This is a genomic window from Paenalcaligenes niemegkensis (genome assembly GCF_022230885.1).
Lineage (GTDB): Bacteria > Pseudomonadota > Gammaproteobacteria > Burkholderiales > Burkholderiaceae_B > Paenalcaligenes > Paenalcaligenes niemegkensis.
On record NZ_JAKGCT010000007.1, the window covers coordinates 1 to 51,667 of the forward strand.

Below are 51,667 nucleotides of genomic sequence, written 5' to 3' on the forward strand. Positions count from 1 at the left end.
TGGGCTGATTAGCTCGATGGTTTTAACTTGTTCTTTAACAATCTGGAAAAAGCACAACGAAGTGTATTCATGATGCATCGCGATAATATATCGGGATGTGTGAATATGCGGGTTGTGATTGCAAAATCAACAATTTTGTTCAAATAGTTCTCAATATAGATAGCGCATTGATTAATCAATGTGGATATTGTGAGTGATGAACGGCACAACGCGAAAACTCATAATCCTATAATTAGCCTAAAGCGTTATAGGATCAAGCGAATAAGTGCATGCGGCGGATGCCTTGGCGATCACAGGCGATGAAGGACGTGGTAGTCTGCGAAAAGCTACGGGGAGCTGACAAACAAGCTTTGATCCGTAGATGTCCGAATGGGGGAACCCACGACAGCGATGTCGTATCCTACACTGAATACATAGGTGTAGCGAAGCTAACCAGGTGAACTGAACCATCTCAGTAGCCTGAGGAAAAGAAATCAACCGAGATTCCGGAAGTAGTGGCGAACGAAACCGGACCAGCCTTAACGTGATAGTCGATTTGATAGTTGAATGATCTGGAAAGGTCAACCGTAGTGGGTGATAGTCCCGTAAGCGAAATCAAATCGGTGGTACTAGGCGTTAGACAAGTAGGGCGGGACACGTGAAATCCTGTCTGAATATGGGGGGACCATCCTCCAAGGCTAAATACTCGTGATCGACCGATAGTGAACCAGTACCGTGAGGGAAAGGCGAAAAGAACCCCGGAAGGGGAGTGAAATAGATCCTGAAACCGCATGCATACAAACAGTAGGAGCACCTTCGGGTGTGACTGCGTACCTTTTGTATAATGGGTCAGCGACTTACATTCAGTGGCAAGCTTAACCGAATAGGGGAGGCGTAGCGAAAGCGAGTCCGAATAGGGCGAATCAGTCGCTGGGTGTAGACCCGAAACCAGGCGATCTATCCATGGTCAGGTTGAAGGCACGGTAACACGTGCTGGAGGACCGAACCCACTAATGTTGAAAAATTAGGGGATGAACTGTGGATTGGAGTGAAAGGCTAAACAAGCCTGGAGATAGCTGGTTCTCTCCGAAAACTATTTAGGTAGTGCCTCGCGTATTACTGTCGGGGGTAGAGCACTGTTATGGCTAGGGGGTCACAGCGACTTACCAACCCATGGCAAACTCCGAATACCGACAAGTACAGCGCGGGAGACAGAGCACCGGGTGCTAACGTCCGGACTCAAGAGGGAAACAACCCAGACCGCCAGCTAAGGTCCCTAAAACGGGCTAAGTGGGAAACGAAGTGGGAAGGCATAGACAGTCAGGAAGTTGGCTTAGAAGCAGCCATCTTTTAAAGAAAGCGTAATAGCTCACTGATCGAGTCGTCCTGCGCGGAAGATGTAACGGGGCTAAGCCGGTTACCGAAGCTGCGGATGTGCACGTTTACGTGCACGTGGTAGGAGAGCGTTCTGTAGGCCTGCGAAGGTAGCTTGTAAAGGCTGCTGGAGGTATCAGAAGTGAGAATGCTGACATGAGTAGCGATAAAGGGGGTGAAAAGCCCCCTCGCCGTAAGTCCAAGGTTTCCTGCGCAACGTTCATCGGCGCAGGGTGAGTCGGCCCCTAAGGCGAGGCAGAGATGCGTAGCTGATGGGAAGCGGGTTAATATTCCCGCACCATTGTAAAGTGCGATGGGGGGACGGATCGCGGAAGGTCATCGGAGTGTTGGACGTCTCCGTTGGGGCATCGAAGAAGGCGCTTAGGCAAATCCGGGCGCGTAATTCAAGGGTGTCACTGAATAGGGCTACGGCCCTAAACTGATTGGAAGTGGTTCCAAGAAAAGCCTCTAAGCTTCAGCTTTACAAGACCGTACCGCAAACCGACACAGGTGGACGGGATGAATATTCCAAGGCGCTTGAGAGAACTCAGGAGAAGGAACTCGGCAAATTAATACCGTAACTTCGGGAGAAGGTATGCCCTGGTAGTGTGAGGTGCTTGCGCACTGAGCATGAAGGGGCCGCAGAGAAATGGTGGCTGCGACTGTTTATTAAAAACACAGCACTCTGCAAACACGAAAGTGGACGTATAGGGTGTGACGCCTGCCCGGTGCCGGAAGGTTAAGTGATGGGGTGCAAGCTCTTGATCGAAGCCCCGGTAAACGGCGGCCGTAACTATAACGGTCCTAAGGTAGCGAAATTCCTTGTCGGGTAAGTTCCGACCTGCACGAATGGCGTAACGATGGCCACACTGTCTCCTCCTGAGACTCAGCGAAGTTGACGTGGTTGTGATGATGCAATCTACCCGCGGCTAGACGGAAAGACCCCATGAACCTTTACTGTAGCTTTGCATTGGATTGTGAACCGGCCTGTGTAGGATAGGTGGGAGGCATTGAAGCGTGGACGCTAGTCTGCGTGGAGCCAACCTTGAAATACCACCCTGGTCGTTTTATGGTTCTAACCTAGGTCCGTTATCCGGATCGGGGACCGTGCATGGTGGGCAGTTTGACTGGGGCGGTCTCCTCCTAAAGTGTAACGGAGGAGTTCGAAGGTACGCTAGATACGGTCGGAAATCGTGTCGATAGTGCAATGGCATAAGCGTGCTTAACTGTGAGACTGACACGTCGAACAGGTACGAAAGTAGGACATAGTGATCCGGTGGTTCTGTATGGAAGGGCCATCGCTCAACGGATAAAAGGTACTCTGGGGATAACAGGCTGATACCGCCCAAGAGTTCATATCGACGGCGGTGTTTGGCACCTCGATGTCGACTCATCTCATCCTGGGGCTGTAGCCGGTCCCAAGGGTATGGCTGTTCGCCATTTAAAGAGGTACGTGAGTTGGGTTTAAAACGTCGTGAGACAGTTTGGTCCCTATCTGCCGTGGGCGTTGGATACTTGACGGAGCCTGCTCCTAGTACGAGAGGACCGGAGTGGACGTACCGCTGGTGTATCGGTTGTCATGCCAATGGCATTGCCGAGTAGCTAAGTACGGAAGAGATAACCGCTGAAGGCATCTAAGCGGGAAACTCGTCTGAAGATTAGGTATCCCGGGAGCTTGACTCCCCTGAAGGGTCGTTCGAGACCAGAACGTTGATAGGCTGGGTGTGGAAGTGCAGTAATGCACGTAGCTAACCAGTACTAATTGCCCGTGAGGCTTGATCCTATAACCGTTTAGGTTAGTGGGTTTTCAAGTGTCGTTCAGAAACAAAAAAACGCAATACCACACACGCAAATGACATGAATACATGGTTCAGACAGCCTCACGCCCCCAGGGCGAGGCTGTTGACACCGCATTGTGCTTTTTCCCAGATTGGCCTTTTGGGCTCAACGATGCGTTGAGCGCGAGGGGCACGCAAGTTTACGCTTGACGACCATAGCAAGGTGGCACCACCCCTTTTCCATTCCGAACAGGACCGTGAAACGCCTTTGCGCCGATGATAGTGGACGGACGTCTGTGAAAGTAGGTCATCGTCAGGCACTTATACGAAAAACCCCCGCTCGTGATCGAGTGGGGGTTTTTTTACGTCTGCTGCTTTCGCGCCCTGCAGCCCGTGCCGGGCTCTGCGTTTGCCGGGCCAGCCCGGCTCTTGCTAGCCAAACAGACCGTATTCATCCAGTAGCCTTATTTTTCCGATGTGAGCTTCGTGTGACTGTTGATCAGGTTCCGATAGTCCGGAATATGGTTGGAAAACAAGGTACCCAGGCCTTCGACATCATTGCGCCAGTCACGGTGCAGTTCGCAAGCCAGGCCGAACCAGGTCATCAGTTGCGCACCGGCCGAGGACATGCGATCCCATGCCGAATGGCGCGTAATTTCGTTGAAGGTGCCAGAGGCATCGGTAACTACAAATACCTCATACCCGGCCTCAAGCGCCGACAAGGCTGGAAACGCCACGCAGACTTCAGTTACCACACCGGCGATGATCAATTGCTTCTTGCCGGTGGCTTCTATAGCCTTCACAAAATCATCATTATCCCAGGCGTTGATCTGGCCTGGCCGAGCAATATAGGGTGCATCCGGAAAACTTTCTTTTAATTCTGGCACGAGAGGTCCATTAGGACCATCTTCGAAGCTAGTGGTCAGAATGGTTGGCAATTCAAAATACTTTGCCAGGTCAGCCAGAGCCAGCACGTTATTCTTGAACTTATCTGGATCGATATCGCGCACCAGTGATAGCAGCCCGGTTTGATGATCGACCAGCAGAACCGCAGCCTGGGTTTTATCAAGACGTTTATACAGAGTACTCATGTTTTATCTCCCAAATAATAAGAAAACACTACTGTGCTTACAACGAACATGGTCGCCTTGCTCAGTGTAACCTTGACTAGGCATGGACACCGTGCAGCTGTACGCTGTAGATCACTTGGTACAGCGGTTCAACGCAATAGACAAAGTGAGGCACCCGTTTGGTTTTGCGGGTGCCTTTAATATAGTGGTTTTAAAGGGAGTTTGGTGCCGGCAAGAGGAGTCATACACCGCCTTGTAATGACGGTATGCAGTAGTTATAAAATATTAATGCTGCGACGTACCCCTGAGCATACCCCCATATTTTCATCATGCTGTACGGAGCCGTAAAGAGGCGTTTACTCATCGCCCACCTGATAATCAATTGGGTCAGATAACCATTCTAGCAAGTCCGAGCCTCGCCATGCAGTACATCTGCCGCTGAGTTTAATTGGCTTGGGTGCTCGACCATCTAATACACGTAACCTCCATGCCTCATGAGACAAGGGTATGTGTGGGGCAAAGATGTGCCATCGATACAGGCCCTCAGGCATGATAAAGCTCAGAGCAGTATTCTTGGTGCTAGATGAGTTCGCGTCTATAGGGGCGATGGTGCTCATAAGTTCTCCATTTTTAAAATCGCGATTTCTCGCCTGTGATCTGGTTGTAGATTCGGCCTACGTTTTGGGGGCTGATGCGCAATTGGGAGGCTATCTCAGAGAATCGCATGTTCTCAACGCGGTGCATCCGGATAATCTGTAGGCCGAATTTGCCCTTTAACTCGTTCTGGTTAAGGGGTGCGGGTTCGGTCGCCACTAGAGCCTGGCTAACGACGAACTCCATGGGGGTGATAGGCGTTCTATTCAGTTTTTGGGTTTTCATCAGAAGACTCCGTTACGTAGCTGCTGCTCTTTTAACGCAAGGCCACGATCGTTTAGCAGTCGGTCATCAAGGTCACGAACATCGAGTGGTACTACCCATTCAATCCGCCCCAACAATAGACCTCTTAAAATCCTCTGCAGCGTAGAGCGGTATTGCCCGACAGACTGATACGTTGCGGCGCCAGCGTCGCTGTTCACAAACTCGATTACGGCGTTCAGAATGAGTCGAATATCAATTTCTGTGGATTTTGATACGCAATCCGGTTTGTCATTAAGCGGTGAGGGGCTGGCGTTGACCATTTTCGTGGCGTCAGGAATATGATCTGCTGGTGGGGTGGGGGCGGCTGCAAGCATGTCTCGTAGGCGTGATTCAACTCGCCGCGCCCACTCTACTGTTGGCGGGTTATGGCTATCAGCGTCAATGTACGAAATCAGTTCGATGGCGTCTCTCATGAGTCCGCTCGTCCGATCTACTGGCGTAGGCGCTGTAAATAACTCCATGCCATCAAAATGAGTAACGTCAGTACGTAGAGGAACAATATCGTAATCCTCTAACCCCGCATTTTCTGGGTTATTCAATAGGCGGTGGTTCCCAGACAGGGACAGCATGAACGCAGGTTTTTGTTTTACTGGCGTAGGCATGGGTACGTCACTGATGTAGACATAGCTGCCCAGTTCGAGCCATCCGGTCAGCGCAGTGGGGTGCGAAAACTGCAGTTCTATTTTTGATTCTCCAGGCGTATACCCGCAGATGCGTCCACTAAGCGTGGTTCCTATTGGCGTAGGCATGGGTGCGGCTGCGAGCATGGCTTTATATACGTCATTCCAGAAATGTCGCGTATTATCTTTGCCGGCCAACCATGCGCTGTACATTTCAGGTGTAGGCTCAACAGGAACCAGCTTCCACTTGGTTTCGTTGTAGGTGACTGTTTTCATGACTGCTTCTCCGTCTCTTCTACCGGCTGTGCAGCCTTGTGGTCGTCGTAGGTTTGAATACCCCAAGCCAGCGCGTAGCAGCACCAGGTAAAGTGATGGGTATATTTGTCGAAATTGTGCTCCCACACGTCTTGAAAGTGCCACGTTTGGGATTGATGACTGAACGTAGGTCTCCAGCTAAAGTCGCGGACAGCCAGCTCAGCAGCTTCGCGGCAGTCTTCGTCTAGGGGGCGTAGAACTTCGTCTTCGACGGCCTCCCAGAGTTCACGTCGTTGCTCTTTATTCAAAGTCGCTTCGTGGTAGGCCTCGCGAATCCATTCCAGACGGCATTCCTTGATGTATTCCCTGAACGCGTCTTCATCAAACTCCATGGCGCTACCGTTTCGACGATTTCCATCGACTGACTGCAGCTTTTCGGACCAATAGCTGAGGTTGATGGCGAGCTGATAACCGCCGCGCTTTGCATATTCACGATCAGTGCGGAAAAACTCAAGCATGTCATGCAGCCGACTGAACACATAAGTGCCCATGTCGCCGGTGTAGCAGAGATACCCTGGCCACGTGATCAGGTCGAAGTGCATATGCATAGTTCCCGGCTCACGCAGCCGAATGTGCCGATGTAGCCCGTCGTCGTGAATTACTTCCATGACGTGATTGGCCACACTTTTTAGAAATGATTCCTCATTCATGCGATCCTCCCGCTATCCCAGGCACCCTTGAATGGCACGTTAGACGATAGCGACATTAACGGTTTTTCGGTGCTATAGAGCTGGGCGGTGCGCTCAAGGTTGATGAGTTCCTGTGGTGTTGATTTCAGCTCACTGCGTTTAAAAACGCTCAACGGGTTATCTGTGGGTTTCATTTACCACCTCAAAAAAACAATTAAATAGGTGCGGACGGCTCCGGCAGCGACCACAGCGCTCTTAAGGGACGCTAGATTTCGCGCGTGATATAAAAGAACTTTACCGACTAGGAGCAGATATGACTGCATATGCCGTGGCTGTGATTAGGGAAACTCGATTCAACGATGAGGTCGCTGAGTATCTGCGTCGAATTGATGAGACGCTAGAGCCGTATTCAGGTAAATACATCGTTCATGGCGGGCCGTACGAGCCACTTGAGGGCGCTTGGTCTGGCGATTTGGTTGTGATCGAATTCCCTTCTATGGTTGAGGCAAAGGGCTGGTACAGTTCGGACGCCTATGCAGCGATTCGGGCGCTACGGACATCAAACACCGAAGGCGATGTGTTGCTAGTGCAAGGGGTGAAGCCGGGGCACAAAGGGGGGACATCCTTGGTTGATCACAGTGAGCCTTCAAGACGGTTAGCCAGGCTTTATAAAGGTGAGCCAGTGAGTTTTATTGAGTCGACCTGACCGATGACCGTATAGAGGTTTATGATCTGTGCAGGCCAAGACGTCCCGAACCGGTATCTGTGTTTCGTTCCATTTGAAATTGAGTGTCCCGTTGGGCCTGAGCACTCGAAAACATTCAGCAAACCCTAGGCTTAAATCCTCACGCCAATCAGCCCCAAGCTTTCCGTACTTGGCTGCCATCCAGCTTCGGGGGCCAGCTCGGACCAGGTGGGGCGGGTCAAATGCGACGTGGTAGAACGTGTTGTCGGGAAAGGGCATATCTCTGAAGTCGAAACGAACATCAGGGTGTATATGTACGGCCCTGGTGCCGTTGTCGCGGTGAGTGCGGTCCGTGACGGTGATTGACTCATGGCGCATGTCGCCGAACAGACAGCGCTGATCTGCAGGATCAAACCACATCATGCGACCACCACAACAGGGGTCTAAAACGGTTAGGTGTGTCACGGTAGCTCCGGTGATAACTGGTGTGGATTGAAGCTGTCTTGCTTGCCATTATCTAAATGAAGAACCACCTCATAGCCTGCGGCGTGTTTGAATCCGATTGTCGCGATTGCTACGCCACCCTGACCCATCCGGCCATCTCCAGCACCTACAACCCATCTACGCTGTTGCTCTGATGGAATTTCATTGATGACCAGGAAGCGAGAGACATCAAGTTTCTTTTTCATTCAGGTACCTATAGATAGATGTGCGAATAGGGCGCTGCTCATTAACAGAGCGAGCGAAAGCGCCGCGACTGTAATAAATAAGCGCGTCATTAATGATTTGGGTGAGGGGGTTAGCTAGGCGACTTTGCGTGCCTGTTGAGTGGCGCACCAGTTGGCTTGGATTAACGCCATTGCAGGGGGCGGGCTTACTGAGTTGCCACACATACGAACCTGAGCGGATTTGCTGAATTTTCGTCCATCGTGGCCGTGGGTGATGATGTAGTTGGGCGGGAAACCTTGTGCTGCGTAAAGTTCGTGCGGCTCCAACATCCGTAGCTTGATGTCTACAATGACGTAGGGCGTTCCGCGTATGTGCACGGTGACAAGCGCCAACCGGTCGCGAGTGGTGACCGTATCCATGGGGGCGTCCAGCGTTCTTGCATCACCGGTGCCGTAGTAGTTGATTAGAAAGGCTGCGACCTGTAGCGCCCCAGATTCATCGTCGGAGGATAGCTCACACTCGACTAGGCCGTGATGTAGTCCGCCAGCACTGATGGTTTGCAGTGAATCATTTACGTCCCGGGCATCACAGTTACCGCGTAGGTGCGCGAGGTAGGCGGTGACGAGCTGCTGTTGGCTGCCAGTGTTCGTGATAGTGGAGGTCGGGTTTCGTACGTCATGACCTGGAGTAGTGTTAAACCCCCCATTCATCTGGGCCAAGTAAGCCGTTGCAAGTGCATGCTTGGATCCTCCAGCCACGACGGTTCCTAAAGGACTCTGAATATCTAACGATCGCGGCGCTTGTCCCTGACGTTCCCCGTAACCGGTCTGTACTAGCACGGGTGACACAACAGCATGTTGCCCGCCGCGAGGCCATGCTGTCACTGTTGTTAGAGGCTCATTGATGGCATGAACTGCATCGTTCGACCAGTTGGCAATCGGCACGATAAACGGATCACCGCTATCAATGACGTAACGCTGTACACCACGTGCAACGCGTCTCAGGGTGGCGTCTGCGAGGGGGCGAGGGCGATTAAAAATAGATCGCCCTGGAATGCTCCAGTCTATGCATTCGGAAGCTGCTCGCCACTTGGGCTGCTTCTGGGTAGGTGTTTTGAAATGTGTAGGTTCCGGCCACTCCAGAGGTGCGCCGTCACAACGAGCCAGCATAAACAGTCGGTCGCGGGTGGTGGGGGCGCCGAAATCAGCCGCTACTAGCCTTTTCCATTCGACGTCATAGCCCATGCCGCTTAACACACTTACGAATCGGCTCCATGTTTCACCAGCTCGGCGCTTACAAGGTACTAAAAACTGTTCGCTTAGCGGCGTATGTTCGCCTTTGGCAGCGACCGAACCATCAAGGCGCACTACTCGACCTGTTTCTTTACAGCGCTTAGCGACTAACGGGCCCCAATTCAGCACTTGCCTGACGTTTTCTAAGCTGATGATGCGGGGGCGTACCTGTCCGGCCCAGCGAATGCCGACCCATGAAAGGGCGCGGATCTTGCGGTCACGTGGCTGCCCACCCTTGGCTTGGCTATGGTGAGTGCAGTCAGGTGATAGGTGCATCCAGCCAACTGGCATGTCGCCAACGGCTTCGTGTGGGCAAACCTCGAAAATATCCGCCTGGTAGTGTTTAGTTTGTGGGTGATTCGCTACGTGCATGCTGATAGCGTCAGCGTCGTGGTTGATAGCGATGTGAGGGTGCTGGCCTGTAGCCATTTCAAATGCGGTGGACCAACCACCACCGCCGGCGAACAGGTCAACGACCAGCTCGCCAGCAAGCGGCAAGATGAACTGTTTTGTAGACATGAGGTTTCCAGAGTTGGAATGGCGCGAGCCTAAGGGCTGGCCCAGTGGCAATAGCGAAGTTTTAGATGGGCTATGATCCTTACAGTTGGTAATACTGTCGGGGATATGAGCAGATGTTTAAGAAAGAATTTGACTGCACTACACAAAGAGGCTGGGGCTTAGCCCCGGTTCGGCAACTGGAGGATTTATAGGCTTCGTTATTGGTGGCTTATCGAGTTCTTTGGTAGACGCTAAATGGTGGGAGGTAATGACTGCATTTGGAACTGTGGGCGCTGCTCATCAAAAGGGCGAGCGAAAGCGCCGCGACTGTTAAGTAAAGACGCGTCATTAAAGTAAAGATGGGGAGGAGTAGGAGGATGCCAGCTTAGAAAGTTAGTGGCACAAATCGGACTAGGACAATGATTTACTTTTTAATAGACAGAAAAAACCCCACACTTTGGGAATGAAGGGTTAGGGACATCTATCTATAGAAAAAACGGTACCCGAGAGCGCTAACCCTCGGGTACCTAGTGGTCTTTACAACCAAGTGCTCCAGGGGTGAAGCTTACTTAGAGTGACCACCATGACTGTTGGCGCCAGCTTTGCGCGCTTCTTCAGAGTTGAACTCGTGAGCGGTGCCTTTTTCATGGGCTACCTTACCGCCTTTTTCGCCTGCTTGTCGAGCTTCCTCTGAAGTGAATTCGTGGGCAGTGCCCCGTTCATGAGCGACCTTGCCGCCTTTTTCACCGGCTTTACGGGCCTCCTCTGAGTCAAACTCATGAGCGGTACCTTTCTCATGAGCGGCCCGTCCGCCTTCGGCAGCTATGTTGCGCTGCTTTTGATCATCCATCGAAGCAAAACCCTGACGACCCGTACCTTTGTCGCCTTCGTGATGGCTGCCAGCGTGTTGCTTTGTATTGCGATCTTGAGTATCTGCCATTTCTATCTCCTTAATGGAAGTGAAGAACTAACTCGAACTCGAAATTCAATGCTATCAACGCCAATGCGGCTTTCCTAGGGCTGAGAAGTATTCATTAATGTGCTTTGAAACAAAGGGTTTTTACCTCAGATCGCTTCTCATAGGAGAGCCTTACTGAAGGTAAATAAATTGTTCCTCTTTCATGCAAAAATAAGGGTTTTCTAAATGAATATTAACGTTTAGTAGTAAGCCTGAAATTCTAGCGCTATGGACTTAGCATCTTTTTTCGTTGTTGGTGAAATTGGCATGAAGCCGTTTGATGGCTATACGACAACTTTCTCCCCTCCAAGCGCCTCCACCAGGTCACTAATCAATGCTGCTAACTCAGCAGTCATTAGCGCCATATCCGAGTTAAATCGCTCCGTGTCATCGCCAGATATCGTGTCGTTCTGATCCTTCAGAACATCGAGCGGGGTAACACGTTTAAGAGCCAGGCCGTCGTCCAGGACAAAGCTGATCTTGTCGTTCCATGTGAGAGCCAAACGTGTGCACTGCTTACCAGCTTCGATATGATTGCGCACTTCATTTGTGTCAACGCTGTGCCGGACATAACGCACGGTTGCGCGACGCTCACTGGTAGAACGCAGCTCTGTATCCTGGTCGATGCTGAAACCTGCAGGGGCCTCGTCTTCGGCCAGCCAGGAGGTCATCGCTGCAGCAGGGGATAGCTCGGTGTAAAGCGGCAGTGCTGGGAACGGATCGAACGTTTTAGCAATCAGCCCCATCACCTCGTCGCCTACAGCATTGCTTGCCGTGTCGACGACTAGCCAGCGGTTAACCGGGTCGATCCACACTGAGGTGTCTCTGTGCACTGAAAAGGCGCGAGGCATGAGCTCAGTGATTACCTGCTCTTTGATCTCGCGCATTTGCTTGCGGCCTGGGCGATAACCCTGTTCTTCTTCAATGTCCCGGGCCTTGGCTTGTGCGACCTGGTTAATGACGGAAGAGGGCAACAGCTTTTTCTCCGAACGAACAGAGAGCAGAATCTGCCCGTTTGGACCATAGGCCAAACCCTCGCCGTGGCGCGGCTCAGCCCAGCCTATACTTACGGGGTCTTGTGACGAACCGCTTACAAAAGCACGTTGCTCTAGTTGTGTTTGGAGCTGCTCTATATCGAGGGGCCTCGCGTCGGCGAGGCGAAAGATCCGCAGGTTTTTTAATTGCATATTATTTACCAAGAAAAATGACCGAAGAAAAAGTTGATCAGATCATTAGGTGTGTGAAGGAGTGTTGGTGGCGGGTACTTTTAGTGATCGCGATTCCAGCGCTTCTTATTGCTTCACTATTGAATGGATGGCCTGTTCGCATTGAGATGGAAAGTGGTGCAGCGGCATGGGCTCAGGCTTGTGTTTCTTTCTTTGCAATAATTGCGGCTTTTATGATCGGCGGGGCACAGCAACGAGCAGAGTTGAGGCGACGCAGTCAAGACCAAAAGGATCAGTTGAATGCCTTGCTGGAAACAATTAGCTCATGCGAAGAGCAAGTTTCATACATTGCTGAACGTCTTGAAGATCCCAGTAGATCTATAGAAAATAAACTTAGCTTTTGCTTGAGATGGGAATCGCTCTTGCTAACTTATTCAACCTCTATAAAAGCAGTGCCATTTCATTTGCCGCCATTTGCCTTTTTGAGTATTAATGCACTGCCTGCGATCTATGATTTGGATCGCTGCATAGGGATCCTAAACGAGCTAGGAGGCTTAGATATTCCTCGGGTAGCGGGCGACGCTGTTGCTCGGGAAAAATTAGTGAATTCATCAGGAAATGCGATGAATTCCAAGCATTAGCTCAGGATATCGAGAGTGGAATTGATGAGTTCAACAGGAAGTAATCAGCTGCTGCCTGAGCAGGTTGTGGGTTCTGACGGGCAGGGTGATTGTTGCGAGCTGGCACGGCCTGACCAGCATCCGCACCATCATCACGACCGTCCAGTATCTGCATTTGATCCGCAATTACCTCGGTGGTGTATTTATCTACACCAGCCTGACCCTGATATTTACAGGCATGTAAGCGGTTCTTAGAGTGACGATTTTTTACTCATTGGTTGTTGGGGCGTGGCAGTGCTTGGATTGCGAGATCTGTTAAAGGGCTATCCCCAGCGTTATGCACAGTTGGTGGGGATAACCTTAGGGCCTGTGCCTCTGGTTGCAGGTATGATTCCCAGTGCGCATACGTTATGCGTATGGCGTCAATAAAGGAGAGCGAAATGCGGGAAGGCTCTGGTAGTCCGGCGGAGAGCGAGTTTGAGCACAAAGGTAAGAAGGTCTCCGTTTATGCTATTCACATAGAAAACGCACCTGGAAAGTTCACTTTCCAGGTGGTAATCGATGGGCGCCCTGTGGCAGCGGAAAAGAAAGGACGGGGAATTTCTCACTCAGAGGCGGTGAGGGCTGGGCAGAATTATGCTCGGCAGGTGATAGATGGAGGAGAGGTAGAGTGATCTACTGCAAATTATCAGAGATCCATCCCCATTGTTCGATCTCATTAATTTAGACAAGACCTCCCTTCCATGGACCTAATCCGCGGCATGGAAATGTCATCTGCTTATGTACGGCATGAGTCATTGCTGCTTTTTAATGACATAGCAGATGGCTTGATGTGTTACGCCATACGCCCGTGCTAGGTTGGCTTTCGTGTCGCCATTCGCGAACTGCTCGGCGATATCAACGTACTGGCTGACGCTTAATTTTCCTCCGCCGGGTGGGGTTTGCTTTGGGGTGGATGGTAGAGGCCTTAATCCGCTTTGAGAAATAATGAAACTGATGCCATTCATTTGCGGTTCCTGATATTGCTGATCGGTTAATTCGGGTCGAGGGTCGACATATCCGTCTACCCGGCAGCGCTGTTGAGGCATCAAAATTGATGGGTGTGCTTTCGGTCGTTTTTCAGGACACACCGGACAAGTAACGCCGTACTTAGCGCGAAGTCGTTTTTTGTGGTCGCCTATAGCTTTGTAAATTTCTATGGCTTCACTCATGCAACCTCCCGTTGCTGTGCGCGTATGTTGTCAATGTGATCAATTAATGCGACACACATACGATCAAAGTCGCGCTCTTGGTAAAGAACAGCCGCCCGGTCTCGTCCTGCAGGCTCGAACCCGAGATACCGTAGAAACTCGGCGGTGACAGTGAAGCCCAGACGTTCACCTATTTGGCCGAGCCGAAGCTCTGGAGGTGTGGAGCCAATAGGGTTTGTTGTGACGGGTGTTGTGGACGGACAAACTGCACTGGAAGTATTTTCGACAACAGTAATAGTAGGGGCGGGCAGCGGTGTTGCTGCGGTTGCTATGACGGCATTTGCCGCCTCTCTAGCTCGCTCGCTTTCTAATACCGCCTTAGCGTCTGCCTCTAGCTTAGCTTTGTGCTGAGTAATGCGCGCATCAATAAGCGTGCGTAGTGTGACATCATCATGCTGCACCAGCTGCTGCTTGTCGGGGAATAGGGCAGGATGCTCAACACCTAACTCTGTAATTAGCTCGAGCCGCTTAATCACTTTTTCAGCTAATTGGGTGGCCTCGATCTTTGCATTGGCCGCTGCTGTTTGAGCAGCATCTTCAAGTGTGGCCAAAGTCCGTTTGCCTTTCATTGCGCCAGCTACATCACATTCGATAACAGGTAGCCTTACGATTTCCAGTGTTTCGTTGATGTTGTTGATGTGGTCGTTAAAGTCGTTGATGGCATCTTGTCGGATCTTATTGCGGATATTCTCCTTTTCAGCTTTGATTAGGCGATCCAGCTCCAGGCGGATCCGGCGCACTTCCTCGCTCACATCGTCCATTACCTTAAAGGCTTGATCGATGGTGACCGTTTGGCTTAATGCATGCTCTTTAGCGGCCCCGATCTTATCCTCGACCTCTTTGCACCACTTAACCGTTTTCTCGGCATCGGCAAAGTCTTGGTCGTTCTTTAGTTCCCGGTTAATGGCGCTTAGGACCTCCAGGGCGTGGACTTTAAACTCAGCCAGGTTGCTGGTAGTGACTTGGCCGGAAAGCTCAATGCGTAGGGCTGGGAGATTGTCCGGTGAGCGCCCGACCGCTTGAGGCTTTTCCTCAATAACAACGTACGTTTCTAGGTCACTCTGAAACTGTTTCCAGCCAGCAATCAACTGTTCAGCCCGACCTTTAACGGGCATATACGTCATTGACTCAAAGTTTTCGGTGGTGCCGTCAGAAACCACGAAAATGGCTTTGTCTGCTTTGGAGACGAGTAATTGCTGCTCTAGCTGCCAGTAATACTCAGGGTCTAAATCACCCGCACGTACTGCAGCGGCTAGGCCTTCATTCCACATTTTGTGCTCAAAGATGGTTTCACCTAGCATGGTGGCGCCGTCCAGTGATACCAGAAGGTCTAGGCCGTCGACCGTTCGTGTACCAGTGATGGGAAATAGCTCTTCGCCGATTTGGTCTTCTACGATCGGACGGGCGAGGGCTTCAAACTCGTGGCCTTTATCAAAAAGGTGATGTTGTACCCAGTCGCTAAACTCACGCTCGGTACCCGTTGCTTTCATGTGCAATAGCTCATTGCGGCGAACCTTGCTGGATGCACCCATCATTGCAGGAGCCTCAGAAGCGGTAAAGTGTTTGGCGCGTAACGAGATCCACTCGTCGGTACCTTGATGGACTTGATGTGTTTGCATCATTGCTCCGTCTCCAGTGTCTGTGTGTCGAGTGCTTGAATGGCCTTGCGCTGTTCGTCACTCAACGAATATTTGCTCTCTACGTTGGCGATAATGCGATCGGGCGTGACGCGACCAGCCTCAATCATGTCTTGCCACTTGCCTAGGTTTTCGTCCAAACTTTCAGTTGGGTAGTAGGGCAGCGCAGCGGCGGCCTGTTCTGTCGTTTTTGCTCGGCCCATGTCTTTCTCTGCATGCATGTCCTGAAGCTCTTCTGCGATAGGCATGCCGCGCAATACATCGGGGAAAACATCGCGCAGCGCAAAGGCTCGTGCTCGCATCTGACGCATGCGCTTTGGATACTGCATCCATGGCCCTGCTTTCCCGGATAGTCCGGCTTTTTTAGCATCTTCCATACTGAAGGTTCGTGTTTGCTCATCTTCGCCGCGTCGCTTTACCCGTATGGTGGCGGTTTCGCCATCGTCGGTTTCGTAGATGTATTCGCATGCGCTTGAGCTACGTACGATGCCTATTACTGCATCGCCCCAGAGAGAGGGGCGCCCGTTGATCACTGCAATATTTTGCATAGCCTGCATGGGCTGTAGGCCAAGCTCTAGCCCCCATTGAATCGCTACCAGAATATTGCCGGGGTTCCCCGCAAAGTCCTTAGGAACGATGCTTGAAGTGGCCAATACCTCAGCAAAGCGCATGGCCTCATCTAAGGATTTGGGCGTGAGGCTAAACCCCTGTTTTTGATTTGTGGCTAATTCAGTCATAGTTGTACCTGTCTCTCAAAATCTGTTCGTGAACATCCTGAACGCGCAAAGCAGCGTAATCGCGCTCATATCGTTGGTTCAGTTCGTTGTAATAGGTTTGGGCGATCTGCTCGTGCTGCACTTCGTGGTCAAAATCCAGCGTGCCGGCAAGCGTAACTAAGGCAGCGACAATGGCGATTTTCCAGCCGTGCTGTTTAAGATCACTCATAGCGCCGCCCATAATAAAAATGTTCGATTCCAGCGGTTATGGCGGAGACGGCTAGGGCGTATGAGCTAAGCAGGATTATGAGTTTCATGTGAGCGCCTCCAGTTCGTCAGGCGTGAGCCGTGATAGCGTGGCACCAGCGATTTCATGGATAAGTTCATTGCGGCGCTTTAGCAGCCTGGCTCTGAAATAGTCGTTATCGAGCGCAGTAAGCAGGTCAGCGCCGACCTCGGGGTATTCATCCATGAGCCAATGTTCAAGTACCTCAGCAATGCTTGCGCGATTCTCAGCAGAGCAAAGCATCGTGTGATTGAAGGCGATATAGACATGCTCACGATCACCGCATAGGCATTCGAGAATCTGCTCAGAGATCGTTACGAGTAGGCGCGCGTGATCAACCGCCTCACGCACCGCGATGGGGGCTGTGATTGCATTCATGATGGGATTTCCTGAAGTGCCGCGAGAGGCGGCTGATTGAATTTAGAGAGGTTTCACCGGCTAAGTCGGCGTCTCACGTCTAGAAGTTGCGGCTTTGACAGGCTCGCAGTGAACCCTCTAGGCACGACACTCCATGCCGTCGGGGAAACAGCACTTGTGTAAGGGGGGAATGTCGTGGCTAGAGAGGCCCAGTTAGGACTGGGCGGGGTGGGTTATTGAGGTAGGGCGGCGCGGGCGCGAACGTACAGGCAGTTCGGGTTGTGTTCGTCATCATCCTGTGCGCTACATCCGTGACAGACTGAGTACATTCGACCGTCGTCGTATTCGATTTCGTATGTGTCGTTATCTGCCATTTCGGAAACAAGGGCGCGTAGTCGAGCTATCTCAGCAGCATGTTCGTCACGCTCGGCAAGCAGGTCGGGCGTAAGGTTGTGGGCTAGAGTCACAAATGCTGCATTGGCTTCCTGCATTCCTCTCACATAAGGAAATTGCAGGGCTATGGCCATTGGCGCTGTTTTCTGGCCGTCCACCACCGAGTAAATCGGCAGTTCTATATAACCATCGTCATCTGTATATGACGGTCCGATAGACCACTCGCCGGGCGTTGCCTGGCCTACCGCATCTCGCAGAGCTTGGTATTTAGTCACTGGATCCTCCTTTTCGAGCCTTGATCATGGCATCGGCTATTTGATAGGCATACTCTGGAATCCCATCTAGGCGATCACCTGCTTCAGCGTCGTTACTGGCGATGAGCCCCTGCATTGCTTTGGCTGCGAAATAATCACGCATTGTTAAGCCATAGGTGCCGTAATCTTCGGCTCTGTTAGCGTCAACGGTTGGGAATGCTGGCATGCCCGAAGGGCTGCTATTGCAGGTGCCAATCAGTAGCCGTGCTCTTCGGCGGTGGCAGCGCTTTCCACCTCGCATTCATCCATATCTAGCTCCAGCGAAGTGCGGCCGACATACATGGATAGCAGTAGCCCGTCGAAACCACCGACCGCGTCAGGCAGGCTCTTGGGAGTCAGGTCTCTGCCGTCTAGTTTCAAAGAATAAACATCGCCTTCCTCATTGAAAGCTATGCAGAATTCGGCGAGATACTCACCACGACAATCCTCGTTGCCGTCCAAAGAAAGCCAGCCTCCACCGCGCTCCGACATTTTTAGGTGGGCATAAAAAGCCTCATGCTCTTCTTTATGAAGTCCGTAGCGAGCTTCTTTCATTAACTCGGACAGTTTTATGCGCTCGGGTACATCTGGAGCCACATTTTTTAATGCGGCTTTCATTGCCGTTTGGATGATCTGCGCATTCGCACCATGAACAGACTCATTAATCGCTGCGTTTGCCATCTGCTGAAATTTTGCGTAATCGTCGATTCTGAGGCCATGCGGAATGGCTTGAGACATCTGCGACGTGAGTTCTTTTCGGAACTCGCTGCGGTATCCGGTGGCGTCTTCAATGGCGCTTTTGAGGGCTTCTGCGATGGCCTTGTCGATGATCGGCTGTAGGCGCTCTGTGGCCGTAGCTGCGGCAATGATGCCAGCTAGGTCTAGATCAATTTTGATTTCCATATCTATCCTTTATGGTTATTTGGTGGTCCCGGTTGCCGCCCGGGGATCACACCTTCCTGCATCAATCGGCAGGACATGTGATCGGCTTCCCGTTTCCAGGGCTGCTCTCACGGTTGTATGTGCTGGTTACGTCATCCAGCGCAGCTCCCGCTGCCGTGCACCGTTTGTTACTCTGCGCGTTCTATAGGCTCACAGCTGGATGCTGCTTGCCCAGAGCCTTGGCTCACGAGGTTCACGCGCTGGAGGTGGTCAGCCCCCGCTGCTCTTTGATGGCGCCGGATGCGATCCCGGCATTGCCGTGCAGTAAGGTCAGTGCGCCACGTTTCGCGCCATCCCCAGTACCGGCTGGTTTACTGCTTATTACCTAGCGGATCGCCTCCGCGTACTGCTGCCATCAATAGTTCCGACTGGGCTTGAACCAGTGCCGCAGGTGCACCTGCCCGGAATCTTCCTTTCCGGCTCCCCATACAAGGGGCGCTCTGACCAACTGAGCTACAGCACTATTGATAGCCCTCGCTGCTTTCCCGAGGTGGTCATGGCGTTTGCGGGTTATAGAGCGCGTCCACTTCTCTACCTACCAATTACGATCAGCGGGGTGATAGGCCTCCCGCGAAAGCCCGACACTTGCGCGGTCGGGTTACGCGATGGTGTATGACGTTTGAAATCCTTTTGAATGATTGATATGCAATCGCAGAAAGTCGGTACTCACCATCATTAGAGCGGACTGGGCTTGATACCAGCTGGCCTACCACTCCCGAAGGTGGCGCTTCCCCGACAGCGTTTTATGCTTCACGTTGTCGTACGTGTCCATCCACGCCGCCGCTCTAATGATGCCCCTGTACTGGCTCAAGGGTTGCCGATCAATATCGGTGCCGTTTCTGCTACCCAGATCGCCTCGCAGTAAGGTAGAAGATTCCGCTACTTCCCCTAGCGGCCCGTCTGGGCGGGTTAGATGGGGTTCTATTCGTTGTTGTGCTGGGGGATTAGATCAACAATGGCGGCCTCCGCCTGCTCCGATGCATCCGCCCTGATGACCGCACAATCAGTCCAGTCGTGGCGCTGATTCTTTGGGTAAAGCGTGGCTCGAACCACCGCCGCGGCTGCCTCAAGGCCTGCCCGTACACCCTCGTCGTAAATGGCCAGCGCTTTGTCTGTGTCGCTGACCTCCAAGGCTTTGGCGGCTGCGTAGGCCTCGGCTTGGTCGGTGGTGATGAGTTGATCCATCGGCCCAAGGCTATCCAAGTGGGGAAGATCGCGCGGCTCACGTGACCAAATGCGGATGTTGCCATTCTCTGCGAATATTGCGTAAGCCACCGGCTCCGGCATCGTTGCCTTGGTCATAAATCCTCCGGCTGATCGTCTGTGCTGTAGGTGTAGGTGGCATGCGCAGACACGGTATATTTCAGATCACAGGCGGGGCACTCTATCTCGTGATCCCCCTCTGAGTAGAGGCTCCACGCCTCGTGACCTTCAATATCATAGTCATCTCCGCAGTGCGGGCACTTCGGAATTAGGTTTCCCCAAAACTCCATCTCTTCGCTGGAAGCCGACAGAGCAGCTAGTCTTGTTGCCTTGGTCATGGCCTATTCCTTGAAATAAAAATACCTGCCCTCTTGACGGTGGCGTCGATTCCGGATCCGTCCACATATCCCGTCATACCGCGAAACATCAGCGTGTACTCGTGCAGCTCTTTCAGCAGCCGCAGCGCTTCCGTCAGTTCTACGTTGGCCTCATAGGCGGGCAGGCAAGTTTGGCATTTACCTATGCAGCGGGCAGCAACGAAACAGTCGCCGCTCGCTACTGTGCATGAGGGGTGCGGTATGAACGTTTCGGAGCTCATGGCTGCTGCTCCATAGCTGCGTCGATTCTGGCGATCAAACCCAGTACGCGCTTGGCGCTCGTATCGGCGATTTCACGATTCTCGTCCTCATTCCAACAGGCTGCCGCTAAGGGCAGTTGCTGTCGAGCCTCGGCAAGCAGCTGCAGAAGCTCAGAGCGCTGGTTAAATAGATCCCAAGCGACGATTCGTACCAGCCGAGCCGTAGTGTCCTCTTCGCGATCGCCAGTTAACTCGAACATTGGGTAGTTGCTTGTTATCCAGGCGTCGAAGCTTTCTTCTGGGTTTTCTTCCATACTGATCTCCTATTAATCACAGTTGAGTGCGCTCCCTCCCATAGAGCAGGGTTCCTACAACAAACAAAAGGAGCTGAATCAATGCTATGCCTACAGCGCCGCTAACACGCTGCTGGAACGCACTCAACAATGGTGTCTGTACCCGCCCAGGCACGAGGCGGTTGAAGATAAGGCACCGTGAGGGGCGATGCGTTAATCAAGATCAGCACCCCAGTACTCGGCAGCTACTGGGTTAGTTGCCTCCAGCCTGTAAGGGTTGCGGCGCTGACATGCATCCGCAAGCTCTTGCGCTTCCTTCGCCCAGGCCGTGCCGTTTTCTTCTTGTGCTGCGTTCTGTAGGTGGTGAGTCGCTTGCCGCCAGTCGCCATCGGCAATTGCTCTATATGCGATCTGGCAGCGAGTTACCTGGGCATCTGGAGCACCCAGGAGTAGGTCGTATGCTGTTTTCATATTTTCTCGCTTCAGTAAGCACCACCATTGATGCTTACCAAAGCGGCCTCCGGAGAGGCCCTTATCGACCGTACTGTTCCGGCCTGTCATCACGTCTCTATGTAGCTTGCTGTTGGTCGCCAGCAGAGGCTGCAATCGGACTTACGCGATCCATAGTGAGTTACGCGTCAGGCGCTACCCTGATCCCTGAATTCTGATCGGCACTGCTCCCACTCCTTGCGGGAATCCAATCGTGTCCAGTTCGCACCATGTCTTTTGCCCGGAACGCAGCTACGTTCCTGTCAGGAGGGTGTATGAGTCCTGGTGAGGCTTGGGCGTAATCGCCATTGCTCACTATTTATCTCAGCTCGTTGTTAAAGATCAATCGCTACTGACTCGTGCTGGCCTTGGGCCTAAGCGGTGTGGGTCGTTTGGTGTAGCGTTAGATCTATTTAACTATGGTTCAGTTGGTTTGTCAACTATAGTTCAATTGAATATGAACCTAAGTTCTCTGAGTAAGATCACCAGACGCAAAAAAGCCCACTTAGTGGGCATGATTATGGGAAAGCTTAGGGGTTAATTAGTTAAGCAAACGGGCTCGGATAGTGAGAGCCTAAAGTTAGTGTTGTGAGGGTAGAGGCCAGATACTCGGAAGTGCTTGTTAGAAATGAACCATATTTCATCTCTGTCGTTTGCGAGGATGAAGTATGCCTCTGAGGTTTCTGAGGGGCTATAGAGACCTAATACACGATAAGCATTGTCTTGACTGAAGCCGCTTTGTAGCGGGTAGGGCTTAGGTCCATTATCCAGCTCTTGAACTCTAAGGAATAAACCTGATTCAACAGTAATCATCCCAAATTCCTTATGATTTTTCAGCTAATTGAATAATAGCTCAGGCTCGCTCTTTACCTAGAGCTTTTACAAGTCGCATTACTTAACAATATTAATGCTTTAGGAAGGAGGGAGTGCGGGACGAGTCAGAATAATGGGCGCATCGCAAGGTAGAGGAAAATAAACTGCCTCACGGGCGGTCAGGATGCGGTGATCGAGTAGGCAAGCAAGGGAGTGAAGCAGTTGGAACGGCCTATAATGGACTAGATATGCGACAGAAGCTTAAGCATATTTATGCTCCTGTGCGCGACGTGTTGCCTGTGGATTTAATAATGGAGATTTAATGAAACGACTATTTGCGCTTTTAGCCCTATCTGGAGTTTTTGGTGCTGTAGCAGCTAGCTCTTTGACTGTTTATCAAGATCCGAATTGCGGGTGCTGCGAAGGATGGGCAGAGCACATGCGTGAATCTGGATTTGAAGTAAAAACTGTTAAAACAAATCAAATCTGGGCTGTAAAGGAGCGGCTGGGAGTACCTGCAGAGCTGGGGTCTTGTCATACGGCTGTACTGGACGAAACAGGGCAGATAGTTGAAGGGCACGTTCCTGCTTCTGTAGTAACGAAGCTCTTAAATAGTTCGAATACTAAGGGAGTTGCCGCTCCTGGAATGCCCTTAAATGCGCCTGGCATGGGAGAGCTGGATGGCAACCTTGTAACGGTTGATTTTAAAGGTCGTCCGTTCTCTAGAGATTGAGCGTTCCTAGCCGGTCGAGAGGAGTACCATCCACAAAAAACCATCTCAAGGGTGGTTTGGGTGGGGTGGATGCACGGATGCTTATGAGCGTTGTGCAGGCTGCAGATGTAAAAAAGCCCCGTTAGGGCTTAGTGGAATTAAAAAACCCTCGGAAGAGGGCTCACAATAAGAGGCGCCAATAAATAAAACGTGGGCTGGATTTTCTAGAAAAGACTAGGCTGCGGTTTGTGATCATCGACAGTAGAGGCTTCATCATATTCCTTGTTTTCTACATAAGACCTTACAACCTGAACGGAAGGATATTGATCACGTAAATTTAGTTTCTTGATGATTAAGTTTGTTGGCACTAGCCTAGCCCCATCCGCAGGATCAGGCTTGTATAGCACCCCTACGTCGGCATATATGGTACCTGTCAATGCACTGGGCTCTATGTGCGGATACAACGTTGCTGGCAATCTTTTTTCAAGCCCTCCTGCCATAGCGGACCAGCCCTTGCTTCTATAATCTAAATCAGTAGCGCGAATGTCCAATAAAACATTTGTATAGTCAATCTCTTGTAGAGAGGAGATCTGGAGGATTTTGGATGGCATCTCCCCTATCGAGTTGGCCGTTAGGGTGATTGGCGCATCATCAGTGCCAAATTGAATAGATGTTCCAGGAGCATTTTTTGCTGGAGCGATAAGATCCATATATGCTTGTTTTAGCTCTGGATTGGCTTGTATCGTTTTTTCTATTGTTTGAGCGAAAGCTTCCTCTGACAGACCGCTTATGTTAGCTCCAGCAACGACTACGACGCTATTGTTAGCCTCTATATGAGTGGTCGGTTGGCCCGTTTGAAATAGTGCTTTGTAGCCTACAAACAAAATAAATGCAGCGAAAACTATATCAATTAATCGCACGATTCGTGGGTGCTCCTGACCGAACTTATATATGAATTCATCTAGATCCTTATCTGTCTTAAATCTTAATCTGCTCCAAAAACGTATGTATTCACTTCCTGTTTCAACGCTTTCAAGTTTAACAGACAGGCCTTGTATGCTGGAGCTCAATAGCGATTGGAGTGCGTAAGGAAGCCCTTTTAGGGATTTATCAAGCCCCTGAAGGGATCGTATGATTTTTTTGAGTGGGACTGCTTCCACGCTATCGTAGTAGATCTCGTGGGGCATTTCCAGATCATAGTAAGCAGTCATAGATTCGCGTTAGTTGGTGTTGTTGTGACGGATTGGATTAGCAGTCCTAACAGTTCGTCTGGTAGTTAATGACAATGCCTAGTGCCATTCTTGTTGTCGTTATGACATCCGTTTTTATCCGTCCGGCCACTATGGGCAGATACGTCGGCGGTCACGGCACTGAGCGAAATCAGGGTGAGGGCGAGTACTGCGAATATCTTTGTCATGAAGTGCCTTTATTAATTAAAGAATAAAAAATAAACACTGCTACCTGAAATCATCAATAAGAGCATTAAGGCCAATCTGTGCCGCCCTGCGGTGGTTTGCACTGAATCAAGCGCTTAATGGTCATTTTCCAGCCTTTCCAAAAACCATGTTTTTCTACTGCCAGTAAGCAATATTCCGAGCAACTAGGCTCAAACCGACATGATTGCCTTACACGCTGTGGTGCTAGCTTTCTGTAGGCATTGACTATTAACTTTGTCAGGCTAGGCATCAGCCCGACGACGAAATGTAATGACGTGGTAATTACTAAACGTCTCTTTATGCCCAAACAGAGAAGCCAAGCATCCAGCTGTTGTCTTGACTCCAATGCTGTCTATTCGTTGAAACTCCCAGCCGTCTTCGGCATTTTTATTCACTACACTTTCTAAGTAATGGGCCGCTTCGCTGCCTTTATGTTTCTTGGCCTGAACTTCAATGTTTGGTGGAATCTGTACCATCTTGTAGGTGTATGTCATTGCCGTTTCTTTACAAATAAATAAATAATAATAATTTTCGTTACTTCAAGCCTAAACAAAAGGGCCCGAAGGCCCCTGATGCTTACCCTTTTCTAAGCGTCCACCATGCAAGCACTTTGCCACATACGGTAATGGAGTCAGCGGCAGTGGCTAAATCAAATCTTTCTTCGTCGGGGAATTCGACAGTGTTTTCGCTTCTCAGTATCAGAATGCCATTTGATTGGATCATGGCCTTTTTGAGTAGAAGCAGTCCGCCCACGTCAATGACGTAGTACCCAGGCAGATCAATCCACCTATGCTCGACATCAACAAAAACAATGTCATGGTCCTGGATGGCTGGCATCATGCTTTGCCCAATACCAGTCAATAACTTCACTCGGCTTGTGCTTGTTGTTCCTACTTTTTGCTTAATAAAGCTATCAAGCACGTCCAGATGGTGCACAACCAGATCCCCATCGTGAGACCTTCCTGTGCCCATTGACGGTTGATAGGGCAGGTGCTCTAGGCGCGTGTAGCCCTCAGGAGGGCGGCTAGATAGTGCAGGCAATATTGCTTCGCCAGTCTTTCTTTCGCGGGGGCCAACCCCAAGAGCCAGCCAATCACCGCTCACATTTAATAGCTGTGCGGCCCTTGCGTTATTAGCGGCATTAAAGGCGGAGGATTTTCCATCTATCACCTTTTTGACTGCTTGATAAGAGGCGTCGAGCGCGTCAGAAAGCTGCCGCACATCCATGCCAGCCTCTTTCATTGCCCAATCTAGACGATCTGAGTATTCAACCATAGTTGAGAATATAAGCTATCAGTCATGAACTATAGTTGCAATTAGAGATGAACTATAGTTAAATTGGCGTATGAGAAAAGAATATGCAATTCAGCTGCTTGGAGGATCTGTCGCCTCAGCAGCCAAAGCACTAAACATTACCTATCAAGCCGTAAGTAAGTGGCCTGAGGTTTTGTCGCCTGCCGTTTCGGACAGGGTAGTCGCTGCCGTGGCGAAGTCAGACCCATTGGCTTGGCCTGAAAGCTGGAGACAGATTAGTAAGCAGCGACCGTATGAGACTGAGGAGACTATCCATGCGTAACCCCAACCCCTGGCGCCCAGACCCAGACGACGAGCGCATACCGATAGGTCCCGGCGATGCTTCAGTGCACCGTAGTAGCGCCATCGTGACCCAGCCCATGCTGCATGTTCCAAATCAATCGCTCGAACACGCCCAATACGTGATCGTCGGTGGGTTCATCGAACGCGGCATAGGTCAGATTCACAACATCGTCAAAAAGAAGTTCATGTTCCATTGCCAGATTTTGCAACGCCTGGCGGTGGTCGTCTATTCGTACTTCCCGAAGGTTGGTTTTGTCCACCCATCAATGAAGCGTCACAGCGCCTTGCTGCCCAAGACCGTGCCGAGCATTCCACACCAGACGCTCTTGCACGGCGTCGACATGGGCCTGACTGGGGTCGTCAAACGTTTGGCAGGCGAGATCAACCGCCTTGTCCTGTAGTTCCAGTAATTCGTAAGTATCCATGCCGCATGGTTGCGGTTGTTTCAAAACAGATTTCATTTGTAGTCCCAAGGCAAATAAACATGACAGTTGCATCGTAGTAGATGCTGCCCTTGGGTTAAACGCTGAAATACAGAGGGGTTCAACCCAATGACTAAACGGTTTTCATCTTTGAGTTGGCGCGATGCGCTTTATAACGCTGTGCGGCAGACGCCGGGCGGTGTGAATGCTGCTGCCTTGTTCCTAACTGAGCGTCGCGGTGTTTCCATTCACCCTGAATCGTTGCGCCGAAAGTTAACGGGTGGTGAGCAGCTAGACCTTGATATGGCCTTCTTGCTTATGGAGTGGATGCAGGACTTCGTTTGCAGCCGAGAAGCCGCAAAGGATTGGTTGATTGCAGCTAATGAGCAGGCCGAGCTGAGTGTGGTCGAAATGCCGCCGGAACCAGAGGGAGGCTTCTCTGATGAAGGAAGTGCGTTAAATCACAAAGGCCTAAAAGCGATTTCAGAATTAGGAGAAATGTGCGCTGCGATTACAAGCACCACCGCTGATGGTCGAGTAACAGAGGAAGAGCGAGAGCTAGTTGTTGCCAAAGCGCGTGTGCTTATCGTTCTGTGTTTTCGAGTGATTCGCAATGTGACTCGCTGGCGCTCTAAAGAGGTGAGTCGCCATGACTAAGGTTGCACTACGCATCAACGAGCAAGGCCGCTTGGAGGGGCTGACGCCTGCTGACAGCAGGGCCTACAACCGATTCAAGGGCAAGCTTCAAAAACTACAGCCTGGCGAAACCATTAGTTTTGAACACCGCTTCCCTCGTAGCGGCGCATTCCATCGCCGCCATTTTGCCATGCTTGGACTCGTGTTCGATAACCAAGAGCAGTTTGCCTATCCAGATGACTTCCGTAGCTGGGTAGAGGTTGGTGCAGGGCATTGTCAGTTTGTGCCAGGCCCTGATGGGCGCATGGTGGCACTCCCTAAATCTGTTTCTTACACCAATTTAGATGATGTGGAGTTTTCCGAGCATCACGCAAAGGTCGTGAGTTTTTTACGCTCCACTGCAGCTACTCGTTTTTTGTGGCCACTCATCAATGACACGCAAGCAGGGCAGGCAATGGAGTCACTGCTGCAGGAGTTTGAGCGATGAAAGCCTGGAATAGCACTTTAAAGCAGGGAAAGCCGCTGCAACGCGGCACCTGGAGCGCAGGCCGACCAAAGGCCATGAAATCCCGTGGCATGAAAGGCAGGGCGGTAACGACAGAGCAGAAGCGGTTTCACGATCGGCTAGCAGAGATGGGCTGCACTGCTTGCCGCCGTGATGGTGTTCATCAGCCAATTGTGAGCATTCACCACATCGATGGGCGCACCAAACCAGATGCGCACTGGTTCGTTTTACCGCTATGCGCTGGCCACCATCAGGACGGCACTGGCGTGGCGGGTTTAATCGCCGTTCACCCATGGAAAACGAGATTCGAGGAGCGCTACGGCCGCCAGGTTGATTTGCTGCGCCTATGCATCGAAATACTAATTGAACGTGGCTGCGATGTGCCTGCTGGTGCGTTGTCGGCTGCAGGAATGGAGAGGGTAGAGGCATGAGGCCATTAGATACATTACGTACGGTTGGTCGCCCAATTGCCTACTACTCAGGAATTGCTAAGCATGTCGGAGGCGTGAATGCCGCCATCTTGCTATGCCAGCTGATGTATTGGGATGAGTTGGCCGGAGACCAAGAGTTAGGCGTCTACAAAACGTCTGAGGAGTGGGAGGAGGAAACGGGTCTTAGCTACCGTGAGCAGGCTGGTGCACGTAAAAAGCTACGTGACCTCGGTCTGTTGGTTGAAACCGTACAACGTCTTAAACATCGCATTTATTACAGGCTCGATCACGATGCATTTAACGCATTTATGGAGTCGCTTTCTAAGCCTAAAGGCGGTGGCGAGGGCGACGAAAATGAGGGGGAATCGGCGAACGACCAAAGCGCACCTCCCCAATTGCACAAACCGCAATCCCCGAACGACGAAAACGCAATTGGGGAACAACCCAAAGCGCAGTCGGCGGGCAACCCAAAGCGCAAGTCGTTAATAGATACAGAGAATACAGCAGAGACTACTACAGAGATTACGTCGTCTGGCGACGCCGCTGAGGCTACTGAATGCCAATTTACCAAGTTCTGGTTGGCCTACCCAAACACTCCGCGCCGTGTTGCTAAACGCAAATGCTTGGAAAAGTGGAAGGCTGAAAAGCTCGACAGATTTGCTGACGAAATTATCGATCACGTTCGGGCCATGGCGAAAACGAAGCAGTGGCGTGATGGCTATGAGCCTGCTCCGCTGACCTACCTGAACCAAAGCCGCTGGGAGGATGGATTGCCAGAGCCAGCTCAAGCTCAGGGCAGCCAGGGCTCTGCATCGCCCTTATACGACCAAAACATGGCTGCCGCTGAGCAGGCCAGACAAATGCTTTTTGGAGACGACAATGCAACAGTCTGATTACCGCGAGTTCACCCAATTGGTAAACGCTACAGCAGAGCTTCACAGCAGGAGCATGTCACCAATGGCGCTAGCGCTGTGGTGGAACGCACTTAAGCAGTATGACCTTCCAGCTGTTCGCGAGGGACTGAACCGTCATATGCAAAACCCTGATACGGGACAGTACATGCCAAAACCTGCAGACGTCATCAAATTTATTGGCGGCACCACGCAGGATGGTGCACTACTGGCTTGGGCAAAGGTTGATCGTGCCGTGCGTATGGTTGGTACTTACCAGAGCGTAGCGTTTGACGATCCTGCGATCAATGCCGTGCTGCAAGACATGGGTGGCTGGATTGCGCTAGGCACAAAGAGCGAAGACGAATGGCCCTTTGTCGCCAAAGAGTTTGAGAACCGTTATCGCGGGTACCGATTGCGTGGCGAGTTTGAGTTTCCTAAGTGGCTCCCTGGCATAGCGGAGGCCCATAACGCACAGAGCCCTCAGAACGCTCAGCGTATTGAGCCTCCTGTGCTGATTGGCGACCCAGTGAAAGCTAGGCAGGTTTTGCTGATGGGCGGCTCAACGAAAAAGGATGCTGCCAAGCAGCTCACTGATGCTGAATTCAAAGGAGCGCTGATGCTGCCCGAGCCAGCGGAGGCGAACGCATGAGACATCAATCAACCGAGCAATATCGCCATGAATGCGAAGCGAGATACGTCCTATCCATGCCGTTTAACGCACGCAAGCCGTTCCTTGAGTTAGTTGGCAAACGTCGTGGTGATGCTGCAAAAACCGCTCTAGAGCTAGAGGTCAGGCGCCAGTATCGCTTGTCCAAGGAGGCGGCATGAGAGTAATGCATGTCATATCCGTGTCCGGGGGCAAGGACTCGGCTGCTACGCTGCTGCTGGCCATTGCCCGTTTCGGCCGTGAGTACGTGATCGCCATATTCTGCGATACCGGCAATGAGCATCAGGTCGTCTACGAGTACCTGGATTATTTAGAGCTGGCCCTGGGAATCAAGATTACCCGGTTGAAGGCTAATTTTGATAATGAGATAGCGAACAAGCGAAGGTTTATTGCTCGGGATCAGCGCACAGGTCGCCGTCATGGTCGCAAGTTGCGCTGGACAAACAAAGCCAAGCGCAGGGCGCTAGCTGTGCTGCAACCAACGGGCAATCCGTTTTTGGATCTGTGCCTGTGGAAAGGGCGCTTCCCGTCGCGCAAAGCACAGTTTTGCACTGAGCAGCTAAAGCGCAATCCAGCCGTTGAATTCCAGATGGACCTAATTGACCAGGGCTACAAGGTTGTGTCTTGGCAGGGTGTGCGTCGCGATGAAAGCTTAAACCGACGCAGAGCCAAGCGTTTTGAGGATGTCGGCGGCGGCCTGTACATCTACAGGCCTATCGTTGACTGGTCGGCTCGGGACGTATTCGATTACTGCGCTAGGCACGGCATCAAGCCAAACCCGCTGTACATGCAAGGGATGGGTCGTGTCGGTTGCATGCCATGCATCAACGCGCGCAAAAACGAGCTGCGAGAAATAGGCGCGCGTTTCCCTGAGCATGTGGCTCGAATCCATGAATGGGAGCAACTGGTCGGCGCAGCATCCAAGCGACAGGCGTCCACGTTCATCCCTGCGCCAGGCATCACGCCTGTCCAAGCCAAAGAGCACGGCATTTACTCAATCATCGAGTGGTCCCGGACAAGTCGTGGCGGGCGCCAGTACGACATGCTGGCAGATTTGATTGATTCCGATAGCTGCGCCTCGTCGTATGGGCTATGTGATTCAACTAGCTGGGAAGAGGTGACAGCATGACGCGCAAATATCCTAACAACAAACCGCACTTGCTCCTCGATCGCTGGATTGCTGAGCTGGCGGTTGATGAATGGCTGTCAGCAGAAAAGGTTGCTGAGGTTGTCGGCGTTTCCGGTCACTGCGTACTGCCTGCGATTCGCCGTGTTTACGGGTGTGGCGTAATCCAGGTTCGTGCGCAAAGGCAGGTAGCATGATCGAAATTCGTTTGTCCTGGCCGGAAAGTGCTTTATTCCCAAATGCTCGCGGTGGCCGTCACTGGGCATCATTTCAAAAGCATAAGGAGAAAGCACGTACTGATGGCTACATGGCAGCTAAAGCAGCTGTTGGCATAGCCAAACCTGAGCTGTCGCACCGGGTGCCGCTCAGTATCACCTTTGCCACGCCTAACCGTATACGTCGCGACATCGATGGCATGCATGGCGCCATAAAGCACCACCTTGATGGCATCGCTAAAGCGCTAGGTGTCGATGACAGCGTGTTCAGGCCTGTATTGATTGATGTTGAGCTAGATCCTGCTAAGCGTGGATTTGTGCGTGTGGAGGTTGGTAATGGCGCTACCTAGATGGTGTTACGACGATCCTGCAAAACACGTGGATTTCATCCGTCGCAAACGTGAACAGCATAACGAGCGCCAGCCTGAGGCCAAAGAGCGGCGCGCAAGGAAAGAGCTAGAGAAGTTGTTTAAGAAAGAGGAAGGCAAGAATGTTTAGTCATAAGGAATTGTGCGAGCTGGCGCTGCGCTGGCTGAAGCGGCCTAATTCTCGTAGTGGTCCCGGCTGTGATGTGGCTTTAAGCGAGTGCCGTACAGGTTGGGACGGCGAGGTGCCTGATGCCATTGGCTTTAGGACAAGCGCACCCCATGCAGGCAGTGTGTTGGTAGAGGTTAAAACCAGTCGCTCTGATTTTCTGGCTGACAAAAACAAGCCGCACAGGCAAAGCGGTGGCGTAGGCGATTGGCGCTATTACATGGCACCGGAGGGCGTTCTATCCATTACCGACATGCCCGATAAATGGGGGCTATTGGAGGTGAATAAACGTGGCCACATCAAAATACGCAAAGGACTGGCTCTGCATCATAAGAATTACGGCCAGATGAAGGATCAAGCCCCGCAGTGGCAATTCGCTGATGTTGATCGTGCGCGTGAGCAGTTTTTGTTAGTGCGTGTACTGGCTAACACAGACCCGCAAAAGACATTGGATTACACGAGGTCCATATCTAACGCTCATGCAGCGCTAGTACGCCAGCTCGATAGCATTGCAATGTCATTAGGACTGCCAGAAGGATCATCAAGCTATAGCATCCAAAACCGCATAGAAATGATGGGGGCCGCCAATGCGTAGCTACGACGCTGATTCGATTCTATGGAACTGGGCCCGTTGGTGCGCGTCAGGTGAGAGTGTGGGCAACATGGAGCATGTAGTGCCGTTCGAGGACGAGTATCGGCCCATCAACGTCGACCAGGCCGTAGCGGTAGAGCGGCTGCATAAAACGCTGCCTCATCACGAGCAGATGGTTGTGATTGCAGAATACCCTCAGCGTAATGGGTTATTTGCAGGACTGCAGGCTAAGCAACGCAGGGAGAAAGCGCAGCGGTGGATTAAAAGCGTGACCGGAGTTTGGTTGCGTGAGCATGAGTACAAGCTGTACGTGGGTTTGTTCAGGGATTTGATTTGGAGGGAAGTGGCGTGAAGTATGCGGAAGAGGTTATTGGCTTGCTGGCGGCGCACCCGGGCCGACGGTTTAAGATGCGACAGGTGCTTAATCACGTTGCGCCACGTGCGTCTCAAAGGCAGTTGCCAGCAATCAGGGTTGGTGTTTGGCGGGCCTTGTGTGCGTTAGAAGAAAGCGGCCAGGTCGGCATAGACAGGGGAGAGGGCATTAACGGAAGCTCTGCCGAATATTGGTGGCAAACCATAACATCTGATCGTGGACAACCATTACAGAAACCAGCACAATACGGGTGAGAAAGTTGCGTCTTGAGTAAACGAAGCCCCGCCATTGAGCGGGGCTATTTTTCACTTAGCGCATTCAAAAAATCATTCAACTATTCGCCAGTTTCATTAGCGCGAAAATTAAGAATAGTGTGCCAAAGAAAATAGACGCTAGAGAAAATGACTGCATAAGTCGGCGATGGCCGGTGGGCCACGCATCCGGCATAGGCGTGGGCTGATTGGAGCCCATTTTGATGCTTTGCAAAATAGCGGCTGAATCCTCGCGATACTTTTCTGATAAACCCGCATTGGGCAGTATGGTGGCCACCAGGCCGATCACGAAAACTCCGGCAGAAGCATAAATAGGCCAGCCGCTGAGTCCTTGCTTGCTTGCAATAATGGCAGCGCAAGTCGCTAGGCCCGCTATGTTAGCTCCCGAGAGCATTTTTACAGTATCACGTAGCGTCTCCGCTGATTGTTCATATACAGCAGCCCATGCAGTAACGGCGGACTCGTTGTTGAGCTCTAGATCTATTGGAGGATATTGCGGTACATGAGGTGTTTTTTGTGTTTCGAAATAGAAGGCTAGGAGCCCCAAACCAAAGCCGATCATTATAAAAAATGAGCCGAAAGCCAGTATTGCCACCGTATTCATATCTTCTGAGTCTTTATGGTTGTTTATGCGGTTGTTGATACGGTGATTTATAACGCGAGGGCTGCGGTCTCAATCTGTCGATAAGGTGTGGCAAAGATTATTACTTTAGGGCGTTCTAGGGATTTAAACGCATGGCGACTGCGACCAGCCTGAAGCGGTGTGGCCTGAAACCGCACCTATACAGCCGCCATACGTTTAAGTGTCCATACCCACCCTTCGAGAGATCGGTGGGTTTTCTTTTGGAATCTGCATGCTATTCGTCCTGTCGGTAAACCATAAGGGCCGGATTGTCCTGGACACAGTGAGGCACGGCCGCACGCTATATTACATCGATGCAGAGCCACAGGTTGAGGATGATGAGCTTATCCGATCAGCATGGTTGGTGGCTCGTGATGAGGTGCCCTGCTATGTGTTTCATCACAAGTGCGGCTATGGATATCAACTAAGTGAGGGTTTGGATGGTTAACAAAGAAAATGGTGCAGCCGTGATTGCATCCACAGCTGTCGGCGTTATCGCCATCGTGATTCTTTCGATTGCCTGGTCTGCGCTCTGGTTCGGGCTGGCGCTATCGGTATTGTGGGGCTGGTTTATCGTCCCGTTATTTGGCGTTGCACAAATTGGCGCTGCTCAGGCCTATGGCTTGATACTCGTACTCAGAGTGCTGCAAGCGAAGGCGCCCAGCAAGGATGAGCAGAAGGCCAGCTTCGGAGAGCGCATTGTAAGGATCGTATGGGTACCGCCGCTTGCTGCGGGTGTGTTGATTTTGACTGGCTGGGCTGTGTCGGCTTGGGTGTGATGGCTAACTCTTGTCAGGTGGAGCATACTGTAGCTTCCTATTACATAAGGAGCGGATATGTTTCATGGGTCATTTGGAGCGCTAGATTTATTTATAGATAATGATGGCGTCCAGCACTGGGTGGTTTTTTATCCCAACGGTGAAAACAGGTTCTGTGTATCGCTGCAGGAGGCGATTGGCTATTTGAAGTCAATAGAAGAAGAGTGGATCAAAAAAGCTCAGGAAGTGTATTCTTTGGACGAAGCTGAGCATAGAAGGCTGAGACCACAACAATAGAAAGAGTGCCGCCCCATGGGGCGTTTTTTAATTGCTCAACTCACCGACTCATGAGCGATAAGCCATGAGCGGGGTATAACGATGGCCCTATACGGCGTAAAGAGACATAGCGAGGAGCTATGAACCCCGTAGTTGGCGGCAGATCTCTTCGTAATTGAGGTGAGTGTGGCGGCATCCTCCGGGTGACTTTAATGTGAGTGTAATGGCGTCATCATCAAGAGGTAGATATCCAACCCCACCCTCTAACTTAAAAGTATCGCCTGGTACGGCGCTAAGTATCGCCATAGCGTCTACTTCTGAAAAGCTTTTAGTGAAAGAGTAAGGGAGGTCGGCTTGCTGCATGGATACAAACTTAGTCATGTTAAATCTGCGTGGTTAAAAGCCTATTTGGCTTATCGCTGCTTTTTTTGCATTTAAACGTATAGTGCTTGGCACCACGCTACCTCGCTCCAGGCCCACTGAACGGAATGGGCCGCGCTTTACGCGAAGCCTCTTCCGTTAAGCGGGCGGGCCTGTCGAATACGTGGTTGATATTGTGCGATCTTAGGCCTTTGGCGCAGATTCGACCGCCTGAAGTTCCTTATCCTCTTGCTCTTCAATATGGAGAATGCGTGACTCAAATCGAGCCACGACCTCCGCAAATATTTCTTCTTTTTGTCGGGTGCGATCGTTGGCGTTCCCTTTGGTGCCGGACTTGCTGCCCACCTCTGAGCGGAGCGCTAATCTCTGGCGCCGAAAAAGATCGCGGTACTTATCCCGCAGCTTCCGACTGCGCTCAAGCTTAGTGCGAAGCTGCGGTTTGGTCAGCTTATTGATTTCGGTCGAGCTTCCGAAATCGTACAGCTCTAGTTCCTGGGCGGTAAGTAATTTCTTAACTTCGGTTCGTGCATGCGCCATAGCGATCCTCATGTTGCAAAGTGAAAAGTACTCATTAATAAGAAGCTTACCTTCAAAGCTTCGGGCTGTAACTGTCTTAGGGCGGTTTTTATTGGATAAAACAAATGAAGCAACCTGACTGGGAGGCTATCGAACGTGCCTTTCGGGCGGGTAGCCTATCAATACGAGCCATAGCAGAGAAGCATGGCACTAAAGAGGGAACGGTACGGAGTAGAGCCAAGCGTAATGGCTGGCAGCGAGATCTTACTGAGCAAGTAAAAACTGCTACTAAGGCGAAGCTGTCACGCACGACTTCACGCACTGACGTCACGCAGTCCACCGTGCGTGAAGATGCGCGAATAGTTGAGGACGCTTCAGACGAAGCTGCTGATGTTGTCTTAGCTCACCGCATCGTATTGGCTCAATGGCGAGGCTTAGCAAACAAGCTTTGCCATGCTCTGGATGTCATGGAAGTACACGAAGACAACCATAACGAATTTGCGCGTTCCCTGAATGCTGGTGTAGATGCCCAGCTGAAGGTGATCAAGGGCGAGCGCCAGGCATACAACCTAGACACCGAGGAAGGCGACAAGACTGTCGAGACGCTTTCTTCAATGATGGATGATTTATCGACTGAGGCTTAAATATGAAACCGGAGCATTTGAAGAAGCTTCGGGATAAGCACTGGCGATTAAACAATCTCTACTTCATTACGAATAAGCAGGGCAAGAAAGTCCGCTTTCGGATGACCGCCGAGCAGCTGGAGTATTTCAACGGCCTGCACACGCGAAATATCATCCTGAAGGCTCGTCAGCTCGGCTTTACGACTGAGCAGTGCATTATCCAGTTGGACGCTGCATTGTTCGAGTCAGCCAAGTGCGCCCTGATTGCTCACACCCTGAACGACGCCAAACGCTTGTTTAGGGAGAAGGTCAAATATGCTTATGACAACCTGCCTGCTGAGATTAGGTTGGCCAACCCAGCGAGTAATGACTCAGCTGGTGAGTTGGTGTTTGCAAAAGGCGGCTCGATCTACGTCAGCACATCCTTTCGTGGCGGTACGCTTCGATACTTACACGTTTCGGAGTTCGGTAAGATTTGCGCGAAGTTTCCGCACAAGGCTCGAGAGATCGTTACGGGTGCGTTTGAGGCGGTCGCAACAGATTGCTTTGTCACGATTGAATCAACGGCAGAGGGCCGAGCTGGGTACTTCTTTGATTACTCCCAGGCGGCCGAAAAACAGGCAGCGTCAAAACAGCCATTAGGGCCGTTGGACTGGAAGTTCTTTTTCTTCTCGTGGTGGAAGAATCCCGAGTACAGCCTTGAGCCTGTCGCGACATTACCCACGCGCCTAGTTGATTACTTTAACGAGCTTGAGGGCAAGCACGGCGTAATGCTAACGGAGGGTCAAAAGGCCTGGTACCACGCCAAAGAGAACACGCTCGGTGACGATATGAAGCGGGAATACCCGTCGATACCGTCAGAGGCGTTTCAGCAGTCAGTGGAAGGCGCTTACTACGCCAAACAGTTCGCGAGGCTTTACGCCCAGCAACGCATTGCCGAGTTGCCCGACAACAGCCACCAGCCCGTACATACGTTCTGGGACATTGGTGTTGGCGATTCGACGTCGATTTGGTTCGTGCGTTTTATTGGTGAGCAGTATCACGTCATTGATTACTACGAGAACTCCGGCGAGGGCTTGCGTCATTACATGAAGGTGCTGAAAGACCGTGGCTACACCTATGGTGACCACTGGGGGCCGCATGACATTGATAACCGTGAGTTTGGTAGCGATGGCAAGACTCGTCGAGAACTGGCTCGTGAGGGCTATGAGATCGACGGGGAAAAATACAGTATTCGATTCAAAGTAGTGCCGAAGCTCGGCGTCGATGATGGGATTGACCAGGCGCGGGAAATTCTGCCGCACTGCGCGTTTAACCAGTCCACGTGCGAAGAAGGCATTAAGTGCCTAGAAAACTATCGCAAAGAATGGGACGACAAACGCGGCTGCTGGAAAGATAAGCCACTACATGATTGGTCCAGCCACGGCGCTGACGCATTTAGATATTTCGCTGTGGCCATGGGTCGCAGAAAACGTACAGGCGGGGTCCGCCGAATTGGGGGCTTAGCCTGATGTCAGTAACCAGCACAAATCCAGGCTACGACGCGCACTGCGCTGAGTGGCAAATGATGGATGATGCTCTTGGGGGCGAAGAGGCCATTAAGAGCAACACGAAGTACTTGCCTAAGCCGTCCGGTATGGTCGAGGCCGAAAAGCAGGACAGCAGCAATCGATATCTATACGAGAGCTACCGAGACCGCGCTCAGTACGAGCACTGGGTACGCGACAGTTTGCGTTCAATGATGGGCATGGTGTCGCGTCTGCAGCCTGAAATCGAATTGCCTGAGGGCATGAAAGGCATGCTTGATAACGCGACGAGTGACGGCTTCGGCTTGAAGCAGTTGTTTTTCCGTATGGTGCGCCAGGCTGTATCCCATGGCCGTGTGCCTGTGGTCGTGAACATGGATGAGGATGGGCTGCCGTATTTCTCGACGTACAAGACGACGAATGCCATCAACTGGAAAACCGAGAACGTGGGTGGGCGGCAGGATCTGACTCTGGCTGTCTTTCGTGAATTCCGTGAGAAGGATCCTGACAACGAGTATTCGCACGAAACCATCCAAGTCTATCGCGTCTACAAGCTGATTGATGGCGTGTGTCATAGCGGCGTGCTAGATGAAAAGGGCGTCGTCGTTGATGAGTTTAAGGCCTTGGGTACTAGCGACGCAGGCGGTCAATTACTGAAGGGGTTGGATTATCTGCCGGTGATCTATTGCGGTTCGACTGACAATAGCCCAGACGTGGACGAGGTCCCTCTGCTTACGATGGCCAGGGCAGCGATCAAATCATACCAGCTAAGCGCTGACTACTTTACCAGCCTGCATTACACCAGTCACCCGCAACCTTGGGTCTCGGGCATGGAGGACGACAAAGGCTTATCGGTGACAGGGCCATCGGCAGCGTGGGATTTGGGCGAGCGTGGATCATGCGGTTATCTTGAGTTTCAAGGGGCCGGCATCGAGGCCGTACGCACTGCCATGCAGGATCAGAAGGGCGCTGCGCTTGAGGCGGGCGCAAAAGTCATGGACGTGTCGGGCATTGAGTCCGGCGAAGCACGCAAGGCACGGCAGGATGACCAGCATGCCACGCTGCACAGCATCGTTATCACGGTAGCAGAGGCCATCGAGCAGGGGCTGCGCTATGCCGCTGAATGGGCTGGATATAAGCCAGAGCACGTGACGTTTTCCGTGCAGCCTGAATTCTCTGTGCCTGGCGTGGATCCTCAGGTGGCTACGCAACTGCTACAAGCGGCAATGGCGGGCAAGATCAGCAACGACACCTACTGGCATTACATCACCACTGGCAAATTCCCAGAGCATGATTACGATTTCGAGGCGCTAAGGATTGAAAACCCCGGCGGCATAATCGATGAGCAAGAATGACGACCTGCGAGCAGCGCAACGTGCTATTGTCGCCGCGCTGTCTCAACATGCAGCACTGAGCTATCGGGCGTCGTCTGCCGTAGTTAATCGGCTGCATGAGCATATCGATCTGTTAGCTAAGGAGCTAACGGCTAGTTTGGCTGATCGCCTCGACAGTCTGACGCAAGCTGAGATGCAGGCGTTTCTATCCGGCAAGTACACGACGGCTAAGCTCAAGGCGATGCGTGCCGAGATTGACGGCTGGGGAGTGACGCTGAATCAGGCGATTAATTCTGAGTGGGATAAATCAGCGCTATCGCTGGCTGGTTATGAGGCAGCCTATATGGGCGAGGTGATGCATAAGGCGCTTGATGGTCTGCCCAAGCCAAAACCCAAACCCAAACCAGAAACCATGCTCCGAAATGCAATGCAAGCTCCGCTGATGGGGCAGTTTGTAGAGGATATGCTGTCGGGTATCGCACCAGACCAGACGGCGAGAATCTACGCCAGCCTTCGCCAGGGAATCGCGGCAGGGCAATCGAACAGCCAAATCATCCGAGCCTTGCGTGGTACCCCTGACCTGCGCTACCAAGATGGGCTGATGCAAGCAGCCAAGCGTGACGTCGAGCGAGTGGTACGCACCGCGCGTAATCACATTGCGAACGTGGCCTACGACAATACCTATGAAGCGCTTGGGGTTGAGTACGTGGTTCGTGTGGCCGCGCTTGAGGGACGCACATGCGTGGCCTGTGCCGGACTGGACGGAAAGATATACAAACGAACAGATCCAAAGCCTGCAGCTACCCTCCATCCGAACTGCAGATGTCAGTATGCGCCGGCGCTGGAGGGTGAGCTGATCGGCAATCGGCCTTTTGTGAAAGCGATGAAAGTGCGTGGCAGGGATGGAGTGAGCAAGTACCGATCCATAGGGGGTATGACCAAGAGTCAACGCGAGAAAGCTGGCCTTAAGATTGGGCAAACCAAAGCAAGCACGTCGTACTCATCGTGGTTTGCCAATCAGGACGCAGCGTACCAGCGCGAATGGTTAGGCCCAACCCGCCATAAGCTATATAAGCAGGGAAAGATGCCTATTGAAAGATTCTCAGACCCACTGGGGAAGCGCTACACTATTGATCAACTGCATCAAAGGGATGTAGAAACATTCAAGGCTATATTTGGCGACTAAACCTGAACCCTGCGACGTATTCTTTTTAGAATGGTGGACACTTCGAATCGTTGAACAATATCCGATTCACGAAGTACCGCAGGCGTGGCTGATGATGCAACTTTCAATCACCGCACAAGAGAAACTAAACCCTTACTAGACCCGCTTCGGCGGGTTTCTTCATTTACGGCCTCGGCTTAACCGCTGGGGCCTTTTCGATTCTGCTGGTCGGCGAGATGCCTACCAGCATTTTTATTGCCCCGAGATGGGGCGCAACACACTCAAACGAGAGGTTTGAAAAATGGCTTTGCAATTCACTGTTGATTCGCTGGAATCTCTTGATGAAGATGTTCGCGACCTGTATGTGGAGGAAAACGGGAAGTTTCGCCTCAATATTGACGGGTACGAAGACCCCACTGGTTTGAAAACCGCACTGCAAAAGGAGCGGGATGCTTCCAAAGAGGCAAAGCGGAAACTTGGTGAGGCAGACGACTTCAAGGCGCAGTTCGAAGGCTTGGATATCGATGCACTCAAGGCGCTGGCAGCCAAGGCCTCCACGGACGAAGAGACTCGCCTGCTGGCCGAGGGGAAGCTGGACGAAGTGGTCACAAAGCGTACTGAGCGTCTCCGGACTGACCTGGAGCGGCAGGTTGCTGATGCAAATGGTCGCGCCGAGAAGGCAGAGACTTTTGCGAACCGCTTCCGAGACAAGGTGCTGTCGGATTCGATTCGCGCTGCTGCCGCAAAAGCAGGGGCTTTATCTGAAGCTGCGGAGGACATTATTCTGCGCGCAAAAGGGGCGTTCAAGCTTGACGAAAACGGCGAGCCAGTGGCTTACGACGGTGAGGAGGTGATTTACGGCAAGGATGGTAAGACACCGCTTTCGCCGTTGGAGTGGGCTGAGTCTCTACGCGAATCTGCTCCGCATCTGTGGCCACGGCCTCAAGGCGCTGGGCAGACTGGCGACAAGCAGGGTCGGTCTACCGGAAAGAAACGAAGCGAAATGTCCGCTGCAGAAGTGGCGGCTTTCACCAATGAACATGGGCGCGATGCCTATCTCAGATTACCTAAATAAAGGAGAGCCGCATGGCTACTACTGTCAACTCTGATCTGGTCATTTACAACGACCTAGCTCAGACCGCGTACCTGGAACGGCTCCAGGACGTGCTGGATGTTTTTAATGCGTCGTCTGGCGGCGCAATTTTGCTGCGTAACGAACTGATCGAGGGCGACCTGCGTAAGCGGGCCTTCTACAAAATCGGCGGAAGTCTCGCACACCGTGATGTCAACTCTACCAGTGGGGTATCGGGCACCAAAATCGGGGCTGACGAGGCGGTGGGCGTCAAGACCCCTTGGAAGTATGGTCCATACGAGAGCACCGACGAGGCATTCAAGCGCCGCGCACGCAGCCCGGAGGAGTTTTCCATGCTGGTGGGCCAGGACTTGGCCGATGCGATGATGGACTACTACATTCAGACCGCGTTTGCTTCGCTCGGTGCGGCTATTGGAGCGAATGCAGGCATGGTCGCCACTGGATCGTTTGCCACTGATCACAAGAAGGTGCTCACAAAGGGTATGCGCAAGTTTGGCGACCGATTCAACCGTATCGCCCTTTTTGCCATGGACTCTGCCTCGTACTTCGATCTGGTGGATGACGCTATCGACGAGAAGATATTCGAAGAAGCTGGTGTGGTGGTCTACGGCGGCAGTCCAGGCACCATGGGCAAGCCCGTGCTGGTGTCCGATAAGGTGACTGCTGATACGATCTTCGGTCTACAGGCTGGCGCGGTCACTCTTACCGAGTCGCAGGCGCCAGGCTTCCGTTCGTACCACATTGACGACCAGGAGAACTTAGCCACGGGAATCCGCGCGGAAGGCACCTTCAACGTGGACATCATGGGCTACAGCTGGAAGGATACAGCTGGTGTAAATCCCAACGTCGCTGCGCTAGGTGCCGGTGCGAACTGGCGCAAGCATGCCACTAGCGATAAGGCTACCGCTGGCGTGTTGATTGACCTTACCCCTGAAAGCGACGAGGGCGAGTAATAAGGATGGGCGGGGTGAAAGCCTCGCCCTTTCCAACATCTAGGAGATGTCATGAAACTGGTCTATACCACCAAGGCAGCTGAGATAAAGAAAGGTTACGCGCATCGCAATCCAATTTATTTCGAACGAGCGGAGCCTGATGCTGAGCATGTGACGATTGTTGGAAACTGGCCCGATGTCATAGCCGCTTATGAGAAAGCGGGCATCGAGGTGAGTCGTGATACGGCTGTGGCCACGCAAGCTGAAGACAAGGGCAAGTCTAAAGGGCTAACGGTGGCCGAAATTAAGGAAGAGCTGGCCGTAAAAGGCATCGAGATCCCCGAGGGCGTGACTAAGAAAGCGGATCTTCAGGCGCTGCTTGATGCGGTTGACGGCCCAGACCTAGGCGAAGGCGAGCAATGAACTACATCACCGTAGCGGACGTCGATGCCATCCTCGGTGCTAATTGGGCTGGCAATGGCGAGCCGGCTCGCGCGGTGATGATGGCCAACACGTGGCTCAATCAGAAAATCAAACGAACTGTGCCGGTGCCCACGCCTGATGCGGTAAAGCAGGCTGGCGCAGAGGTGGCTAAGGACGCTGCAGCTGGCCTCATCTATCGCGCCAAGGAAACGGGCGTAACGAGCAAGTCGGTCAAGGCTGACACGGTATCAAGCAGCAAAACGTTTAGTGCATCGGCCACAACTTATACGGCAGGTGAGACGTTCGCGCTGGCTCTGCTCAAGCCGTGGCTTGGTGGTGCCAGCGTAATGATGCTGAAAAGGATTTGAAATGGAACAAAAGCAAGGCGAAGAGCTGGGAATCAGCGACAACAATCTATTCGAATACGAAAGTGCGATTGGCTTGGTTGCTGAAGCCGCCAAGGGGGCCGATGGGTTGACGCTGCTGATTCTCCAGGCACACCTAGAGAACTTATGCAATGCACATCTGAAAGCGCTGAGGGGCTGATATGGGACTACGCGACGACCTAACCGCCGACATTGCCGAGGCGTTTGATACCGATCTAGCCGATGCCGTGACTTCATTTGCCGGTACTCGGGTAATCGGGCTGGGGCCTCGCGATCCCGTAACCGAAACTCGGCCGGAAATTACCGAAACCTACACAGGACGCGGTGTATTTGGCAGCTTTGAGATTAACGTCGTTGATGGCGTGGATATCCTGCGTACAGATACCAAGGTTACGGCGCTACAGGCTGAAGTTACTGACACGCCCAAGATTGACGACACAATCAATGGCATGAAGGTCATCAGCGTGGGGGCTGATCCTGCCAAGGCCACGCATTCAATTCAGTTGAGGAAAGTGTGATGGCTAAAGGATGGAGCAAGTCACCGGTTGCGTTTATCAAAGTCGTTGAAAGCGACCTTGTCGATAAGCGCAAGGAAATCACCGCGACGGCGCTGCAGGCGGTAGTATCTGGCTCCCCGGTTGACACTGGCGCGTACAAGGCCAATCACCGCGTAACGCTGGATGGCGTTGATCTGGGCTATGACCTTGATGCGAAAGACCCTAGCGGCAGCCAGGCGCTTGCTGATGGCGAGGCTGTCATTGGGCAGATTGATACGCCTTTCGGCGAGTCGGTGATACAGAACAACCTCCCTTACTCGGAGACCTTGGAGTTGGGTCATTCGCAGCAAGCCCCGCAAGGGACCTACGGTCCAGCCTTCGTAGCCGTTCAGGAAAAATATACGAAATGACCTACGAAGAAATTCGCATCGCCATAGAGTCCCGCATGGCCACGTTTACCGGTATTGATCAGCTTCATGTCGACTACCCGAATGACGTGCGCTTCACTCCGCCCGAAAAAGGCGAGTGGTGCAGGCTCAATATCCAGCATGCGCCAGCGCTCATGGCTGGCATGGCTGATAAGCCTTACACGCGTAAGCCCGGGCAGGTCGTGATCCAGTGTTTTTCTCGCATACATAGTGGTACCGGAGCACTTAATAGGCTTGCCGATGCATTAGAAGAGCATTTTGCCTACTGGTCATTGGGCGATCTTGAGTGCATGGAGGCGTCGCAGGCGGTAGTTGGCGAGGCGAACGCGTTTTATCAAATTAACGTCAATATCCGCTTTCGAGCGGGATAGCAGTTTCTTAGCACCTTTAAATCGGTAGGTTCCGAGCCTGTAAAAAGGTAGGCACTCCGCTTTGAGATTTTAAGGGCCGTCCTAATTGGGCGGCCTGAGGTGCAAATATGAGCCCATTAGTCATTTCTAATACCGCAGTAAGGCAAGATGTTCTAGGCCGCTACTGCCTTAACGATCTACATCGTGCGGCTGTAATACGTGAAAAGGCAACGGTTTCGCAACGGCCTGGAACGTTTCTCAAAAGGCCTGAAACGATAGCCTTAGTTAAAGCCATTAAAAAGCGATGCACTGTGGAGTGCATCGACCCAGTATCAACGATTAAAGGTGGAGTAGCGGCGATACAAGGGACATACGTAACGAAGCCTTTGGTCTATGCCTATGCTATGTGGATTGACGCTGATTTCAACCTAGACGTTATCGAGGCGTTTGATTCATTACAAACAAATGCGATGACAATTTATAAGCAGCTACAAGAGTTGGCTGCCAGAGAGCAAGGTTCTAAGCTTCGTGCGTCATTTGGTTCTCGCTTGATGCTAGATCGTAAACGAGAAATACCACTGCTAGAAACTGAAAAAGAGCGGCTTGAGCGAGAGCTGCAACCAGAGCTATTCATTCACTGACCCAGCCACGCGCTGGGTTTATTTATTTCAGCGCCTGCATTAGTGGGCTTTTATTTTTTGGAGCAACAAAATGAGTTCAGGCGCAAAAGTCGTAACGCATTACATTGCCGAGACCGTTCCCGGCACCACACCAACAACGGGTACATGGAAAACCGCCCGGTTAACCAGCAATACATTAAGCCCAACGCCTACCACTGAAGTATCAGACGAAATCACTGATACGCGGCTTAGCCAAGGCTCTGTCGTCACAGGCCTGAACATTGCTGGCGATCTAGTTGGCGAAATGTCGTTCGGCACGTTCGATGAGTTTCTGGCTGCGCTGTTCTACGGCAACTGGAATAGCGATGTTTTAACGATCGGCTCAGTGCGACAGACGTTTTCAGTGCAGAAGGCGTTTACCGATGTGGGTACGTTTCACCTATTTAAAGGTGTGCACGCAGCAACTGGATCTATCGAGATCCCAGAAGAGGGCAAGATCATTCTCACGATTGGTGGCCAGGCGCTGGATTACGAGGATGGCACCAGCACGTTTGTGACTGGCACGCCAGAAGCGCCTACTACAACCCCCTTCATGTCGAGCGTCGCAGTGGGCGACGTCAAGGTCGACGGCGTTTCTATGGCCGGCTCAGCATGCGTGTCAGCAATGACCATCAACATCGACAATACGCTGCAGGTACAGCGCTGCCTAGGCTCGGGCAAGCTCGGTCCAGGCGCCTTGATTGAAACCGAAGCCGCTATCACAGGAACCATCACGTTAGCCTGGTCGGCTCGAGCTTACGATATCTGGAAAGAGCAGATGACGCGCAAGGCTTTTGGCGTGGAGTTTCCCCTTGTCGATAGCCTGGGCAATACCTACACGCTCGACTTCCCCGCAGTCGAGTTTGATGGCGAGTTACCTAGTGGCGGCAAGCGGGATCTGATCCAGGCGTCATTGAACTGGACTGTATCCAAGATCGCACCAACCATCACCCGCGAAGCTGCAGCAGAAGGCGAGGACTAATCCATGGCATTACGTATCAATCAAACCGACCCAGCAGCTATTGGCGAACGATGGGAGGATTACCAAGACGATATCTCATTCAAGATTGGCGGCATTGACGATGAGAACTATCAAATCGCCCTAGAGCGTGCACGTCGCTTAATTTCCCGCGAGGACGCTGCTCAGTCCTTGCACAGCATTACTGCTACAACTAACGATCGACGCGAGCATGACATTCAGTGTCAGCTTCTCGGCCACTACATCGTGCGCGACTGGAAAGGCGAAATTCTGGACGATAACGACCGTTTTGTACCGTACTCGCCAGAAGCAGCCGCCAAGCTGCTCAAGGCCAACGTAGAGCTATTCGCCTGGGTGGTCACTCAGGCCACCAAGGTTGCTGTCGATAAAAATGCGGAGGTCGCCGAAACGGTGGGAAAGCCGTCGCCCGATTCCAATGGGAGCGCGAGTGGCAGGGCAAAACCCAAAAGCAAAGTTTGATCTATTCCAAGCTCGGCATGGCTGTACCTCAGAAAGCGCCTACAGACGCTATTACTGACCATGTAATTGGCGTGTTTTATGCGGCAAATCGGGCGAGACGCTATTTAGCGGGTATGAACGGAGCCATTGCGATGCCTCTATCGTCAGTTGAGATCGGGCAGGCCGTTAATGCTTATGGCTCACCCTTGGCTCGGCCTGAGCTGGACGCGTGTGTCTTTGCACTGGATCGGGAGTACTTAGATAGGGCGGCCAGCGGTTAGTTGATCTGGAGCTTCTGCGCTGAAGACTGCGCTGAAGCAGGGTGAAGAGTAAACATTTGGCCGCATGTAGCGGCTGTTTATATTGGAGATTGATATGTTTGGTGGACACACACCTGAAGACGATATTTTTCGACCGAAGCGGGGCCGTGGGCTTGGCCCGTCTGGTATCCAGTTCGAATTTTGATTTTGTGAAGCCTGAAGCTCAGGCCATATGAGCTTCAGGCCCTACATCGACTTTAAATAGACTTTAGCTTCTTGCCTACGATTTTCATTTGCAAGTCGCTTCTGCCTTTCACAGCGCCTATGAGGTTAAGCTGATCATTTGAGGCGCTTCCGGAGACAACTAGAGTGTAGTGGTCCATTCCCGGAATGACTGGATCTAGGAAGGTGCTATGACGACTCACCTGCAATTCGCCGGAGACAGCGCCATTTTCCCCTGCTCCTATATTCCCTATGTACGTAAAGCCACTATCACCGCCCATCGCGTCACCATTAAGGATGGTGACAACCCCTGCACCGATATCAGCATTGGTGCTGAACGTTACAGACCAGAAACCATTTAGCATGTTAATTACCTCGTTAAGTTACGAATGTAGGACTCTGTAACCTAACCCGCTGGAGTGATTGCAGGAACTGGGCAAGCGTACAGCTTCGACTAAGGTCTATCCACGCTGGCGCATAGGAGGCGTTGACATTAGGTGATGTCAAGTGCCTCTATGATTTAGTGCAAGCTAAGCAACTTAGTTTGCTTCGTTTGACTTTACGAAGCTTTATTCGTTTAGTAAGCCAATTGACTTGCTAAGTTACGTTCGTTTGTGTAAATTAAGATTTACTTAGTCTATTGTGTTGAGAGACCTTTTAGGCTGTTAAGTGTGGCGTTTTTAGGGTTAGGAGTATCATATTATGGCAATCGCGGTTGGGAAAAATGTGCACGGGGTTGTATTACAGCCGCGGGAGATCATTCGCCCGAAGGTTGCTGTTACAGCTACGACCTCTAGTCAAAAGAATGACGTACTTAAGTCGGCTCAACGCGTTATATCTACTCATCGAAAGGTATTAGTAGCGCTACGCGATCGTTAAATGCTAGACGTTGATTACGTCATCACCATTCATGACGAGATAGTCCTTGAGTTTGTAGGGCTTCCCGGTTTTGCTCATAATGGTCGTGGTGGCGTTGAAGCCGCATTAGCTCGGATTGAAAATCATGCTCTTTACGCAGGAGTAGATGACGTTTTTGCTATTGCGGCTTTGTATGCGGTAGCGATTGCTAAAGGGCATGTATTCAACGATGGGAATAAGCGAACTGGACTTACTTGCGCATTGACTTACCTTCTTCAGCAGGAGATTTTCATACCCGAAACTCCGCAGTTTGAAGATATTATGGTGGATGTTGCCGACGGCAGAATCGATCACGAGGAGTTAGCGTCGATATTCAGCTCCCTTTGGGATGCTGGTGGCAGACAGACCGGGCTGCTGTAGTTTGCTTTTCTATCCGATAGGCCCCACGTAACTGTGGGGCTTTTTCATTTTCGACTCTGCCTTTGAGGGGGCGCCTATGTGCTTAGTGGCTGCTTTATGTAGGCCGCTTGACTGTTATGATCTCTGTATCAAATGGATACGGAGGCGGTAGTGGAAGAGCCGAGGCAGGATGAAAATGGAATATGGCACGCTGGTGACGGTGCATTTGCAACGAAAGAGCAGGCCGAGGACTATCTAATCAAGAGTTCAGAAAAACTCATTTCTCGCAGAAATGATGGGCTGTGGGTTATTCGTGGTATCGATGGACATACCTTTTCAAGAAAGGCGGATGCAGAGGCTTATCTCGGTCGATCTACCACACCAAAAAATAATCTATGGGCTAGTGTTTTTCCTTTGCTGCTTGTTGGTGTTTTGGGCGTGTCAGTAGCCTATCTATTTACTGGAAAAAGAAATGGCGGCGATAAGGCAAAAATGGATGCTTTATTTCTTTGCCAAAAATCTATTGCTGCAACAGCCGCTTACGGCAAGCAAAACCTCCCAGGTTACAGCGAGGGGCAGGAAGGGGCGGAGGCGTGGCAGTTTTTGTGGCCTCATGGGACATTTTATTTCAAAAACGCTTTCGGTGTGGATGTGCCTCAATCGGCAAAGTGCCAAGTTGACCTGCAAACCGGAAGGATCTCATATTTGCTTGTTTCTGACAGAGAGATTATTAAATAGCTAAAAGAGCGGCTCGCTATCGAGCGGCTTTCTTTATACGGCTCGCTTCGGCGGGCTTTTTTGTGGGCGTTAATAATGGCAAACGAATCAAGATTAGCAATTAGAATTGACAGCAGGCCAGCAGAGGTGGATGTGAAATCCCTTGCTATGGCAATGGAGTCACTTGAGTCGCGCGGACTGAGAGCGACATCATCGATGTCAAATACAGAAAGGTCAATTAATAGAGTAGGGGATTCTAGCGCCACAGCAACAGCTAACTTGAATCGGATGTTCAAGGCTGGGTTGGCTGGCTTTACCATTAAAGGTTTGATTGGAATGGTAGATCAGTACGGGCAAATGGCCGACCGTATAAAAATGGCGACCGCCAGCATGGAGGAGTACGATTTAGTGCAGCGTCGGCTGCTGGCCTCTGCAAACTCTACCTACAGACCATTGCAAGAAGCTCAGGAGCTTTACATTCGCACAGCGGATTCTATTAGGGCTCTCGGGTTCGATATAAATCAAGTTTTAGATATAACGGACTCCTTCAGCTATCTGCTAGTAACGAATGCGGCATCAGCAGACAGGGCATCGTCAGCGATTAATGCATACAGCAAAAGCATCCAGACAGGTCGAGTCGCTTCCGAGTCATGGCAGACAATACTTGCCGCCATGCCAAGCCTATCGAAAACGCTTGCCGACGCACTCGGAAAAACAACGACTGAGATTCAAAAGCTTGGCATCGAGGGGAAGCTGGCTCTTTCGGATTTGAATAGGGGCTTGCTTGAGACGGTTGAGTTGAACAAGGCATTGACTGACGGTATGGGCACAACCGTCGTGGATGCCACTATTAGGCTAAAGAACAACATCACATCATTGCTTGGCGAGAAAAACAGAGCAAATGGCGCAACCGCGTCGCTTGCTGCCGGGATTGATGTGCTATCTAACAATCTGGACACTCTCTCCAATGTAGCGGGCGGTGTTGCTGTGGCAGGTGTAACGCTATACGCCACCAAAACAGCTTTCGCAACCAAGGCTGCATGGGATGGCTATCTAGCCTCTTTGAGTAAATCTAAAGCGTATGCTCAAGAGGCAATCGGCGCAAACAATGCTGCGCAATCAGCAAAAGTTATAGCGGCAGCCGATTTGAGTCGCGCTAGGACCGCTGTAACTTCGGCAGAAGCTCAGGTAGCCGCCGACCAAACGGCTCAAGCCGCGAATTTGCTTCGTCTAAAAAATATGCAACAGCTGATGGTTGCAGAGAATGCGCTTGAGGTTCAGCGCATGAAGGCACAGATTTCGGATAAAGGGCGGCAGATGGCGGCTACTCGTATGGCAGAAATTCGCCTTGCAGAGGTCGCTATTGCAAAGCAGGTCGAGGGGGCCGAAAAGACGTTAGCAGCGACTACAGTGGCCACGTCAGCTGTTGTGCAGAAAGCTTATGCTGACCGCGCTGCTGCCGCCGGGATGTATGCGACAGCGGCTAAGACTGCTAATGCAACTACCGTTGCGGCAGAGCGTGCGACTGCAGCCACTAACGTATTCGCGAGAGCGGGGGCCGGGTTGCTTGGGGTGCTCGGTGGGCCAGTGGGGTTAGCCGTCACAGCAGGTATCGCAGCTACTACTTTATTTGCTTTTCGCGACAGCGGAGATGCAGCAAAAGTCTCGACCGTTGATTTAACGCAGTCGGTAAATGAACTCACAGCGGCGTTTACTGCTTCAAACGAGGCCAAGCGCACCAACATGTTGCTTGATCTTGAGGGCGAGTTAAGCAAAGCAGAGTCGGCGGCGGATAAAGCAACTAAGGCTTTGAAGCAGCTGATTGATGCCTCGGAAGAGGCCGGTGATCCCTCCGATACCACTGGGCAATTATCTAAAGCCCTAGACCAGCTCAGGCAAGATATAGATAGCATTAGCAGCTCGTCAATGACAGCCGAGGAAAAGTCGGACGCGCTGGTTCGTACTGTTCGGGAAATGTCTAAGGTCTTGCCAAAGGGTTTGGCCGATGAGTTTAATCGTGCAGCAGCAGAGGCTGGCGGTAGCTCTATTAAAGTACAGGAGTTATTAGATTGGGTGCTGGCCTTACGCAGTGCAATGGGAACGCCATTACAAACGAAGGATGCGTTAGGCGAAGGCGTTGTCGGAAAGCTGTCTGAAGAGTACCTAAAGCTTGAAGGCCAGCTAAACCGTCAAATTGCTCTATTCGGCAAGACAGGACGAGCAGCACAATTGCGCTATGACATTGAGCATGGCGAACTTTCCAAAATGGCGCCGCTGGAAAAAGAAAGAGCGCTTGCAAGTGTTGCCGAGCTAGAGGGCCTAGAGAAAGCCGAAGAGGCCCGACGCAAAGCCGCAAGCGCTAGCGGGAAGCAAGCGAAGGAAATCGATAATCTCCTGAAATCGTTGCGCGATCAGTCCTCTGTGCTTGGCATGACCGAGCAGCAGGCCGCGCGGTACCGAATTGAAATGATGGCGGGCACAGAGGTGCAGAAAAAAGCCGCTCTTGCCATGTTGGACCAAATACAGGCTCATGAAAAACTCACGAACGCAGGCGAAGCATATAAGTCGCTGCTGCTCGATTTGCGTACAGATCAGCAGAGGTCGGTCGACCTTTTCAAGGAACAGAAAAAAGCGCTCGATGAAGCTGGCGTTTCCGCAGAGGAGTATGCGCGAGTTATGGCCAGGATGTCTGAGGTCGGAATCGGCACAGCTCCTAAATTTGGCGGGTTGGATGCGAGCGTAGGTGGTGCCTCAGGCGAATTGATCCGCGTGGCAGAGGCTCGGGCTGAGTTAGAGAAATGGCGTCTTGAAGAGTTAGAGCGTCAGCAGCAGTACTTAGACCAAAAGCTCATTAACGAACAGCAATATGCCGAGAATGTGCTGAATATCACTAGGCAGACAAATGAGCAACAGGCTAACTTGCAAGCGTCATGGAGGTCTGCCACGTTAGCGAACTTTTCCTCTGTAACTGGAGACGCAGCTGCCATGCTCAGGGAGTTGGGCGGGGAGTCGAGTGCGCTGTATAAGACCATGTTTCTTGCTGGTAAGGCAGCCAGTATTGCTCAAGCGATCGTTAACACTGAAGAGGCGGCGACAAGAGCCCTGACGGTTGACCCTTCCGGAATCCTATCGAGCGTAACGCGCGGCCTTGGTTACACGTCAGTAGGCATCATGTCTGCAACTGCACTTACAGGAATGGCTCATAACGGCATTGATGCCGTCCCACGCGAAGGAACTTGGCTTCTCGATAAGGGCGAGCGAGTCTTAAGCTCCCGCCAGAATGCTGATCTTACAAGCTACCTTAAGGGCGTTAGTTCACCAGCGGCCGCGTCGAGTCAGCAGATCACTATCCAAGTGGTGGTTAACGCAGAAACTGGTGAAATAGACGCAGCAGGGGGCGACGATCCGAGGTGGCAACAGATCGGAGCAATGATTGCTGCCTCAGCGCGGCAGGTGATTGTTGAAGAAATGCGGCCTCACGGCATGCTCGATAGGAACATCTAATGGCTACAGAAACGTTTACCTGGAATGTAAAGGTTGGCTCGTCCGGTGATATTGAGCAGAGCGCGCTTGA

Annotated in this window: 74 protein-coding genes, 1 tRNA gene and 2 rRNA genes (1 of these 77 cut by a window edge); 43 read left to right on the forward strand and 34 right to left on the reverse strand. The window is 51.8% G+C overall.

Features of this window, described 5'->3' with window-relative positions; all coding sequences use genetic code 11:
* Nucleotides 1–251 precede the first annotated feature (251 nt).
* Nucleotides 252–3,136, forward strand: a 23S ribosomal RNA gene (locus L1889_RS17810).
* Nucleotides 3,137–3,336: 200 nt separating this feature from the next.
* A 5S ribosomal RNA gene (gene rrf / locus L1889_RS17815) occupies nt 3,337–3,450 on the forward strand.
* A gap of 145 nt (nt 3,451–3,595) precedes the next feature.
* Here rrf and ycaC read toward each other — a convergent pair.
* The 6 genes from ycaC to L1889_RS17845 form a co-directional block, all read right to left on the reverse strand.
* The gene (gene ycaC, locus L1889_RS17820; RefSeq protein WP_238666352.1) at nt 3,596–4,222 is read right to left on the reverse strand and encodes an isochorismate family cysteine hydrolase YcaC; all 627 of its coding nucleotides are present in this window, start codon (nt 4,220–4,222) and stop codon (nt 3,596–3,598) included.
* Between the two features lie 335 nt (nt 4,223–4,557).
* Nucleotides 4,558–4,818 carry a helix-turn-helix transcriptional regulator gene (locus L1889_RS17825; protein ID WP_238666353.1) on the reverse strand — a complete coding sequence of 87 codons (261 nt, stop codon included), beginning with the start codon at nt 4,816–4,818 and terminating at the stop codon, nt 4,558–4,560.
* Between the two features lie 13 nt (nt 4,819–4,831).
* Nucleotides 4,832–5,080 (reverse strand): sigma-70 RNA polymerase sigma factor region 4 domain-containing protein, encoded by a 249-nt coding sequence (locus L1889_RS17830; protein WP_238666354.1) that lies wholly within the window; start codon nt 5,078–5,080, stop codon nt 4,832–4,834.
* Nucleotides 5,080–6,015 carry a hypothetical protein gene (locus tag L1889_RS17835; RefSeq protein WP_238666355.1) on the reverse strand — a complete coding sequence of 312 codons (936 nt, stop codon included), beginning with the start codon at nt 6,013–6,015 and terminating at the stop codon, nt 5,080–5,082. Before L1889_RS17835 ends, L1889_RS17830 begins: the two co-directional genes overlap by 1 nt.
* The gene (locus L1889_RS17840) at nt 6,012–6,704 is read right to left on the reverse strand and encodes a hypothetical protein (protein ID WP_238666356.1); all 693 of its coding nucleotides are present in this window, start codon (nt 6,702–6,704) and stop codon (nt 6,012–6,014) included. The genes L1889_RS17835 and L1889_RS17840 overlap by 4 nt, the downstream gene beginning before the upstream one ends.
* Nucleotides 6,701–6,877 (reverse strand): hypothetical protein, encoded by a 177-nt coding sequence (locus tag L1889_RS17845; RefSeq protein WP_238666357.1) that lies wholly within the window; start codon nt 6,875–6,877, stop codon nt 6,701–6,703. Before L1889_RS17845 ends, L1889_RS17840 begins: the two co-directional genes overlap by 4 nt.
* Nucleotides 6,878–6,996: 119 nt before the next feature.
* On the opposite strand from L1889_RS17845, the gene L1889_RS17850 reads away from it, so the two are divergent.
* Nucleotides 6,997–7,389: a DUF1330 domain-containing protein gene (locus L1889_RS17850; protein WP_238666358.1), complete on the forward strand. Its 393-nt coding sequence runs from the start codon at nt 6,997–6,999 to the stop codon at nt 7,387–7,389.
* Here L1889_RS17850 and L1889_RS17855 read toward each other — a convergent pair.
* From L1889_RS17855 to L1889_RS17875, 5 genes are all read right to left on the reverse strand, one after another.
* Entirely contained in the window at nt 7,339–7,788 is a 450-nt protein-coding gene (locus L1889_RS17855) for a class I SAM-dependent methyltransferase (RefSeq protein ID WP_238666438.1), read from the reverse strand. The two genes, L1889_RS17850 and L1889_RS17855, sit on opposite strands and share 51 nt — an antisense overlap.
* 41 nt (nt 7,789–7,829) lie before the next feature.
* A complete protein-coding gene (locus L1889_RS17860; protein WP_238666359.1) occupies nt 7,830–8,057 on the reverse strand; it encodes a hypothetical protein in 228 nt (75 codons plus the stop codon).
* Between the two features lie 114 nt (nt 8,058–8,171).
* Nucleotides 8,172–9,848 carry a DNA cytosine methyltransferase gene (locus tag L1889_RS17865; protein ID WP_238666360.1) on the reverse strand — a complete coding sequence of 559 codons (1,677 nt, stop codon included), beginning with the start codon at nt 9,846–9,848 and terminating at the stop codon, nt 8,172–8,174.
* Nucleotides 9,849–10,392: 544 nt separating this feature from the next.
* A complete protein-coding gene (locus L1889_RS17870) occupies nt 10,393–10,767 on the reverse strand; it encodes a KGG domain-containing protein (protein WP_238666361.1) in 375 nt (124 codons plus the stop codon).
* A gap of 302 nt (nt 10,768–11,069) precedes the next feature.
* The gene (locus L1889_RS17875; RefSeq protein ID WP_238666362.1) at nt 11,070–11,972 is read right to left on the reverse strand and encodes a recombination-associated protein RdgC; all 903 of its coding nucleotides are present in this window, start codon (nt 11,970–11,972) and stop codon (nt 11,070–11,072) included.
* Nucleotides 11,973–11,989: 17 nt separating this feature from the next.
* Here L1889_RS17875 and L1889_RS17880 point away from each other — a divergent pair, with 17 nt between their 5' ends.
* A complete protein-coding gene (locus L1889_RS17880) occupies nt 11,990–12,592 on the forward strand; it encodes a hypothetical protein (protein ID WP_238666363.1) in 603 nt (200 codons plus the stop codon).
* A 1-nt stretch (nt 12,593) separates the two neighbouring features.
* On the opposite strand, the gene L1889_RS17885 is transcribed toward L1889_RS17880, so the two are convergent.
* From L1889_RS17885 to L1889_RS17925, 9 genes are all read right to left on the reverse strand, one after another.
* Nucleotides 12,594–12,746 (reverse strand): hypothetical protein, encoded by a 153-nt coding sequence (locus tag L1889_RS17885; RefSeq protein WP_238666364.1) that lies wholly within the window; start codon nt 12,744–12,746, stop codon nt 12,594–12,596.
* A 619-nt stretch (nt 12,747–13,365) separates the two neighbouring features.
* The gene (locus tag L1889_RS17890; RefSeq protein ID WP_238666365.1) at nt 13,366–13,782 is read right to left on the reverse strand and encodes a hypothetical protein; all 417 of its coding nucleotides are present in this window, start codon (nt 13,780–13,782) and stop codon (nt 13,366–13,368) included.
* Nucleotides 13,779–15,443 carry a YqaJ viral recombinase family protein gene (locus tag L1889_RS17895; RefSeq protein ID WP_238666366.1) on the reverse strand — a complete coding sequence of 555 codons (1,665 nt, stop codon included), beginning with the start codon at nt 15,441–15,443 and terminating at the stop codon, nt 13,779–13,781. The genes L1889_RS17890 and L1889_RS17895 overlap by 4 nt, the downstream gene beginning before the upstream one ends.
* Nucleotides 15,440–16,195: a hypothetical protein gene (locus tag L1889_RS17900; RefSeq protein WP_238666367.1), complete on the reverse strand. Its 756-nt coding sequence runs from the start codon at nt 16,193–16,195 to the stop codon at nt 15,440–15,442. The genes L1889_RS17895 and L1889_RS17900 overlap by 4 nt, the downstream gene beginning before the upstream one ends.
* On the reverse strand, nt 16,188–16,403 hold the full coding sequence (locus L1889_RS17905) for a hypothetical protein (RefSeq protein ID WP_238666368.1): 216 nt from the start codon (nt 16,401–16,403) through the stop codon (nt 16,188–16,190). The genes L1889_RS17900 and L1889_RS17905 overlap by 8 nt, the downstream gene beginning before the upstream one ends.
* A gap of 84 nt (nt 16,404–16,487) precedes the next feature.
* Nucleotides 16,488–16,838, reverse strand: coding sequence for a hypothetical protein (locus tag L1889_RS17910; RefSeq protein ID WP_238666369.1), 351 nt, complete (start codon nt 16,836–16,838; stop codon nt 16,488–16,490).
* A 212-nt stretch (nt 16,839–17,050) separates the two neighbouring features.
* Nucleotides 17,051–17,485, reverse strand: a complete 435-nt coding sequence (locus L1889_RS17915; RefSeq protein ID WP_238666370.1) for an ead/Ea22-like family protein — start codon at nt 17,483–17,485, stop codon at nt 17,051–17,053.
* Complete coding sequence (locus tag L1889_RS17920; RefSeq protein ID WP_238666371.1) at nt 17,478–17,690, reverse strand: hypothetical protein; 213 nt, start codon at nt 17,688–17,690, stop codon at nt 17,478–17,480. Before L1889_RS17920 ends, L1889_RS17915 begins: the two co-directional genes overlap by 8 nt.
* Before the next feature lie 29 nt (nt 17,691–17,719).
* Nucleotides 17,720–18,406, reverse strand: a complete 687-nt coding sequence (locus tag L1889_RS17925) for a hypothetical protein (RefSeq protein ID WP_238666372.1) — start codon at nt 18,404–18,406, stop codon at nt 17,720–17,722.
* Nucleotides 18,407–18,417: 11 nt separating this feature from the next.
* On the opposite strand from L1889_RS17925, the gene L1889_RS17930 reads away from it, so the two are divergent.
* Entirely contained in the window at nt 18,418–18,774 is a 357-nt protein-coding gene (locus L1889_RS17930; protein WP_238666373.1) for a hypothetical protein, read from the forward strand.
* A 29-nt stretch (nt 18,775–18,803) separates the two neighbouring features.
* Here L1889_RS17930 and L1889_RS17935 read toward each other — a convergent pair.
* The 6 genes from L1889_RS17935 to L1889_RS17960 all read right to left on the reverse strand — a co-directional run bounded on the left by L1889_RS17935 (nt 18,804) and on the right by L1889_RS17960 (nt 21,079).
* Nucleotides 18,804–18,909 (reverse strand) — tRNA-Thr (locus L1889_RS17935).
* A gap of 457 nt (nt 18,910–19,366) precedes the next feature.
* The gene (locus L1889_RS17940) at nt 19,367–19,747 is read right to left on the reverse strand and encodes a hypothetical protein (protein ID WP_238666374.1); all 381 of its coding nucleotides are present in this window, start codon (nt 19,745–19,747) and stop codon (nt 19,367–19,369) included.
* Entirely contained in the window at nt 19,744–19,986 is a 243-nt protein-coding gene (locus L1889_RS17945; RefSeq protein WP_238666375.1) for a hypothetical protein, read from the reverse strand. Before L1889_RS17945 ends, L1889_RS17940 begins: the two co-directional genes overlap by 4 nt.
* Complete coding sequence (locus L1889_RS17950) at nt 19,983–20,246, reverse strand: hypothetical protein (RefSeq protein ID WP_238666376.1); 264 nt, start codon at nt 20,244–20,246, stop codon at nt 19,983–19,985. The genes L1889_RS17945 and L1889_RS17950 overlap by 4 nt, the downstream gene beginning before the upstream one ends.
* Nucleotides 20,243–20,539, reverse strand: coding sequence for a hypothetical protein (locus L1889_RS17955; protein ID WP_238666377.1), 297 nt, complete (start codon nt 20,537–20,539; stop codon nt 20,243–20,245). Before L1889_RS17955 ends, L1889_RS17950 begins: the two co-directional genes overlap by 4 nt.
* Nucleotides 20,540–20,731: 192 nt before the next feature.
* A complete protein-coding gene (locus L1889_RS17960; RefSeq protein ID WP_238666378.1) occupies nt 20,732–21,079 on the reverse strand; it encodes a hypothetical protein in 348 nt (115 codons plus the stop codon).
* A gap of 1,063 nt (nt 21,080–22,142) precedes the next feature.
* On the opposite strand from L1889_RS17960, the gene L1889_RS17965 reads away from it, so the two are divergent.
* Nucleotides 22,143–22,553 carry a DUF411 domain-containing protein gene (locus L1889_RS17965; RefSeq protein WP_238666379.1) on the forward strand — a complete coding sequence of 137 codons (411 nt, stop codon included), beginning with the start codon at nt 22,143–22,145 and terminating at the stop codon, nt 22,551–22,553.
* A 203-nt stretch (nt 22,554–22,756) separates the two neighbouring features.
* Here L1889_RS17965 and L1889_RS17970 read toward each other — a convergent pair whose 3' ends face one another.
* From L1889_RS17970 to L1889_RS17985, 5 genes are all read right to left on the reverse strand, one after another.
* Nucleotides 22,757–23,743 (reverse strand): hypothetical protein, encoded by a 987-nt coding sequence (locus L1889_RS17970; RefSeq protein WP_238666380.1) that lies wholly within the window; start codon nt 23,741–23,743, stop codon nt 22,757–22,759.
* 65 nt (nt 23,744–23,808) lie between these two features.
* Nucleotides 23,809–23,949, reverse strand: coding sequence for a YHYH domain-containing protein (locus L1889_RS19350; protein ID WP_372871907.1), 141 nt, complete (start codon nt 23,947–23,949; stop codon nt 23,809–23,811).
* A 65-nt stretch (nt 23,950–24,014) separates the two neighbouring features.
* Nucleotides 24,015–24,218, reverse strand: a complete 204-nt coding sequence (gene yidD, locus L1889_RS17975; protein WP_238666381.1) for a membrane protein insertion efficiency factor YidD — start codon at nt 24,216–24,218, stop codon at nt 24,015–24,017.
* Complete coding sequence (locus L1889_RS17980; RefSeq protein ID WP_238666382.1) at nt 24,211–24,462, reverse strand: DUF4177 domain-containing protein; 252 nt, start codon at nt 24,460–24,462, stop codon at nt 24,211–24,213. The genes yidD and L1889_RS17980 overlap by 8 nt, the downstream gene beginning before the upstream one ends.
* Before the next feature lie 82 nt (nt 24,463–24,544).
* Nucleotides 24,545–25,210 carry a S24 family peptidase gene (locus L1889_RS17985; RefSeq protein WP_238666383.1) on the reverse strand — a complete coding sequence of 222 codons (666 nt, stop codon included), beginning with the start codon at nt 25,208–25,210 and terminating at the stop codon, nt 24,545–24,547.
* A gap of 305 nt (nt 25,211–25,515) precedes the next feature.
* Here L1889_RS17985 and L1889_RS17990 point away from each other — a divergent pair, with 305 nt between their 5' ends.
* The 13 genes from L1889_RS17990 to L1889_RS18050 all read left to right on the forward strand — a co-directional run bounded on the left by L1889_RS17990 (nt 25,516) and on the right by L1889_RS18050 (nt 31,937).
* Nucleotides 25,516–25,965, forward strand: a complete 450-nt coding sequence (locus L1889_RS17990) for a hypothetical protein (protein WP_238666384.1) — start codon at nt 25,516–25,518, stop codon at nt 25,963–25,965.
* A 150-nt stretch (nt 25,966–26,115) separates the two neighbouring features.
* A complete protein-coding gene (locus tag L1889_RS17995; protein WP_238666385.1) occupies nt 26,116–26,643 on the forward strand; it encodes a hypothetical protein in 528 nt (175 codons plus the stop codon).
* Nucleotides 26,636–27,109, forward strand: coding sequence for a DUF1367 family protein (locus L1889_RS18000; RefSeq protein ID WP_238666386.1), 474 nt, complete (start codon nt 26,636–26,638; stop codon nt 27,107–27,109). The genes L1889_RS17995 and L1889_RS18000 overlap by 8 nt, the downstream gene beginning before the upstream one ends.
* A complete protein-coding gene (locus L1889_RS18005; protein ID WP_238666387.1) occupies nt 27,106–27,558 on the forward strand; it encodes a Ref family recombination enhancement nuclease in 453 nt (150 codons plus the stop codon). Before L1889_RS18000 ends, L1889_RS18005 begins: the two co-directional genes overlap by 4 nt.
* Entirely contained in the window at nt 27,555–28,451 is an 897-nt protein-coding gene (locus tag L1889_RS18010) for an LvrA C-terminal domain-related protein (protein WP_238666388.1), read from the forward strand. The genes L1889_RS18005 and L1889_RS18010 overlap by 4 nt, the downstream gene beginning before the upstream one ends.
* Complete coding sequence (locus tag L1889_RS18015) at nt 28,438–29,100, forward strand: DUF6475 domain-containing protein (RefSeq protein WP_238666389.1); 663 nt, start codon at nt 28,438–28,440, stop codon at nt 29,098–29,100. Before L1889_RS18010 ends, L1889_RS18015 begins: the two co-directional genes overlap by 14 nt.
* Complete coding sequence (locus L1889_RS18020; protein WP_238666390.1) at nt 29,097–29,279, forward strand: DUF7696 family protein; 183 nt, start codon at nt 29,097–29,099, stop codon at nt 29,277–29,279. The genes L1889_RS18015 and L1889_RS18020 overlap by 4 nt, the downstream gene beginning before the upstream one ends.
* The gene (locus tag L1889_RS18025; protein ID WP_238666391.1) at nt 29,276–30,247 is read left to right on the forward strand and encodes a phosphoadenosine phosphosulfate reductase domain-containing protein; all 972 of its coding nucleotides are present in this window, start codon (nt 29,276–29,278) and stop codon (nt 30,245–30,247) included. The genes L1889_RS18020 and L1889_RS18025 overlap by 4 nt, the downstream gene beginning before the upstream one ends.
* Complete coding sequence (locus tag L1889_RS18030) at nt 30,244–30,441, forward strand: hypothetical protein (RefSeq protein ID WP_238666392.1); 198 nt, start codon at nt 30,244–30,246, stop codon at nt 30,439–30,441. Before L1889_RS18025 ends, L1889_RS18030 begins: the two co-directional genes overlap by 4 nt.
* The gene (locus L1889_RS18035; protein ID WP_238666393.1) at nt 30,438–30,809 is read left to right on the forward strand and encodes a hypothetical protein; all 372 of its coding nucleotides are present in this window, start codon (nt 30,438–30,440) and stop codon (nt 30,807–30,809) included. Before L1889_RS18030 ends, L1889_RS18035 begins: the two co-directional genes overlap by 4 nt.
* Nucleotides 30,796–30,957, forward strand: a complete 162-nt coding sequence (locus L1889_RS18040) for a hypothetical protein (protein ID WP_238666394.1) — start codon at nt 30,796–30,798, stop codon at nt 30,955–30,957. The genes L1889_RS18035 and L1889_RS18040 overlap by 14 nt, the downstream gene beginning before the upstream one ends.
* Nucleotides 30,950–31,588, forward strand: a complete 639-nt coding sequence (locus L1889_RS18045; protein WP_238666395.1) for an adenylosuccinate synthase — start codon at nt 30,950–30,952, stop codon at nt 31,586–31,588. The genes L1889_RS18040 and L1889_RS18045 overlap by 8 nt, the downstream gene beginning before the upstream one ends.
* Nucleotides 31,581–31,937, forward strand: coding sequence for a hypothetical protein (locus tag L1889_RS18050; protein ID WP_238666396.1), 357 nt, complete (start codon nt 31,581–31,583; stop codon nt 31,935–31,937). The genes L1889_RS18045 and L1889_RS18050 overlap by 8 nt, the downstream gene beginning before the upstream one ends.
* A 351-nt stretch (nt 31,938–32,288) precedes the next feature.
* Here the strand turns inward: L1889_RS18050 and L1889_RS18055 are convergent, their stop codons facing one another.
* Nucleotides 32,289–32,834: a hypothetical protein gene (locus L1889_RS18055; RefSeq protein WP_238666397.1), complete on the reverse strand. Its 546-nt coding sequence runs from the start codon at nt 32,832–32,834 to the stop codon at nt 32,289–32,291.
* A gap of 250 nt (nt 32,835–33,084) precedes the next feature.
* Between L1889_RS18055 and L1889_RS18060 the strand changes: the two genes are divergently transcribed.
* From L1889_RS18060 to L1889_RS18070, 3 genes are read left to right on the forward strand one after another with little or no spacing between them, the layout of a single operon-like run.
* The gene (locus tag L1889_RS18060; protein WP_238666398.1) at nt 33,085–33,300 is read left to right on the forward strand and encodes a hypothetical protein; all 216 of its coding nucleotides are present in this window, start codon (nt 33,085–33,087) and stop codon (nt 33,298–33,300) included.
* Nucleotides 33,301–33,319: 19 nt separating this feature from the next.
* Entirely contained in the window at nt 33,320–33,631 is a 312-nt protein-coding gene (locus L1889_RS18065) for a hypothetical protein (RefSeq protein ID WP_238666399.1), read from the forward strand.
* A gap of 57 nt (nt 33,632–33,688) precedes the next feature.
* Nucleotides 33,689–33,907, forward strand: a complete 219-nt coding sequence (locus L1889_RS18070) for a hypothetical protein (protein ID WP_238666400.1) — start codon at nt 33,689–33,691, stop codon at nt 33,905–33,907.
* A 117-nt stretch (nt 33,908–34,024) separates the two neighbouring features.
* Here the strand turns inward: L1889_RS18070 and L1889_RS18075 are convergent, their stop codons facing one another.
* Nucleotides 34,025–34,267 (reverse strand): hypothetical protein, encoded by a 243-nt coding sequence (locus L1889_RS18075; RefSeq protein ID WP_238666401.1) that lies wholly within the window; start codon nt 34,265–34,267, stop codon nt 34,025–34,027.
* A gap of 183 nt (nt 34,268–34,450) precedes the next feature.
* A complete protein-coding gene (locus L1889_RS18080) occupies nt 34,451–34,804 on the reverse strand; it encodes a hypothetical protein (protein ID WP_238666402.1) in 354 nt (117 codons plus the stop codon).
* A gap of 104 nt (nt 34,805–34,908) precedes the next feature.
* On the opposite strand from L1889_RS18080, the gene L1889_RS18085 reads away from it, so the two are divergent.
* The 21 genes from L1889_RS18085 to L1889_RS18185 form a co-directional block, all read left to right on the forward strand.
* On the forward strand, nt 34,909–35,427 hold the full coding sequence (locus tag L1889_RS18085; protein ID WP_238666403.1) for a hypothetical protein: 519 nt from the start codon (nt 34,909–34,911) through the stop codon (nt 35,425–35,427).
* A gap of 2 nt (nt 35,428–35,429) precedes the next feature.
* Nucleotides 35,430–36,917 carry a terminase large subunit domain-containing protein gene (locus L1889_RS18090; RefSeq protein ID WP_238666404.1) on the forward strand — a complete coding sequence of 496 codons (1,488 nt, stop codon included), beginning with the start codon at nt 35,430–35,432 and terminating at the stop codon, nt 36,915–36,917.
* Nucleotides 36,917–38,287: a DUF4055 domain-containing protein gene (locus tag L1889_RS18095; protein ID WP_238666405.1), complete on the forward strand. Its 1,371-nt coding sequence runs from the start codon at nt 36,917–36,919 to the stop codon at nt 38,285–38,287. The genes L1889_RS18090 and L1889_RS18095 overlap by 1 nt, the downstream gene beginning before the upstream one ends.
* Nucleotides 38,274–39,452, forward strand: a complete 1,179-nt coding sequence (locus tag L1889_RS18100; protein WP_238666406.1) for a minor capsid protein — start codon at nt 38,274–38,276, stop codon at nt 39,450–39,452. The genes L1889_RS18095 and L1889_RS18100 overlap by 14 nt, the downstream gene beginning before the upstream one ends.
* Before the next feature lie 280 nt (nt 39,453–39,732).
* A complete protein-coding gene (locus tag L1889_RS18105; RefSeq protein ID WP_238666407.1) occupies nt 39,733–40,506 on the forward strand; it encodes a hypothetical protein in 774 nt (257 codons plus the stop codon).
* Nucleotides 40,507–40,517: 11 nt separating this feature from the next.
* Nucleotides 40,518–41,477, forward strand: coding sequence for a major capsid protein (locus L1889_RS18110; protein WP_238666408.1), 960 nt, complete (start codon nt 40,518–40,520; stop codon nt 41,475–41,477).
* Nucleotides 41,478–41,528: 51 nt separating this feature from the next.
* Nucleotides 41,529–41,879: a hypothetical protein gene (locus L1889_RS18115; protein ID WP_238666409.1), complete on the forward strand. Its 351-nt coding sequence runs from the start codon at nt 41,529–41,531 to the stop codon at nt 41,877–41,879.
* Nucleotides 41,876–42,247, forward strand: coding sequence for a hypothetical protein (locus tag L1889_RS18120; RefSeq protein ID WP_238666410.1), 372 nt, complete (start codon nt 41,876–41,878; stop codon nt 42,245–42,247). Before L1889_RS18115 ends, L1889_RS18120 begins: the two co-directional genes overlap by 4 nt.
* Before the next feature lies 1 nt (nt 42,248).
* A complete protein-coding gene (locus L1889_RS18125) occupies nt 42,249–42,425 on the forward strand; it encodes a hypothetical protein (protein WP_238666411.1) in 177 nt (58 codons plus the stop codon).
* A gap of 1 nt (nt 42,426) precedes the next feature.
* Nucleotides 42,427–42,783 (forward strand): hypothetical protein, encoded by a 357-nt coding sequence (locus L1889_RS18130; RefSeq protein WP_238666412.1) that lies wholly within the window; start codon nt 42,427–42,429, stop codon nt 42,781–42,783.
* Entirely contained in the window at nt 42,783–43,172 is a 390-nt protein-coding gene (locus L1889_RS18135; RefSeq protein ID WP_238666413.1) for a hypothetical protein, read from the forward strand. Before L1889_RS18130 ends, L1889_RS18135 begins: the two co-directional genes overlap by 1 nt.
* A complete protein-coding gene (locus L1889_RS18140; protein WP_238666414.1) occupies nt 43,169–43,561 on the forward strand; it encodes a phage tail terminator-like protein in 393 nt (130 codons plus the stop codon). Before L1889_RS18135 ends, L1889_RS18140 begins: the two co-directional genes overlap by 4 nt.
* A 107-nt stretch (nt 43,562–43,668) precedes the next feature.
* Nucleotides 43,669–44,181, forward strand: coding sequence for a KilA-N domain-containing protein (locus tag L1889_RS18145; RefSeq protein ID WP_238666415.1), 513 nt, complete (start codon nt 43,669–43,671; stop codon nt 44,179–44,181).
* A gap of 70 nt (nt 44,182–44,251) precedes the next feature.
* A complete protein-coding gene (locus L1889_RS18150; RefSeq protein ID WP_238666416.1) occupies nt 44,252–45,181 on the forward strand; it encodes a phage tail tube protein in 930 nt (309 codons plus the stop codon).
* 3 nt (nt 45,182–45,184) lie between these two features.
* On the forward strand, nt 45,185–45,658 hold the full coding sequence (locus tag L1889_RS18155; protein ID WP_238666417.1) for a phage-derived protein YdaY family protein: 474 nt from the start codon (nt 45,185–45,187) through the stop codon (nt 45,656–45,658).
* A gap of 17 nt (nt 45,659–45,675) precedes the next feature.
* Nucleotides 45,676–45,918, forward strand: a complete 243-nt coding sequence (locus L1889_RS18160; RefSeq protein WP_238666418.1) for a hypothetical protein — start codon at nt 45,676–45,678, stop codon at nt 45,916–45,918.
* A gap of 392 nt (nt 45,919–46,310) precedes the next feature.
* Nucleotides 46,311–46,481, forward strand: coding sequence for a hypothetical protein (locus L1889_RS18165; protein ID WP_238666419.1), 171 nt, complete (start codon nt 46,311–46,313; stop codon nt 46,479–46,481).
* Nucleotides 46,482–46,998: 517 nt separating this feature from the next.
* Nucleotides 46,999–47,397, forward strand: a complete 399-nt coding sequence (locus L1889_RS18170; RefSeq protein ID WP_238666420.1) for a type II toxin-antitoxin system death-on-curing family toxin — start codon at nt 46,999–47,001, stop codon at nt 47,395–47,397.
* A 150-nt stretch (nt 47,398–47,547) separates the two neighbouring features.
* On the forward strand, nt 47,548–48,114 hold the full coding sequence (locus L1889_RS18175) for a hypothetical protein (protein ID WP_238666421.1): 567 nt from the start codon (nt 47,548–47,550) through the stop codon (nt 48,112–48,114).
* 315 nt (nt 48,115–48,429) lie between these two features.
* Nucleotides 48,430–51,597 carry a tape measure protein gene (locus tag L1889_RS18180; RefSeq protein WP_238666422.1) on the forward strand — a complete coding sequence of 1,056 codons (3,168 nt, stop codon included), beginning with the start codon at nt 48,430–48,432 and terminating at the stop codon, nt 51,595–51,597.
* Nucleotides 51,597–51,667, forward strand: the start of a protein-coding gene (locus tag L1889_RS18185) for a phage tail protein (RefSeq protein WP_238666423.1). Its footprint extends 283 nt past the window's final position; the window shows 71 of its 354 coding nt (coding positions 1–71); it begins with the start codon at nt 51,597–51,599; its stop codon lies off the right edge, out of view. Before L1889_RS18180 ends, L1889_RS18185 begins: the two co-directional genes overlap by 1 nt.

Excerpts from the sequence above, each read along its gene's own strand:
- ycaC (WP_238666352.1), bottom strand. The coding sequence starts at position 4,222 with ATGAGTACTCTGTATAAACGTCTTGATAAAACCCAGGCTGCGGTTCTG.
- L1889_RS17825 (WP_238666353.1), bottom strand. The coding sequence starts at position 4,818 with ATGAGCACCATCGCCCCTATAGACGCGAACTCATCTAGCACCAAGAAT.
- L1889_RS17830 (WP_238666354.1), bottom strand. The coding sequence starts at position 5,080 with ATGAAAACCCAAAAACTGAATAGAACGCCTATCACCCCCATGGAGTTC.
- L1889_RS17835 (WP_238666355.1), bottom strand. The coding sequence starts at position 6,015 with ATGAAAACAGTCACCTACAACGAAACCAAGTGGAAGCTGGTTCCTGTT.
- L1889_RS17840 (WP_238666356.1), bottom strand. The coding sequence starts at position 6,704 with ATGAATGAGGAATCATTTCTAAAAAGTGTGGCCAATCACGTCATGGAA.
- L1889_RS17845 (WP_238666357.1), bottom strand. The coding sequence starts at position 6,877 with ATGAAACCCACAGATAACCCGTTGAGCGTTTTTAAACGCAGTGAGCTG.
- L1889_RS17850 (WP_238666358.1), top strand. The coding sequence starts at position 6,997 with ATGACTGCATATGCCGTGGCTGTGATTAGGGAAACTCGATTCAACGAT.
- L1889_RS17855 (WP_238666438.1), bottom strand. The coding sequence starts at position 7,788 with ATGTGGTTTGATCCTGCAGATCAGCGCTGTCTGTTCGGCGACATGCGC.
- L1889_RS17860 (WP_238666359.1), bottom strand. The coding sequence starts at position 8,057 with ATGAAAAAGAAACTTGATGTCTCTCGCTTCCTGGTCATCAATGAAATT.
- L1889_RS17865 (WP_238666360.1), bottom strand. The coding sequence starts at position 9,848 with ATGTCTACAAAACAGTTCATCTTGCCGCTTGCTGGCGAGCTGGTCGTT.
- L1889_RS17870 (WP_238666361.1), bottom strand. The coding sequence starts at position 10,767 with ATGGCAGATACTCAAGATCGCAATACAAAGCAACACGCTGGCAGCCAT.
- L1889_RS17875 (WP_238666362.1), bottom strand. The coding sequence starts at position 11,972 with ATGCAATTAAAAAACCTGCGGATCTTTCGCCTCGCCGACGCGAGGCCC.
- L1889_RS17880 (WP_238666363.1), top strand. The coding sequence starts at position 11,990 with ATGACCGAAGAAAAAGTTGATCAGATCATTAGGTGTGTGAAGGAGTGT.
- L1889_RS17885 (WP_238666364.1), bottom strand. The coding sequence starts at position 12,746 with ATGCAGATACTGGACGGTCGTGATGATGGTGCGGATGCTGGTCAGGCC.
- L1889_RS17890 (WP_238666365.1), bottom strand. The coding sequence starts at position 13,782 with ATGAGTGAAGCCATAGAAATTTACAAAGCTATAGGCGACCACAAAAAA.
- L1889_RS17895 (WP_238666366.1), bottom strand. The coding sequence starts at position 15,443 with ATGATGCAAACACATCAAGTCCATCAAGGTACCGACGAGTGGATCTCG.
- L1889_RS17900 (WP_238666367.1), bottom strand. The coding sequence starts at position 16,195 with ATGACTGAATTAGCCACAAATCAAAAACAGGGGTTTAGCCTCACGCCC.
- L1889_RS17905 (WP_238666368.1), bottom strand. The coding sequence starts at position 16,403 with ATGAGTGATCTTAAACAGCACGGCTGGAAAATCGCCATTGTCGCTGCC.
- L1889_RS17910 (WP_238666369.1), bottom strand. The coding sequence starts at position 16,838 with ATGAATGCAATCACAGCCCCCATCGCGGTGCGTGAGGCGGTTGATCAC.
- L1889_RS17920 (WP_238666371.1), bottom strand. The coding sequence starts at position 17,690 with ATGCCAGCATTCCCAACCGTTGACGCTAACAGAGCCGAAGATTACGGC.
- L1889_RS17925 (WP_238666372.1), bottom strand. The coding sequence starts at position 18,406 with ATGGAAATCAAAATTGATCTAGACCTAGCTGGCATCATTGCCGCAGCT.
- L1889_RS17930 (WP_238666373.1), top strand. The coding sequence starts at position 18,418 with ATGGTTATTTGGTGGTCCCGGTTGCCGCCCGGGGATCACACCTTCCTG.
- L1889_RS17940 (WP_238666374.1), bottom strand. The coding sequence starts at position 19,747 with ATGACCAAGGCAACGATGCCGGAGCCGGTGGCTTACGCAATATTCGCA.
- L1889_RS17945 (WP_238666375.1), bottom strand. The coding sequence starts at position 19,986 with ATGACCAAGGCAACAAGACTAGCTGCTCTGTCGGCTTCCAGCGAAGAG.
- L1889_RS17950 (WP_238666376.1), bottom strand. The coding sequence starts at position 20,246 with ATGAGCTCCGAAACGTTCATACCGCACCCCTCATGCACAGTAGCGAGC.
- L1889_RS17955 (WP_238666377.1), bottom strand. The coding sequence starts at position 20,539 with ATGGAAGAAAACCCAGAAGAAAGCTTCGACGCCTGGATAACAAGCAAC.
- L1889_RS17960 (WP_238666378.1), bottom strand. The coding sequence starts at position 21,079 with ATGACAGGCCGGAACAGTACGGTCGATAAGGGCCTCTCCGGAGGCCGC.
- L1889_RS17965 (WP_238666379.1), top strand. The coding sequence starts at position 22,143 with ATGAAACGACTATTTGCGCTTTTAGCCCTATCTGGAGTTTTTGGTGCT.
- L1889_RS17970 (WP_238666380.1), bottom strand. The coding sequence starts at position 23,743 with ATGACTGCTTACTATGATCTGGAAATGCCCCACGAGATCTACTACGAT.
- L1889_RS19350 (WP_372871907.1), bottom strand. The coding sequence starts at position 23,949 with ATGACAAAGATATTCGCAGTACTCGCCCTCACCCTGATTTCGCTCAGT.
- yidD (WP_238666381.1), bottom strand. The coding sequence starts at position 24,218 with ATGCCTAGCCTGACAAAGTTAATAGTCAATGCCTACAGAAAGCTAGCA.
- L1889_RS17980 (WP_238666382.1), bottom strand. The coding sequence starts at position 24,462 with ATGACATACACCTACAAGATGGTACAGATTCCACCAAACATTGAAGTT.
- L1889_RS17985 (WP_238666383.1), bottom strand. The coding sequence starts at position 25,210 with ATGAAAGAGGCTGGCATGGATGTGCGGCAGCTTTCTGACGCGCTCGAC.
- L1889_RS17990 (WP_238666384.1), top strand. The coding sequence starts at position 25,516 with ATGAGACTGAGGAGACTATCCATGCGTAACCCCAACCCCTGGCGCCCA.
- L1889_RS17995 (WP_238666385.1), top strand. The coding sequence starts at position 26,116 with ATGACTAAACGGTTTTCATCTTTGAGTTGGCGCGATGCGCTTTATAAC.
- L1889_RS18000 (WP_238666386.1), top strand. The coding sequence starts at position 26,636 with ATGACTAAGGTTGCACTACGCATCAACGAGCAAGGCCGCTTGGAGGGG.
- L1889_RS18005 (WP_238666387.1), top strand. The coding sequence starts at position 27,106 with ATGAAAGCCTGGAATAGCACTTTAAAGCAGGGAAAGCCGCTGCAACGC.
- L1889_RS18010 (WP_238666388.1), top strand. The coding sequence starts at position 27,555 with ATGAGGCCATTAGATACATTACGTACGGTTGGTCGCCCAATTGCCTAC.
- L1889_RS18015 (WP_238666389.1), top strand. The coding sequence starts at position 28,438 with ATGCAACAGTCTGATTACCGCGAGTTCACCCAATTGGTAAACGCTACA.
- L1889_RS18020 (WP_238666390.1), top strand. The coding sequence starts at position 29,097 with ATGAGACATCAATCAACCGAGCAATATCGCCATGAATGCGAAGCGAGA.
- L1889_RS18025 (WP_238666391.1), top strand. The coding sequence starts at position 29,276 with ATGAGAGTAATGCATGTCATATCCGTGTCCGGGGGCAAGGACTCGGCT.
- L1889_RS18030 (WP_238666392.1), top strand. The coding sequence starts at position 30,244 with ATGACGCGCAAATATCCTAACAACAAACCGCACTTGCTCCTCGATCGC.
- L1889_RS18035 (WP_238666393.1), top strand. The coding sequence starts at position 30,438 with ATGATCGAAATTCGTTTGTCCTGGCCGGAAAGTGCTTTATTCCCAAAT.
- L1889_RS18040 (WP_238666394.1), top strand. The coding sequence starts at position 30,796 with ATGGCGCTACCTAGATGGTGTTACGACGATCCTGCAAAACACGTGGAT.
- L1889_RS18045 (WP_238666395.1), top strand. The coding sequence starts at position 30,950 with ATGTTTAGTCATAAGGAATTGTGCGAGCTGGCGCTGCGCTGGCTGAAG.
- L1889_RS18050 (WP_238666396.1), top strand. The coding sequence starts at position 31,581 with ATGCGTAGCTACGACGCTGATTCGATTCTATGGAACTGGGCCCGTTGG.
- L1889_RS18055 (WP_238666397.1), bottom strand. The coding sequence starts at position 32,834 with ATGAATACGGTGGCAATACTGGCTTTCGGCTCATTTTTTATAATGATC.
- L1889_RS18060 (WP_238666398.1), top strand. The coding sequence starts at position 33,085 with ATGCTATTCGTCCTGTCGGTAAACCATAAGGGCCGGATTGTCCTGGAC.
- L1889_RS18070 (WP_238666400.1), top strand. The coding sequence starts at position 33,689 with ATGTTTCATGGGTCATTTGGAGCGCTAGATTTATTTATAGATAATGAT.
- L1889_RS18075 (WP_238666401.1), bottom strand. The coding sequence starts at position 34,267 with ATGACTAAGTTTGTATCCATGCAGCAAGCCGACCTCCCTTACTCTTTC.
- L1889_RS18080 (WP_238666402.1), bottom strand. The coding sequence starts at position 34,804 with ATGGCGCATGCACGAACCGAAGTTAAGAAATTACTTACCGCCCAGGAA.
- L1889_RS18085 (WP_238666403.1), top strand. The coding sequence starts at position 34,909 with ATGAAGCAACCTGACTGGGAGGCTATCGAACGTGCCTTTCGGGCGGGT.
- L1889_RS18090 (WP_238666404.1), top strand. The coding sequence starts at position 35,430 with ATGAAACCGGAGCATTTGAAGAAGCTTCGGGATAAGCACTGGCGATTA.
- L1889_RS18095 (WP_238666405.1), top strand. The coding sequence starts at position 36,917 with ATGTCAGTAACCAGCACAAATCCAGGCTACGACGCGCACTGCGCTGAG.
- L1889_RS18100 (WP_238666406.1), top strand. The coding sequence starts at position 38,274 with ATGAGCAAGAATGACGACCTGCGAGCAGCGCAACGTGCTATTGTCGCC.
- L1889_RS18105 (WP_238666407.1), top strand. The coding sequence starts at position 39,733 with ATGGCTTTGCAATTCACTGTTGATTCGCTGGAATCTCTTGATGAAGAT.
- L1889_RS18110 (WP_238666408.1), top strand. The coding sequence starts at position 40,518 with ATGGCTACTACTGTCAACTCTGATCTGGTCATTTACAACGACCTAGCT.
- L1889_RS18115 (WP_238666409.1), top strand. The coding sequence starts at position 41,529 with ATGAAACTGGTCTATACCACCAAGGCAGCTGAGATAAAGAAAGGTTAC.
- L1889_RS18120 (WP_238666410.1), top strand. The coding sequence starts at position 41,876 with ATGAACTACATCACCGTAGCGGACGTCGATGCCATCCTCGGTGCTAAT.
- L1889_RS18125 (WP_238666411.1), top strand. The coding sequence starts at position 42,249 with ATGGAACAAAAGCAAGGCGAAGAGCTGGGAATCAGCGACAACAATCTA.
- L1889_RS18130 (WP_238666412.1), top strand. The coding sequence starts at position 42,427 with ATGGGACTACGCGACGACCTAACCGCCGACATTGCCGAGGCGTTTGAT.
- L1889_RS18135 (WP_238666413.1), top strand. The coding sequence starts at position 42,783 with ATGGCTAAAGGATGGAGCAAGTCACCGGTTGCGTTTATCAAAGTCGTT.
- L1889_RS18140 (WP_238666414.1), top strand. The coding sequence starts at position 43,169 with ATGACCTACGAAGAAATTCGCATCGCCATAGAGTCCCGCATGGCCACG.
- L1889_RS18145 (WP_238666415.1), top strand. The coding sequence starts at position 43,669 with ATGAGCCCATTAGTCATTTCTAATACCGCAGTAAGGCAAGATGTTCTA.
- L1889_RS18150 (WP_238666416.1), top strand. The coding sequence starts at position 44,252 with ATGAGTTCAGGCGCAAAAGTCGTAACGCATTACATTGCCGAGACCGTT.
- L1889_RS18155 (WP_238666417.1), top strand. The coding sequence starts at position 45,185 with ATGGCATTACGTATCAATCAAACCGACCCAGCAGCTATTGGCGAACGA.
- L1889_RS18160 (WP_238666418.1), top strand. The coding sequence starts at position 45,676 with ATGGCTGTACCTCAGAAAGCGCCTACAGACGCTATTACTGACCATGTA.
- L1889_RS18165 (WP_238666419.1), top strand. The coding sequence starts at position 46,311 with ATGACGACTCACCTGCAATTCGCCGGAGACAGCGCCATTTTCCCCTGC.
- L1889_RS18170 (WP_238666420.1), top strand. The coding sequence starts at position 46,999 with ATGCTAGACGTTGATTACGTCATCACCATTCATGACGAGATAGTCCTT.
- L1889_RS18180 (WP_238666422.1), top strand. The coding sequence starts at position 48,430 with ATGGTAGATCAGTACGGGCAAATGGCCGACCGTATAAAAATGGCGACC.